Genomic DNA, 57671 nt, shown 5'->3' with positions numbered 1-57671 from the left:
AAGGTGAGGCCGCCGTCGGTGCTGGCGAACAGCGTGCCGGTGGTGGTGTCGAAGGCGTAGAAGCGCTTGGAGTCGACCGGATCGGCGAGCGGGACGGCGCCCTTGGGGAAGGAGGTGGCCTCGGTCCAGGTGGCGCCGTTGTCCGCCGAGCGGTATCCCGGGTTGGCCGTGCCGAAGGACCACAGCAGCACGCTGCCGTCGCTGTTGGTGGCGATCGGCCCCGGCGCGCTCCTGGCCATGGGCGGCTGGGCCTCGAAGGGCGCCCAGGTCTTGCCGCCGTCGTTCGATTGGGCGCCGTTGCCATGGTCGCCCCACCCGGCCCTGACCACGTACGACGGCTTGGCCGCGGCCTGCGCGAGGCCGGTCGAGGTGCCGAACACCGGGTTCGACGCCATGCCGCGCTTCGGCGATGCCGTGAGCCGCTCGTGGTACATCACACCGATGTCCCCGCACCCGCTGATCAGGTGCGCCTCCCCGGACGGAGGCGAGAGCAGCTGGCGGACGGACGCCTCCTCCAGGCCGCGGATCTGCGGCGCCCAGCGCTTGAGATCGCGGGTGCCGTAGAGGGTCGCGCCGGTGCCGTACACGACGTGCCCGGAGTCGTACGGGTCAAGGGCGACCGCCTGGATCCACCACCCGAACTTGGGCTTGTCGGCCCCGAACGTCAGATACGGCGTCTCGGAGACGTCGAGGACAGCCTTGTCCTTCAGGGACTTCCACGTGCGGCCGCCGTCGGTGGTCCGGTACAGGGTGTCGACCAGCGCCCAGCGGTTGTTGGTGGAGACGACGACGGTGCCGGGCCTGCGGGCGTCGACCGCGGCACCGCCGTACCCGAAGGAGTCGGTCCCGCCATCCTCCGTCGGCCCGCCGGGCTTCACCGGAGTGACCTCGGTCCACTTCCCGTCCGTCGTCCGCAGCTTGTGCACGCTGCCGTCGGACTGACCGTTGGGGCCGGGCGCGTTGGCGTACGTCACGTACAGCTCGCGCGTGTGCCGGTCGTAGGCGGCCCGGACCGGCACCTTGGCGGCGGGGCCGGTGGGCTGCTTCGGGACGGCCTCCCAGGTCGTGCCGTCGGACGTGCGGTAGAGGCCGGGCTTGCCGGCCGTGCCGTCGGAGTCGCCCCAGCCGGCATAGAGGGTGCGGCCGGCGGCGACCAGGAGCGTGACGCCCTGGCCGGTGGCGCTGGGGGCCGCCGGGAAGCTCACGGCCTTGAACGTCGCACCCCGGTCGGTCGACTTGAGCAGTCCGTCGTGCCGGGTGCCGAGCCATAGGGTGTCGCTGTCCCTCGGGTCCACGAGCAGCCGCTCCCCGCAGCCACGCCCGTCCTCGTTGGCCCCGAGCTTCACGGTCAGGTCGGTGCGCTTCCAGGTGGCACCGCGGTCCTCGGACCGCAGCACGGCCCCGTTGCCGGCCCAGGACTGCGCGTATGTGCCGAGGGCGAGGTACAGCCGGTTCGGGTGGGCCGGGTCGACCGCCATGGCCTCCACACCGAGCAGGTTCCAGTCGTCCCAGCCGATGTGGTCGGTCAGCGGGATCCACCGGTCGGTGCGGTCGTCCCAGCGGTAGGCGCCGCCGATGTCGGTACGGGCGTAGGCGAGGCCGCGGACGGAGGGGTGGAACAGCACGCCGGTGACGAATCCGGTGCCGCCCTGGACGACGTTGCGCCAGCGGTATCCGCCCTTCGCGGGCGTACCGGCTTCCGCCCGCCCCTGAATCAACGGAAGGGAGACGACCGCGGCGACGGCAGCGGTCCCGGCCAGCACGGAACGTCTGCTGAGGTGGAATGTGGGCATGGCGTACCTCGGTTCTTGCAAAGACGGGGAAGGGAGATGCCCTTTTTCAGGGGCGCGGGGAACTGCGCGAACAACCACGACGCAGCCGCGGACAACGAACTGCGGACAAGCCCTGCGGTCAGCCCTTGACCGCGCCCGTGAGCATGCCCTTCTTGAAATGCTTCTGGACGAACGGCGAGATCACAGCAACCGGCAGCAACGCCATCACCATCACGGCCATCTGAATCGCCAGCGCGGAAATCTGCCCGGTCTTGATCGCCTGACTCACCCCCACCGGCGCCTCCTGCTTCTGCACCAGCTGGATCATGACGTTCTGCAACGGCATCATGTCCTGGTTGCTCAGATAGATCGACGCGTTGAACCAGGCACTCCAGTAACCGACCGCGTAGAACAACGTGATCACCGCGATGACGGCCCGGGACAGCGGCATCACGATCTGCCAGAGAATCCGCCAGTCCCCCGCCCCGTCGATCCGCGCACTGTCGACGAGTTCCGACGAGATCCCCATGAAGAACCCGCGCAGCACCAGGATGTTGAAGACACTGACCGCACTCGGCAGGATCAGCGCGAGATACGTGTCCGTCAGTCCGAGCGACTGCACCAGCAGATACGTCGGAATGAGCCCGGCCCCGAAGAACATCGTCGCGAGCAGCGTCATCAGCAGCCAGCGATGCCCGAGCGAACCGCTGCGGGACAAGCCGTAGGCGGCCAGCACCGACACCGTCATGGAGAACACCGTGCCGACCAGCGTGACGCACACGCTGACGATCGCGGCCCGGGTCACCTGCCCGCCGCTCAGCAGCTCCTGGTAGGCGATGAAGGTGATGTCCTTCGGGATCATCACCAGTCCGCCGGCCTCGGTGATGGTCCGCTTCGAGGAGAGGCTGGTGACGACGACGATCCACAGCGGGAACAGGACGGCGAGGCAGGCACCGGCCAGGACGATGCCCTTGCCGGCGATCCCGGCCTTGCCCGGCTCGTCGTCCCAGACGGGTCTCGGCGGGGCCTCCCACCAGCGCGGTGCGCGCGCCGCCTCCTCGACGGCGGCCTTGTCCATGACGGTGGTCACTTCTTGTACACCCCCTGCTCGCCCATGAAGTGGGCCACCTTGTTCGCGGCCAGGACGAGTGCCACGCTCACCAGGCCCTTGACGAGCCCCGCGGCCGCCGCGTAGCTGAAGTCCTGGTTGCGGACGCCGTTCCACCACACATAGGTGTCGAGGACTTCCGACGCGCCCGGTCCCACCGCGTCGCGTTGCAGCAGGATCTGCTCGAAGCCGACGGTGAGCGCGTCACCGACCCGCAGCACCAGCAGCAGGGCGATCACGGGCCGCAGCGCGGGCAGCGTGACGTGCCACATGCGGCGCCAGCGCCCGGCCCCGTCCATGGCCGCCGCCTCGTAGAGGTCGGGGCTCACGGAGGCGAGCGCGGCGAGGAAGACGATGATGCCCCAGCCGGCGTCCTTCCAGACGCCCTCCGCCGTCACCAGGAACTTGAAGATCCCGGGGTCGGTCATGAGGTCGAAGCCCTCGTAGCCGTGCTCGCGCAGGGTCTGCGCGATGATGCCGGCGCCGCCGAAGATCTGCTGGAAGACGGTGATGACCAGCACCCAGGAGAAGAAGTGCGGCAGGTAGAGGATCGCCTGCGACACCGCCCGCACCCGGGGCCTGATCACGCTGTTGATGAGCAGCGCGAGCACGATCGGGATCGGGAAGAACAGCACCAGCTGGAGGCTGAACAGCACGAGGGTGTTCTGCACGGCGTCCCAGAACGCCGAGTCCGCGAAGATCCGCTCGAACTGCTCCAGGCCCACCCAGGGGCTCTCCAGCATCGCGACGAAGCCGTTGTCGCTGACGTACGGGTCGTACTCCTGGAAGGCGACGGCGTTGCCCAGGATCGGTATGTAGTTGAAGACCAGGACCAGCGCGATGGCCGGCAGGGTCATCAGGATCAGGGTGCGGTCGCGGCGCAGCCGCAGCCTCAGGCTGACCTTGCCGGAGAGTTTCTTCCCCGGCCGCTCCCCGGTGGGGACGTCCGTCCCCCCGCGGGCTTCCTCACTCGTCTTCGCCTCGGCCCTGCTGCGAGGCACCGTGCTGTGGGACACGGCCTACTCCTTGCCTCAGCGCCTGGTCACTGTGCGGAACCGTTGGTGTCGTGCAGCTTCTGGTACCAGTCCCGCAGCTTGTCGCCGCCCTGCTTCTTCCATTCGGCGACGGCCTGCTGCACATCGCTGATCTTCTTGCGGCCGCGGACGACGTCGTCCTCCAACTGCTCGAAGTCATTGGAGAGGTTGGTGTAGCGGGCGGGCTCGGTGATCTGCATGCCCCAGAAGGTGGACTTCTTGGTGAAGGCGCCCATCCGCTGCTGCCACTCCACCTGCTTCTTCGCGATGTCCGGGAAGTCCGGGTGCGCGATGGTCGGGGCGGGGCTCGCGAGCATCACGTAGGCGTTCACGACCTCCTGGTTGCCCTTGTCGTTCTTGGTGGGCACCCCGTCCTCGACGGTGTAGTGCGTGCCCTCTACCCCGTAGTTGGTGAGCATGTACTCCTTGGTGCCGTACGGGGCGGCGGTGACATTGGCGGCGGCCAGGATGTCCTCGACGACGGCCTTGGACGCCTTCTTGTTGACGAAGGCGAAGATGCCCGCGGGGGAACCGGCCCACAGCGTGGGGTCGCCGCCGTCGGCGCCGAAGATGTCCATGCCGGAGATGCGGAAGTCGGTCTTCTGGCCCGCCTGCTCGGCCATCTTGCCCCACCAGGACGTGATGTTGTCGTTGTACATCAGGACCTGGCCGGCCGTGAACCGGTCACCCGCGGTGCCCTGGACCGCCTTCGCGTCAGGGTGGACCACACCCGCCGAGTACAGCTTGCGTGTCCACTCCAGCGCCTCGAGGTACTCCGCGGTCTCGACCCGGTAGATCATCTTTCCGTCGGTCAGGTTCCAGCCGAGCGGCTTCTCGCTGCCGGAGAGCACACCGAAGAAGTTGAAGGCGGACCACTTCATGTCGTCGCAGGCCCATACCTTGGCCTTGGGCCGGCTGATCTCCTTGGCGAGCGCGAGGAACTCGTCCGGGGACTTCGGGAGGTCGTAGCCCTCCTTGTCGAAGACGTCCTCGCGGTAGAAGGGCACGATGCCGGTGACGGAGGGGGCGGGCTGGGGCAGACCGCGCAGCTTGCCGCCGAAGATGGAGTACTGCCAGGCGCCGCTCGGAATGGCGGCGAGGTTCGGGTACTTCTTGACCGCGTCCCCGGACAGGTAGGGGCCGAGGTCGGCGAACTTGGAAATGATGGCGCTGGGTATCTTGCCGCCCATGTTCCAGCTGGGGATGACCACGACGTCCGGCACCTCGCTGGAGGCGAGGACCGCGCCGAGCTTCTCGTCGTAGGTCATGCCGTCCTGGTTCTGCCAGGAGATGTCGACGCCGATCAGGTCGTTCATCGCCTGGTAGTAGGCGTTGTCGCCCTTCGGCGGGGTGCCCCAGAACGGCGACATGATCTTGATGGCGCTGCCCTTGCCGAGCTTCTTCGGCACCGAGGCCTTGAGGTCGGACAGGGCGAGCTTGCTCGTGAAGCCCATCGCCGAGCCGTGCTTGGACGGGATGTCCGGCGTCACCACGTTGCTGGCGACGTACGCCGGCAGCAGCTTCTTCGCCGTCTTCCCCGACGTGGTGCCGTCCCGCGATCCGCCGTCCGAACCGCCGCAGGCGGCGAGCAACGGCATCCCGCCCGCCACGGCCGCGGTGGCGACCGCAGTGGAGGCGAGGAAGGATCTCCGGCTCGGTCCGGAGGAGGCGGAGGCGGCGTTCGGCGTCATTGCGTCAACCCTTCATGGCACACCAGGACACCCGGCGGAGGGCCGTCGGCTGCGGTGTCTCGAGTGGAACTGGCTGAGCCGAAGCGATACTCCGACGAGTGACGAGGAATGCGCACCACCGGGTGGCGGACTTCACAGTCGAAGCGCTTCGATGTTGCTGCGAGATTAAGTGAACACCCAGGGGTGCACAAGGGGCGATTCCAAGATTCTCCCGAGGTGTGCACGATCGCGATCTGACACGAATGGCGCTTGGAATCGCGCCGCAGGGTCGGAGTTGTTGCGCCGAGGTGTCTTGACACCCACCCCCACGTCGAACCAGCATCGAAGCGCTTCGAAAGCGTCTCGCCGCTCCATCGCAAAGGGAATCCCACGTGACCGCACACACGCCGCCCACGCCGCCGTTCCGCGATCCGCGCCTGCCGTTCGCGAAGCGGATCGACGACCTCCTGTCGCGGCTCACCCGGGAGGAGAAGACCGCCTTCCTGCACCAGTACGCACCCGCCGTCGGGCGCCTCGGCATCGCCGCCTTCCGCACCGGCCAGGAGGCCCTGCACGGCGTGGCGTGGATGGGCCCGGCGACGGTGTTCCCGCAGGCGGTCGGTCTCGGCGCCACCTGGAACCCGGAGCTGGTGCGGCGGGTCGGCGACGCGGTGTCCAAGGAGGTCCGCGCGATGCGCGCCAAGGACGACCGGGTCGGGCTCAACGTGTGGGCCCCGACGGTCAACCTGCTGCGCCACCCGCTGTGGGGCCGCAACGAGGAGGGCTACTCGGAGGACCCGAAGCTCACCTCGGCGATCGCCACCGCCTACACGCACGGGCTGCGCGGCGACCACCCCACCTACTGGCGCACCGCGCCCGTGCTGAAGCACTGGCTCGCCCACAACAACGAGACGGACCGGTCGACGACGTCGAGTTCGGTGCGTCCGCGCGTGCTGCACGAGTACGACCTGCGGGCCTTCCGCGAGACCGTGGAGGCGGGTGCGGTGGCCGGCGTGATGCCCGCGTACAACCTGGTCAACGGCCGGCCGAACCACGTCTCCCCCCACCTCGGCGAGCAGCTGCGGTCCTGGACCGACGAGGAGCTGCTGGTCTGCTCGGACGCGGGCGCGCCGAGCAATCTGGTCGACTCCGAGCACTACTTCGACACCCATGAGGAGGCCACCGCCGCCTCCCTGGTGGCGGGCGTCGACAGCTTCACCGACCACGGCACGGACTCCTCGCAGATGACCGGGCGACTGCGCGGTGCCCTGGAGCGCGGTCTGCTGACCGAGGCCGACCTCGACCGTGCGGTCCGCCGCCAGCTCTCGGTCCGCTTCCGCCTCGGCGAGTTCGACCCGGAGTACGACCCGCACCACGCCACCAGCGAGTTCGACTCCCCGGGGCACCGCGCCCTCGCCCGGGAGGCGGCCGAGCAGGCGGTCGTGCTGCTGAAGAACGACGGGGTGCTGCCGCTCGCCCCGGACACCCGGATCGCCGTGGCCGGCCTGCTCGCCGACGAGTGCAAGCTCGACTGGTACAGCGGCACGCTGATCCACCGCTCGACCCCGCTGGAGGGGCTGTACGAGCGGTTCGGCGCAGAGCGGGTGGAGTTCGCGGAGGGGGTGGACCGGGTCCGGCTGAAGACCTCCGCGGGCACGTTCCTGCACGTGCCGGTTGCGGAGGACGCCGCCGACGAGGTGCGCGGTGCCGAGGGAGCGCTCGACCCGGCGCTGCTCGCGGGCCGCACCGACCTGCCCCCGCTGACCACCGACGCGACCGGCACCGAACTGGCGCTGGCCGACTGGGGTGCGGGCGTCCTGACGCTGCGCGCGCCCGACGGCCGCTATCTCTCGGTCGCCGAGGACGGCCGGGTCCGCGCCTCCGCCGACCAGCCGGGCGGCTGGATCGTCCAGGAGACGTTCCGCCTGGAACCGCACGAGAGCGGGCACCTCCTGAAGCACGTGGGGACGGGTCGCCACGTGTGTGTCTCCGCCGACGGCGTGAAGGTTGCCGAGGAAGATCCCGAGGTGTTCGAGCTGGTTGTCGCCGAGCGCGGCGAGGACGCGGTGGCGCGGGCCGCCGCGGCGGCCGACGTGGTCGTGGTGGTCGCGGGCAACGACCCGCACATCAACGGCCGTGAGACCGAGGACCGTACGACCCTGCGTCTGCCGGAGCACCAGGAGCGGCTGCTGCGGGCCGCCCGCGCGGCGAACCCGGCGACCGTACTGGCCCTGGTCTCCGCCTACCCGTACGCCGTCGACCCGGCCGGTCTCCCGGCCGTGCTGTGGACCGCGCACGGCGGCCAGGCGGCCGGCACCGCCCTGGCCCGTGTGCTGGCGGGCGACGTCTCCCCGGCCGGCCGCCTGCCGCAGACCTGGTACGCCGACGACGCCGCTCTGCCCGGCCTCCTCGACTACGACGTGATCGGCTCCCGCCAGACGTACCTGTACTTCGAGGGCACGCCCCTGTTCCCGTTCGGGCACGGCCTGTCGTACTCGTCGTTCGCGTACGACGGCCTGACGGCCCGGGTCGGGGACGGCATGCTGCACGTCTCGTTCTCCGTCACGAACACCGGTGACGTCGCCGCCGACGAGGTCGCCCAGCTCTACACGCGGGCCGTCGACCCGTGCGTGCCGCGTCCGCGCCGCGAGCTGCTGGACCACCGGCGCGTCTCTCTCGCCCCCGGCGCCGCGGCCGAGCTGAGCTTCGAAGTTCCGCTGACCGCCTTCGCGTTCTGGGACGTCGCGCAGGACCGGTGGCGCGTGGAGCCGGGCGCGTACGAGCTGCTGGCCGGGGCCTCCAGCGAGGACGTCCGGCTGCGGACGACCGTCACGCTGGAGGGCGAGCCCACCCTGCCGCGCGCGGTCGTCGCGGGCGGGCTGGCCGTGGCCGGTTTCGACGAGCAGAGCGGCATCGAGATCGTCGACCGGACGAAGGTGTCGGGCGACGCGGTGACGCCGGTGGGCGGGTCCGCGGGTGAACTGGTCTACCGCGACTGCGACTTCGGGCGCGGCATCACCGAGGTGACGGTGGAGGTGGCCGGCGAGGGCACGGTCGAGGTGTCCCTCGACGGCGGCCCGGCGCTCGCGGTGCTGTCAACCGCCGGCCCCACATCGGGCCCGTACGACTACGTCCCGCTCGGCGCGTCCGTCGCCGCCGCGGGCGTGCACGACGTCCACCTCAGGCTGCGCGGCCCGCTGCGGCTCGCGCACGTCGGCTTCTCCGGTTGAGGGTCCGGAGCAGGCCGGCGCACAGAAGGGGCCCGACACCGGAAGGCATCGGTGCCGGGCCTCTTCGCCGAGCCTATATGAAAATGGTTCCCATGTGCTAGAGCGGTCGGGGCTAGAGGTCGATCCCCGTCAGGACCAGCACGCGCTCGTAGGTGTAGTCCTCCATGGCGAACCGCACGCCCTCGCGGCCCACGCCGGACTGCTTGACGCCGCCGTACGGCATCTGGTCGGCACGGTAGGACGGCACGTCGCCGACGACGACTCCGCCGACCTCCAGGGCCCGGTGGGCACGGAAGGCGGTCTGGAGGTCGTGCGTGAAGACGCCCGCCTGGAGGCCGTACTTGGAGTCGTTGACGGCGGCGAAGGCCTCGGCCTCGCCGTTCACCTTCTGCACGGTGAGGACCGGTCCGAAGACCTCCTCGCAGGAGATCGTGGTGTCCGCCGGTACGTCGGCCAGGACGGTCGGCGCGTACGAGGCGCCGTCCCGCTTGCCGCCGGTGAGCAGCGCGGCACCGGCGTCAACGGCCTCCTGGACCCACGTCTCGACGCGCCGGGCGGCGTCCTCGCTGACCAGCGGGCCGACGTCGGTGGCGTCGTCACCCGGGTCGCCGGTGACCTGGGCCTCGACGGCGGCGACGACGCGCGGCAGGAGCCGGTCGTAGACCGAGGCGTCGGCGATGACGCGCTGGACGGAGATGCAGGACTGGCCGCCCTGGTAGTTGGAGAAGGTGGCGATGCGCTGCGCCGCCCGGTCCAGGTCCTCGTCGCTCGCCCAGTCGGCGAGGACGACGGCCGCGCCGTTGCCGCCCAGCTCCAGGGTGCAGTGCTTGCGCGGCACCGACTCCATGATCGCGTAGCCGACCTTCTCGGAGCCGGTGAACGAGATGACGGGCAGGCGCTCGTCCCGCACGAGGGCCGGCATCTTGTCGTTGGCGACGGGCAGGACGCTCCAGGAGCCCGCCGGCAGCTCGGTCTCGGCGAGCAGGTCGCCGATGATCAGGCCGGACAGCGGGGTGGCCGGGGCCGGCTTGAGGATGATCGGCGCACCGGCGGCGATGGCCGGGGCGATCTTGTGGGCGCAGAGGTTGAGCGGGAAGTTGAAGGGCGCGATGCCGAGCACGACGCCCTTCGGGAAGCGGCGGGTGAGGGCGAGCCGGCCCTGGCCGCCGAGGTCGGTGTCGAGACGCTGGGCCTCACCGCCGTTGAAGCGCCGGGCCTCCTCTGCGGCGAACCGGAAGACGGACACGGCCCGTCCGACCTCGCCGCGCGCCCACTTCAGGGGCTTGCCGTTCTCGGCGGAGATCAGCCGCGCGATCTCCTCGGTGCGCTCGACGAGACGCTTGCTGACGTGGTCGAGGGCGGCGGCCCGTACGTGGGCGGGGGTGGCGGCGAACTCGTCCCGCACGGCGTACGCGGCGGCCACGGCCTCCTCGACCTGCGCGTCCGTCGGCACGCTCACCTTGCCGACGAGCCGCCCGTCCCACGGGGAGCTGACGTCGAAGGTGTCCTCGCCGGTGGCCTGACGGCCGGCGAGCCAGAAGGCGTGGGTGGAAGTCATGTCCGGGTTCCGGCCCTTCGACGTCGGGGGTGGTCCTGTACTGCGGGTACCCACGGTAGGGGCGGGGTGGCCGAAGGGCGTTTATCCAAGGTGTAGCAGTACCGGCCGTGAACGCTACGGTTTGGCGGGCGGGGCCGGTTCCGTGGTGGTCGCCTTGAGGGCCAGCCAGAGCTCCATCCGGGCGTCCGGGTCGTCCAGGGAGCGGCCGAGGATCTCCTCGACGCGGCGCATGCGGTAGCGCAGGGTGTGCCGGTGGACGCCGAGGTCGGCCGCCGCCGCGTCCCACTGGCCGTGCCGGGACAGCCAGGCGCGCAGGGAGGCGACGAGGTCGCCGCGGCCCGTGGCGTCGTGCTCGTACAGCGGCCGCAGCATCCCGTCGGCGAAGGCCCGCACCGCGTCGTCCGCCAGCAGCGGCAGCACGGATCCGGCCGCCATCTGCTCGTGCTCCACCAGGACCCGCCCGCGCCGCCGGGCCACCGACAGGGCCTGCCCGGCCTGCTTGTACGCGGCGGAGGCGGCGATGGGCCCGGCCGGTGCCGACAGGCCCACGACCAGCTCGGCCTCCTCCCCGCCGGGCGCCTTCTCGCGTACGCCCGCCCGGGCCGCCTCCAGGGCTGCCGCGTACTCCCCGCAGGCCGCGGCGGCGGCACCGCGGTCCGCGGCCAGCACCACCAGCCGCTCCCCCTCGGGCACCACCAAGACGGCCTCGCCGGCCCGGGCCGCCGCGGACTCCATGACGTCGGCGAGCGCCGCGAGGGGGTCGCCGCCGGTGTCGGCCGCCGCGAGCGCGGCGGCGGAGGGCCGGTCGACGGCCGATCCGCCCGCCCGGGTCTCCGCACGGGTCAGCGCGGCCGACGCCGACACCGGCACCCGCTCCGCGACCAGCATCCGGAACGGTGCGTCCAGCAGTCCGCCGTACAGGCTCCCGGCGACCGTGCGCGCGTGGTCCGGCTCCCCGGCCAGCAGCATGCGCAGCACCGCCGCGCCGACGCGCTGCTCGGCGGCCTGGAGGGACCGGGAGCGTTCCGTGGTCAGGGTCAGCAGCGCTATGGCCGAGTGGACGGCGTAGCGCTCGGCGGTGCCGAGGGCGGCGGCCGTGCCGACCGCGAGGGCCGCGCGCGGGCGCCGGCCCGTGCCGATGGTGTGCAGTTCGACCCGGTCCTCGTTCTCCGGCCCGCCGACCACCGAGGAGGCGGGCGCGGGCCGCTCCCGCAGCCGCTCGATGTCGCCGGTGAGCCGCGCGGCCCGCCGGCCGGCCCACTCCGGTGCCGTGGCGACGACGGCGCCCGAGGCGTCGTACAGCGCCGCCCAGCCGTCGACCTGCGAGGCAAGCGCGGCCAGCAGCCCCTCAGGACCGCCGGTCTGCGCCTGCTTGGTCAGCTCGCGCTGGGCGGCGAACCCGGCCGTGACGGACCGGTACTGGTCGGCGGCGATCGCGGCGGACACGGCCTTGCTGATGGCGAGGAAGGGGGTGCGGCGCGGCACCTCCAGCAGCGGCAGACCCTCTTCCCCGGCCGCGTCGACGAGCGCCTTGGGCGTCTCGTCGTAGTTGACGCCTATGGCGAAGCCGAGCCCGACCACTCCGGCCCCGGCCAGCCGCCGCACGTACCGGCGCATGGCCTCCGGGTCCTCGGCGTCCAGCTTGAGCGCGGTCATCAGCAGCAGTTCCCCGCCCTCCATATAGGGCACGGGGTCGGCCAGCTCGCTGACGTGTGCCCAGCGCACCGGCACGTCGAGGCGGTCTTCGCCCGCCCGCACGGTCAGTTTCAGCGCGGAGTGGTGGACGAGCGAGGCGAGCGTCGGGGGCATGAGGCCTTCATGTCTGCGTCAGGGCTGTGTGGTGCTGTGTGATCTTTGTGCTCTTTTGGCCTTCACGTATGAACGACCTGTGACGATTCTGCCTCACCGTACGGTCCCCGCGTACCGCGCCGGTGCCGGCAGACGTCAGCCCCGCAGGTCGACCAGCAGCGGCGGCGCGTGCTCGCCCTTCACATCGGTCAGCGACAGCACCGCGTGCCCCGCCGGTACGCCGTGCGCCAGCTCGGACGCGGACCAGCGCTCCCGCTCGACCTGCCGCACGGTCACCGCCCGCGCGGTCGGCGCCTTGCCGGTGATGACCCGGCGCAGCATGTGCACGGCCTTGCCCGCCGGGGTCTCGGCGATGATCTGCCGGTCGGTGACGTCCCGGGCCTCGATCCACTCCTTGCCCCACACCTCGGCGAAGTCCTGCCCGTCCCAGGGCGTCAGCCCCGACAGCGCCATCCGGCAGCCGGTGGCCCCGAGCAGCGGTCCGCGCAGCGGCCGGGCCACGTCGTCCAGCGTCCGCAGGGTGAGCACGACACCGGCGTTGCCGGAGCGCAGCCGCTGGATGCCGCGCACGGCCTCCGGCGTCACCACACCGGTCGCGTCGTCCAGCACCAGGCAGGCGAACAGCGACCGGTCCTCGCGCACCGCGACACTCGCCGAGAACTGCGCGAGCACCAGCCGCGCCAGCATCCGGGAGGCGTCGGCGTGCCCGCGCTCGGGCAGGTCGATCCGCACCCGCACGGGGTGGTCGAGGGCCTTGAGGGTGAAGGGCCTGGTGGCCCCGGACGTGTCGAAGAACGAGGCGAAGGCGGGCCGGTCCAGCAGCGCGACCCGGTCCGCGAGCACCCCGCCGACATCTCCGGGCTGCCCCATCTGCCGCTCCCTGGCGTCCAGCTCCCGCAGCAGCGACTCCTGCCCGGAGTCCTGCAGCCCCTGCCGCAGCGCGGCGAACGGCCCGGGCGCCCCGTCCAGGAGCTGGCGCAGCTCCGGTACGGAGGGAAAACGCCCGTGCACGGCACGGAACGGTCCGAGCAGCTGGGCGAGCACGGTCGTGGAGCGCCGGGTGTCACTGCCCGGGTGCGGATCGGCGAGGTCCCCGACGAGTGCCTCGGCGAGCACGGCGGCGGCCTCGTCCGGGTCGGCGGTCCCGCCGTACAGGTCGAGGTCGTACTCGGAGTCCTGGTTCCCGATCCTTACGACGACGTCGTACGCGTCGGCCGGCCCGAGCCCCGCGCCCGCCCCGCCGACCACGACCACGGCGGCCCGCCCGGCCAGCGCGTGCAGACACAGCGACTCGGCGAGCGGACGGACGACGGTACCGGTCTTGCCGGACCCGGCGGGGCCGACGGCCACGAGCGAGGTGCCGAGCAGATCGGGCCCCAGACCGAGCCCCGCGCCCCGGTAGGCGTACGGGTTGCGGGTGTCGTCGACGGTGGTCCCCAGCCGCACCTGGCCGGTGACGAGGTCGTGCCGGGCGAGGCGCGCCGGCAGGTCGCGCTCCCCGGAGGGATGGAGGCAGGCTGCCGCGCCGTCCCGCAGGACGGTGGAGCTGAAGGTGGCGAGGCTGTGCCGTCCGGTGCGCACGCCCTGCCAGGCACGGAGGATCCGGGCGTGGTCGACGTCCCGCATGAGCCCGGAGCGGGCCTCGGCGGCGAGCCGCTCGGCGGCGTCGACGGCTCCGGCGGCGCGGAGCTCGTTCCACTGGGCCGGATCGTCCTGAGGGTCCCGGTGGGCCGTCTGGGGTTCCGGCCGGCGGAAGCGGGGGACTACGAAGCGGCGCCACACCTCTCCCCAGCGGCCGAGCCGGGCCACCCCGACCATGATCCCCAGGGCGACGAGCAGCTCGTACCCCTGGTACACGATGAACGTGCCGGTCTCGCCGAGATCGCTGTCGCCGCCGCGCCAGGCATCGGGAACGATCAGGTCGAACGGCACCCACCACCAGGTGCCGAGGTACCCGTTCTGCAGCAGCGACCAGATCAGCCACCCCACCAGGAAGGCGATCAGCGCCCCGCTCAGCAACTGCCGGTCGGGGATCTCCTCGGGCTCCTCCGCGGGCCGCGGCCGGTGTCCGAACCGCCAGACGCCCGGCGCCGCGTCGGGCCGGGGCGTGCGCAGCCAGGTCATGAAGGACGAGCCGTCGGGCACCGGCGGGGTCCCGGGAGCCCGCGTGGGCCGGGGCGGCACGGCCGGTCCCTCCGGGGGCCCGCTCCGGCCGCCCGGTGGCTCGCCGAGGCCGTTCGGTGGCGCCGAGGGCACCTCCGTCGCCCCCGCCGGACGCGGTACGGGACTCGCATGCGTACCCCGCGCCTCCTGCGTCCCGTCGCTGTCCATCGCCCTTTCCCCCTGACCAGCCGCTCCGTCCACCATCAGCGAGCCAATCTAACGCCCTCCCCTGGGGAGTTCACCGCTTACACGGCCGGGTCGTGGGCAGCAGCCCACCAGAGCGCCATGTCCACCCCGGACAAGCCGCCCCTGCGACAACGCCCACATGGAGCATGCCCACCCTCCTTTACCCGCCCTAGCCTGCGAGAAAAGAAGCCAAGCGTCCGCAGCACACCGTCCGCACCACCCCAGGAGCCCCGCATGACCTCACTTCCGCAGGAGCGCCGCGTCGTCACCGCCATCCCCGGTCCGAAGTCGCAGGAACTGCAGGCCCGCCGCACCGCCGCGGTCGCGCAGGGCGTGGGCTCCGTACTGCCCGTGTTCACGGCGCGTGCCGGCGGCGGGATCATCGAGGACGTCGACGGCAACCGGCTCATCGACTTCGGCTCGGGCATCGCCGTGACGTCCGTCGGCGCCTCCGCCGAGGCCGTCGTCCGCCGGGCCTCCGCCCAGCTCGCCGACTTCACCCACACCTGTTTCATGGTCACGCCGTACGAGGGGTACGTCGAGGTCGCCGAGGCGCTCGCCGAGCTGACCCCCGGTGACCACGCCAAGAAGAGCGCCCTGTTCAACTCCGGCGCCGAGGCCGTCGAGAACGCCGTCAAGATCGCCCGCGCCCACACCAAGCGCCAGGCCGTCGTCGTGTTCGACCACGGGTACCACGGGCGTACCAACCTGACCATGGCGCTGACCTCGAAGAACATGCCGTACAAGCACGGCTTCGGACCGTTCGCGCCCGAGGTCTACCGGGTGCCGGTGGCGTACGGCTACCGCTGGCCGACCGGCGCGGAGAACGCGGGCCCCGAGGCCGCCGCGCAGGCCATCGACCAGATCAGCAAGCAGGTCGGCGCGGAGAACGTGGCCGCTGTCATCATCGAGCCGGTGCTCGGCGAGGGCGGTTTCATCGAGCCGGCCAAGGGCTTCCTGCCGGCGATCAGCAAGTTCGCCTCGGACAACGGCATCGTCTTCGTCGCCGACGAGATCCAGTCCGGCTTCTGCCGCACCGGGCAGTGGTTCGCGTGTGAGGACGAGGGGATCGTCCCGGACCTGATCACCACCGCGAAGGGCATCGCCGGCGGTCTGCCGCTGGCCGCCGTGACCGGCCGCGCCGAGATCATGGACGCCGCGCACGCGGGCGGCCTGGGCGGCACCTACGGCGGCAACCCCGTCGCGTGCGCCGGTGCGCTCGGCTCCATCGAGACGATGAGGGAGCTCGACCTCAACGCCAAGGCGAAGGACATCGAGGCGGTCATGAAGGCCCGCCTCACCTCGATGGCCGAGAAGTTCGACATCGTCGGCGACATCCGCGGGCGCGGCGCCATGATCGCCATCGAGCTGGTCAAGGACCGTGCCACGAAGGAGCCGAACCCGGAGGCGACCGCCGCGCTCGCCAAGGCGTGCCACGCGGAGGGCCTGCTGGTCCTGACCTGTGGCACCTACGGCAACGTGCTCCGCTTCCTGCCCCCGCTGGTGATCGGCGAGGACCTGCTGAACGAGGGTCTCGACATCATCGAGCAGGCCTTCGCCCGTATCTGACACGGCAGTTGCGCATCTGAGCCGCCGCCGGGGCAGGTGAGCCGTCCGGGTTCCGCTCCCGGGGCGGCGAGCGGCAGAGCGTGTGAAGAAGGTGTGCGAGGTGGATGACAGGCGGCCCTACGGCCTGTCCTCCGCCCTGCCCCTGTCGTAGGTTCTAACCAGATGAGAGATACACCCCCGCCCACAGGGGACTGTGGGTGACATCAGGCCGGGGCCTCCCCAGCTTCGACCTGGTCGTGCCCTCGCGCACACAACCGGAGCCTGTGGCTCTGGATCTCCTCACCGATCGGACGGTCGCCCGCCCCAAACCCCCCGGGGCGCGCGACGTTCCGGTCCGGACGGCCGCCTCGGAACCACCCCCCCTGTTCCGGGGCGGCCGACCTCCAGCCGTCCATCGGCTCTCGATCAGCTGTCACCGGCCTCCCGCGCCACGCGCTCCAGTCGACGCCGGTGCTTCTCCCACCACTCCTGATCGCCTTCCGGCATGTTGTCGCCGCTCTTCGTCAGCCCGACACTGCCGTCGATGAGTTCGCGCACGATGTCGGCATGGCCCGCGTGCCGCTGCGTGTCGGCGATCACTCTCACCAGGATGTGGTGCAGCGTCACCTTCCGACGCTCCTCGGGCCACCACGGGACGTGACCGGTCGCGTCCAGTGCCAGCGTCCCGATCGTGCGGTTCGCGTGCTCCCAGGCGGTGCGGTAGAGCCCGGCGATCTGCTCGCGCGACTCGTCCGCGGTGGCCCACATGTCCGCGTTGGGTTCGGCGTCCTGGGTGTACCACCAGCTCGGGGGCGGTTCCTCGACGAAGTACGGCCGCCCGAACGTGTCGCCGAAGTACCCCAGCTCCACCCCGGCGACGTGCTTGACGAGGCCCAGCAGGTTGGTCCCGGTCGGTGTGAGCGGGCGGCGGATGTCGTACTCGGAGAGCCCTTCGAGCTTCCAGAGCAGGGCGTCGCGGGCGTCCTGGAGGTAGCGGAGCAGGTCGGCTTTCGGGCCGGGTTCGGTCATGCCGGGAGTCTGGCACCCGGCACTGACAGTCAGCCGGGCAGAGCGGGCTCCCGGCGGTGGATGCCACGCGGGCGGTAGCCCAGGGCGTCGGCGACACCGACGACATCCGCGAGCAGCCAGATGATCGCGAGCCACATCTCCGTGCCCTGGAGGCCGGGGTCGCGGCCCGGGCCGGTGCCGTCGGGGGCCGGGCCGAAGGCGAAGCCCTGGCCGGGATGCCAGCGGCGCAGGGCGGCGGTGAGCTGGGCCGCCGCCCAGGAGCGGGCCTCTTCGGAGCGGTGGGTGGTCTGCCGGGCACAGAGCCACAGGGGGTGGATGACGTCCAGGATGTTGCAGGCGTTCTCGCGGCCGGGCGCGAAGTGGCGGGGGTCGCGTGCGTGGGCGAGGACCGTGTCGATCACGCGCTCCGCGTACGGCACGGGCAGGCCGAACTGGGCGAAGGAGCCGCGGGTGAGCCGGTAGTAGCCGTTGACCGGCTGGAGGTGTCCGTCCCGCGGTGTGGGCGAACCCCACATGCCGGTACGGCGGTCGACCCGGGTGTGCAGCCGGCCGAACAGCGCCTCCAGCGCCCCGGGCGCGGCCGCTTCCACGCCGAGGCGCAGGTTCCAGTGCGCGGCGGTGGCCCAGGAGTCGACCCACGCGCCGGCGTGCCAGGCACGGTCGTGCCAGGGCAGTTGGGCCAGGTGGGGGACCAGCTGCTCCGCGGTGGTGCGGCGGACCGCGTGGACGGGGTGGGCGAAGGAACTGCCGAGCAGGTCCAGCGCGTACCCCACGCACAGCACGTGATAGGCCGGGGGCCCGTCGTCCGGCACTCCGGCCGGGCCGGGGAGTGGCGGTGGTGCGCCGTACTCGGGTATCAGGCCGGTGGCCGGGTCCTGGAGGCCGCGCAGTCGTGCCACGTGCTCGGCGGCGGGCAGCTGGGGCGGCGCGTCCCCGAGGAGGAGGTCGGCGATCTCGACGGCGTCGCACTGCGCCCGCACGGTGGGCTCGGCGCCGGGCCGGTCGGCGAACCGGAGGGTGTCCGGCCGCCAGCAGCGGTCCAGCACCTCGACCGCCTGCGCACGGGCGGCCCCGGCGAAGCCCGAGAGCGCCTCGACGAGGGCGGGGGTGCCGGCGGGGCGGGGTGCCACTCCGTGCGGGGCCCGGGGAGCGTGACCGAGCACGTCGTCGGCGGGCCGCTGATCCCCACCGCGCGGTACCGCACCGCCGGGCACAGCCCTGTCCTGCGCCGCGCTGCCCAGCACCGCACCTTCCCGTACCGCACCGCCCGGCACCACACTTTCCCCTGCCACGCCGCCCGGCACCACACCTCCCCCAACCGCGCCGCCCGGCACCGCAGGTACCGCTGCGGCACCGCCGGGCGCCGCGCTCCCCTCTGCCCCACCGCCAGGCCCCGTTTCGCGCGGTTCTCGGCGGTCCCTGATGTGGCGGGCCGGGTTGCCGGCCGCCATTGTCCAGGCGGGCAGGTTCTTGGTGACGACCGCGCCGGCGCCGATGACGCAGTGGTCGCCGATGGTGACGCCGTCCAGGACGACCACGTGCGAGCCGATCCACACGTCGTCGCCGATCGTGATCCCTCGGCTGGTGACCGGCTGCCGGTGGACCGGCAGGCCGGGCGCGGTCCCGTGGTTGAAGCCGAGCAACGAGCTGTGGGCGCCGACGCGTACGCCGTCCCCGAGGGTGACGGTGCCGCGCACCACGGTGAAGGGGTTGATCGTGCAGTCGGCGCCGGTGCGTATGTCGCCGGTGACGTACGCGTGGGCCGCGATGTACGAGCGGTCGCCCAGGTCCAGGTGCTCGGGGTACACGGCGGCCGTCTCCGCGACGAAGCAGCCCTCGCCCAGCCGTACCTCACCGGCCCCCGCGAGGAGCCGTTTCCGGCGCTGCTCCTGTGCCGCGCGCTGCGCCGGCGACGCCTGCTCGGCGTAGAGCCACGGACAGTGGTCGAAGAGGCCGTCGTCGCTCTCCGGCTGGTTCACGTGATCCTCCACGGGGGTCGCGCGGGGTGGACAAGGAACATCCGTGCCCGTGCCAAGCTGTGTCCCATGCCGATCTCCGGGAACCAGGTTCGCGACGAGCCCACCGCGACATACTCGCGCGTCCTGGCCCTCCTGCTCAGCCTCCCGGCTCTGCTCTTCGTCCTGATCACCTGGCAGGTCGTCGCCGACGGCCCGCTCATCCGCCTCGACGAACGCGCCAGCCGCGAACTGGTCCACCCGGACCGCTACTCCGAACTCCTCGCCGACCTAGGCAATGTCCAGGTCGCGGTCCCGGTCCTCGCCGTCGCCCTCGGATACGTCGCCCTGCGAACCCGCCGTACGGAACGCTGGTGGCTGCCGGTCACCGCCGCGGCCCTCCTCATGGCACTGGTCCCGGCGCTGATCATCCCGCTGAAGGACCTCACGGACCGCCCGGGCACCCCGGCCGTGCCGCCCGGCACCGGCTACTACCCCTCCGGCCACACCGCCACGGCCGCCATCGCCTACGGCTGCTCGACCCTGCTCCTGCTCCCCCGGCTCCGCGCTCCCCTCGCCCGCGGCGCCCTGGTCGCCGTCTGCGTCGCCCTCGTACTCGGCGCGAGCTACGGCCTGGTCCGCCGCGGCTACCACTGGCCACTGGACGTGGCGGCCAGCTGGTGCCTGTGCGCGGTGCTGCTCTCCTCGCTGTGGCTGCTTCTCAGGCGAGGAACGGCCGGGCAGCCGCGGTGAGTCCCGGCCCCAGGCCCAAGCTCTAGTCGTCCCGTTGCGTGGCCAGCCAGGCCGCCGCCTCGTGCATCGCCAGTTCCAGCAGCGTCGGGTCCGTCAGCATGCCCGAGCCGTCCGGCGGGACCAGCCAGCGGACGCCGCCGGGTGAGGAACGGCCCGGGTACGGCACGACGATCCAGGTGCCGGCGCCCGCCGTCCTGATGCCCGTGCCGAGCCAGCGAGCCGCGGTGCCCGGCGGCACGAAGAACCCGATGCGCTCGTCCCCGAAGTCGACGAGCACGGGCCCCGGCCGGTCGAGCACGCGGCTGAGCACGTCGAGCGTGGCGTAGCCGAGTTCGCCGGGCAGGATGAGCACGTCCCAGGCGCCGCCGGCCGGCAGCAGCGCGACCCCGAGCGGGTTGCGCTCCCACTCCCAGCGGCAGGCCTCGGGGTCGGGTGCGGCGGATGCGAGCCACTCGACCGCCGTCTTCGCACCGGTCATGAGGAGACCCCCTGTTCTCTCGTGAAGCTCGTGAATCTCGCGGACGCGCGGCGCGTCCCGAGGGCGTCACGAGGGAGAAGGGGTCTCCGTACGGTCATTACGCGGGTTCCGGCACCTCGTTGGAGTGAACCGGCTCACATCTCATTCGATCAGCCCGCTCGATCAGCTGTCGAAGCCCAGCCCCAGCCGGTCCATCGTGCGCAGCCACAGGTTGCGGCGGCCGCCCTGGGCGTCCGCGCGGGCCAGGGACCACTTGGTGAGGGCGATGCCCGTCCAGGCGAAGGGCTCCGGGGGGAAGGGGAGGGGCTTCTTGCGGACCATTTCCAGTTCCGTGCGTTCCGTGGGCTCACCGGACAGCAGGTCCAGCATCACCTCGGCGCCGAAGCGGGTGGAGCCGACGCCCAGGCCGGTGTAGCCCGCCGCGTAGGCGACCTTCTTCTGGTGGGCGGTGCCGAAGAACGCCGAGAAGCGGGAGCAGGTGTCGATCGCGCCGCCCCAGGCGTGGCTGAAGCGGATGCCCTCCAGTTGCGGGAAGCAGGTGAAGAAGTGCCCGGCGAGCTTGGCGTAGGTCTCGGGGCGGTCGTCGTACTCGGCGCGGACGCGGCCGCCGTAGGGGTAGATCGCGTCGTAGCCGCCCCACAGGATCCGGTTGTCGGCGGAGAGGCGGAAGTAGTGGAACTGGTTGGCGCTGTCGCCGAGTCCCTGGCGGTTCTTCCAGCCGATCGACGCCAGTTGGGCGGCGGTGAGCGGCTCGGTCATCAGGGCGTAGTCGTAGACCGGGACGGTGTACGAGCGGACGCGTCTGACCAGGTTCGGGAAGATGTTCGTGCCGAGGGCGACCTGGCGGGCGCGGATCCGGCCGTACGGGGTGCGGACCGCCATGCCGGGGCCGTACGGCTTCAGGGTCAGGGCGGGGGTGTGCTCGTAGACCCGCACGCCCAGCTCCACGCACGCCCGCTTCAGGCCCCAGGCGAGCTTCGCCGGGTGCAGCATCGCCACGCCCCTGCGGTCCCACAGGCCCGCCTGGAAGGTGGGTGAGTCCACCTGCTCCCGTACGGCGTCGGCGTCCAGGTACTCGACGCCCTCGGCCAGCCCCCGGCGGGACGTCTCCTCGTACCACTCGCGCAGTTCCTGCGCCTGGTAGGGCTCCGTCGCGACGTCGATCTCGCCGGTGCGCTCGAAGTCGCAGTCGATGGAGTGCCGGGCGACGGCCGCCTCGATCGCGTCGAGGTTGCGGGTGCCGAGCTCCTGGAGCGTGTGGATCTCGTCGGGCCAGCGGGCGAGGCCGTTGGGCAGGCCGTGGGTGAGGGAGGCGGCGCAGAATCCGCCGTTGCGGCCGGAGGCGGCCCAGCCCGTCTCGCGGCCCTCCACCAGCACCACGTCACGTGCCGGGTCGCGTTCCTTGGCGATCAGCGCCGTCCACAGTCCGCTGTAGCCGCCGCCGACGACCAGCAGGTCGCAGGTCTCGGAGGTGGTGAGGGCGGGTTCCGGACGGGGCCGGCCGGGGTCGTCCAGCCAGTACGGGACCGGCTGGACATCGGAGAGTGAACGAGTCCACTGATTCATGGCGCTCGGGGCCATGATTTCAACTCCCTACGGCTATGCCTTTTGCTTGTTCCGGCGGTTTCCGACCGCCATGGAAACCAGGACGAACAGTACGGCGACGATGAACATGGCCGTGCCGATGACATTGATCTGAACGGGCGTTCCGCGCTGCGCCGAGCCCCAGACGAACATGGGGAAGGTGACGGTGGAGCCCGCGTTGAAATTGGTGATGATGAAATCGTCGAAGGACAGCGCGAAGGCGAGCAGCGCGCCCGCGGCGATACCCGGAGCCGCGATCGGCAGGGTGACCCGGACGAAGGTCTGGAACGGGCCCGCGTAGAGGTCCCGTGCCGCCTCCTCCAGTTTGGGGTCCATCGACATCACGCGCGCCTTGACGGCCGTGACCACGAAACTCAGGCAGAACATGATGTGCGCGATGAGGATCGTCCAGAAGCCCAGCTGGGCGCCCATGTTGAGGAACAGGGTGAGCAGCGAGGCGGCCATGACGACCTCGGGCATCGCCATCGGCAGGAAGATCAGCGAGTTCACGGCGGAGCGGGCGCGGAACCGGTAGCGGACCAGCGCGAAGGCGATCAGAGTGCCGAGAAGGGTGGCACCGAGCGTCGCCCAGACGGCGATCTGCAGACTGAGCGACAGCGAGCCGCACAGGTCGGAGACCCCGCACGGGTCCTTCCAGGCGTCCAGCGAGAACCGCTGCCATTCGTAGTTGAAGCGCCCCTTCGGTTTGTTGAAGGAGAACACCGTCACGATGATGTTCGGCAGCAGGAGATAGCCGAGTGTCAGCAGTCCCGCGATGACGACGAGATTTCTCTTGAGCCAGTTGACGAAGGGCATTTAGACCAGATCCTCCGTCCCGGACCTTCGGAGGTAGAGGGTGACCATGAGCAGAATGGCCGCCATGAGAATGAAGGAGAGCGCGGCCGCCGTCGGATAGTCCAGCACTCTCAGGAACTGCGTCTGGATGACGTTTCCGACCATGCGGGTGTCCGTGGAGCCGAGGAGGTCGGCGTTGACGTAGTCGCCGGTCGCCGGGATGAAGGTGAGCAGCGTGCCGGAGACGACACCCGGCATCGACAGCGGGAAGGTGACCTTGCGGAAGGTCGTCGAGGGCCGGGCGTACAGATCGCCCGCGGCCTCGTGCAGCCGGCCGTCGATGCGCTCCAGCGAGCTGTAGAGCGGCAGGATCATGAACGGCAGGAAGTTGTACGTCAGACCGCAGACCACGGCGAGCGGCGTGGCCAGGACGCGGTCGCCGGCGGTCCAGCCGAGCCAGTTGGTGACGTCCAGGACGTGCAGCGTGTCGAGCGCGCCGACCAGCGGGCCGCCGTCCGCGAGGATCGTCTTCCAGGCGAGGGTGCGGATCAGGAAGCTGGTGAAGAACGGCGCGATCACCAGGATCATGATCAGGTTCCGCCAGCGGCCCGCGCGGAAGGCGATCAGATACGCGAGCGGGTAGCCGAGCAGCAGGCACAGGATCGTGGCGGTGCCGGCGTAGAGCACGGACCTGATGAACTGCGGCCAGTACGCGGACAGCGCGTCCCAGTACGTGGCGAAGTGCCAGGTGACCTTGTAGCCCTCCTCCAGGGAGCCCGTCTGTACGGACGTGGAGGCCTGGTAGATCATCGGCAGCGCGAAGAAGACCACCAGCCAGAGGATGCCGGGCAGCAGCAGCCAGTACGGGGTCCAGCGGCCTCTGCGCTTCGGGGGTTTCGGCTCGGGGGCTTCCGGTGCGAGGGGCGGTGGCGCCTCGGTGAGTGTGGACATCAGGCCGCCTCTTCCACTCCGGCGTCGGCGTCCTGGTCGGCGTCCAGACCGAAGGTGTGGGCCGGGTTCCAGTGCAGGACGACCTCGGCGCCGGGCACCAGGCGGGGGTCGCGGTCGATGTTCTGGGCGTAGACCTCGAAGTCGGAACAGACCGGGCTGTCGACCACGTACTGCGTCGAGACGCCGATGAAGCTGGAGTCGGCGATCCGGCCCGTGATGCGGTTGCGGCCCTCCGGTATCTCGCCGGCGTCGTCCGCGTGGGTGAGGGATATCTTCTCCGGTCGGACCCCGACCAGCACCTTGCCGCCGGTGCTCGCAGGCACCGAACATCGCGCCTCGGGCAGGACGAGCTTGCCGCCGCCCGCCTTCAGCACGATCTCGTCGCCGCTCCTGGAGTCGACCTCGGCCTCGATGAAGTTCGAGGTGCCGAGGAAGTTGGCGACGAACGTGGTGCGCGGGTTCTCGTAGAGGTCGGTGGGCGCGCCCAGCTGTTCCACGCGGCCCGCGTTCATCACGGCGACCGTGTCGGCCATGGTCATGGCCTCCTCCTGGTCGTGCGTGACGTGGACGAAGGTGATGCCGACCTCGGTCTGGATGCGCTTGAGCTCCAGCTGCATCTGGCGGCGCAGTTTGAGGTCGAGGGCGCCGAGCGGCTCGTCGAGCAGGAGCACCTTGGGGTGGTTGATCAGCGCGCGGGCCACGGCGACGCGCTGCTGCTGGCCGCCGGAGAGCTGGTGCGGCTTCTTGCGGGCCTGCTCGCCGAGCTGCACGAGGTCGAGCATCTCGCCGACCTGCTTCTTCACCGACTTGATGCCGCGCCGGCGCAGACCGAAGGCGACGTTCTCGAAGATGTCGAGGTGCGGGAAGAGGGCGTACGACTGGAAGACCGTGTTCACCGGCCGCTTGTACGGCGGGAGGGCGGTCACGTCCTGGTCGCCCAGCGACACGGTCCCGGCGGAAGGTTCCTCCAGGCCGGCGATCATGCGCAGGGTGGTGGTCTTGCCACAGCCGGAGGCGCCGAGCAGGGCGAAGAAGGAGCCCTGCGGCACGGTCAGGTCGAGCGGGTGGACGGCGGTGAAGGCGCCGTAGGTCTTGGCTATGCCCTTGAGGCGGACGTCGCCGGTGGGGTCTGCCTGGGTCGTCTTGGTCGTCATCGAGGTCACGCCCCCGTCAGCTTCGCGAACTTCGCTTCGAACTCGGTCTCTTCCTTCGAGCTCAGCGAGCGGAAGGCGTGGGACTTCGCGGCCATGGCCTTGTCGGGGATGATCAGCGGGTTGTTCGCCGCGTCCTTGTCGATCTTCTCCAGCTCGGCCTTCACCCCGTCGACGGGGCACACATAGTTGATGTACGCGGCGAGTTCGGCGGCCGGCTTCGGCTCGTAGTAGAAGTCGATGAGCCGCTCGGCGTTCGTCTTGTGCCGGGCCTTGTTGGGGATCAGCAGGTTGTCGGTCGACGTCATGTAGCCGCTGTCCGGGACGAGGAAGTCGATGTCGGGGCTGTCCGCCTTGAGCTGGACGACGTCCCCGGCCCAGGCGACGCAGGCGGCGAAGTCGCCGCTGGTCAGGTCCGAGGTGTAGTCGTTGCCGGTGAAGCGGCGGATCTGGCCCTTGTCGACGGCCTTCTGGAGCCGGGCTATGGCCGCGTCGTAGTCGTCGGCGGTGAACTTCGCCGGGTCCTTGCCCATGTCGAGGAGCGTCATTCCGATGCTGTCGCGCATCTCCGAGAGGAAGCCGACGCGCCCCTTGAGCCTGGGGTTGTCCAGCAGGTCGGAGAGTGACTTCACCTCGACGCCGTCGAGGGCCTTCTTGTTGTACGCGATGACGGTGGAGATGCCCTGCCAGACGTACGAGTAGGCGCGGCCCGGGTCCCAGTCGGGGCTGCGGAACTGGGCCGACAGGTTGGCGTAGGCGTGCGGCAGATTGCTCGGGTCGAGCTTCTGCACCCAGCCGAGGCGGATGAGCCGTCCGGCCAGCCAGTCGGTGAGGACGATCAGGTCCCGGCCGGTGTCCTGGCCCGCGGCGAGCTGCGGCTTGATCTTGCCGAAGAACTCGTTGTTGTCGTTGATGTCCTCGGTGTACTTGACCTTGACGCCGGTGCGTTTCGTGAACTGCTCCAGCGTCGGGTGGTGCTTGCCGCTGTCGTCGACGTCCATGTACTCGGTCCAGTTGGAGAAGGCGACCGTCTTCTCCTTCGCCGAGTGGTCCTCGGCCGAGACGCCGCCCTGGGACTGGCCCGCCGCCGGGATGCCGCAGGCGCTCAGGGTCCCGAGTCCGCCGGCCGCGAGCGCCCCGCCGGCGGAGGCGCGGAGCAGGGACCGCCGGGTGAGGGCGGCCCTGCCGTTCCTGAAGCTGCGCCGCATGGCGGCCACTTGGGCCGGGGACAGGCGGTCGGGCTCGTACTGCTCCATGCGCGTGGTGCCCTTTCGGAGGGTGGGCGGCCGCGGGTCGGGCGGCCTGACGTCCTGCTATCGGTCCCCGAAGACGGTGCGGTGCCAGTCCTTCGCGGCCACCGCGGTGTTGTCGAACATGACGTGCTTGATCTGGGTGTACTCCTCGAACGAGTACGCGGACATGTCCTTGCCGTAGCCGGAGGCCTTGTGACCGCCGTGCGGCATCTCGCTGATGATCGGGATGTGGTCGTTGACCCAGACGCAGCCCGCCTTGATCTCGCGCGTGGCCCGGTTGGCCCGGTACACGTCCCGGCTCCAGGCGGAGGCGGCGAGCCCGTAGGGCGTGTCGTTGGCGAGCGCGATGCCCTCGTCGTCGGTGTCGAAGGGCAGCACCACCAGGACCGGCCCGAAGATCTCCGACTGGACGACCTCACTGTCCTGGGCGGCGTCGGCGATGAGGGTGGGCCGGTAGTAGGCGCCCTTGGCCAGCTCGCCTTCCGGTGCCTCTCCGCCGGTCACCACGCGCGCGTAGGCACGCGCCCGGTCGACGAAACCGGCGACCCGGTCCCGCTGGGCGTGCGAGATCAGCGGCCCGAGGTCGGTGCCGGCGGCGAACGGGTCGCCGAGCCGGACGGTCTCCATGAGCGCGGCGGTCCGCTCCACGAAGGCCTCGTACAGCGGCCGCTGCACATACGCGCGCGTGGCGGCCGTGCAGTCCTGCCCGGTGTTGATAAGGGCGCCCGCGACCGCGCCGTGGGCGGCGGCCTCCGGGTCGGCGTCGTCGAAGACCACGAAGGGCGCCTTGCCGCCGAGCTCCAGATGGAGGCGCTTGACGGTGGCGGTGGCGATCTCCGCGACGCGCTTGCCGACGGCGGTGGAGCCGGTGAAGGAGGTCATGGCCACGTCGGGGTGGCCGACGAGATGCTCACCGGCCTCCTTGCCGGTGCCGGTGACGATGTTGACGACACCGTCCGGGATCCCGGCGTCCGTCGCCGCCTGGGCGAAGAGCAGCGAGGTCAGCGGGGTGAGCTCGGCGGGCTTCAGGACGATGGTGTTGCCCGCCGCGATCGCCGGGAGGACCTTCCAGGCGGCCATCTGGAGGGGATAGTTCCAGGGCGCGATCGACCCGACCACGCCGATGGGCTCACGCCGGACGTACGAGGTGTGGTCGCCGGAGTACTCACCGGCCGACTGTCCCTGGAGATGCCGCGCGGCACCGGCGAAGAAGGCGGTGTTGTCGATGGACCCCGGGACGTCGAACTCGCGGGACAGCTTCAGCGGCTTGCCGCACTGCAGCGACTCGGCGCGGGCGAAGTCCTCGGCCCGGTCGGCCAGGACGGCGGCGAACCGGTGCAGGGCGTCGGAACGCTCGCCGGGCGTGGTCCCCGCCCAGCCGGGGAAGGCCTCGCGGGCGGCGGCGACGGCCCGGTCGACGTCGGCCGTGCCGGCCAGTTCGTAGCGCAGGACCTCCTCGCCCGACGCCGGGTCGACGACCGCGTGGGTACGGCCGGAGGTGCCCCTGGTCAGACGGCCCGCGATGAACTGCGCGCCCTCCGCGAAGCGCTCCGCGGCCGGAAATCGGTCCGGGGTGGCGTTGCCCGGGTTGTGCATGTGGCTCTCCTCCGTGTCCCCTGGTGGGGGCCGGCGTGGCTCAGGCTCGATTTGAGTGCCGATCCTGGCAGAGCAATGACACACCAACAAGGGATTCCGTTGTTGACTTTTGGTTACGCGACGGAATCTGTCGACCAGGTGTCGAGTCCGCCGCGAAAAGGCAGGACGGTGTGTCAGTGGTGCCTGTCAGACTCGCGTGCATGGAGAAGATCACGGGGGCGGTCGATTCCCGGGAGGCCCTGATCAGGGCGTCCCAGGGCGGGGCGAGGATCAAGTATCTGCATTTCTGGGGGCACCGGCCGCGGCCGGACGGCCGTGTCGGACCGAGTTGTCTGAGCCAGTGGTGGCCCGCGCCGTTCACGGTGGCCGGCGTGGAGTACGCGACGGCCGAGCACTGGATGATGGCGGGCAAGGCCCGGCTGTTCGGGGACGCGGCGGCGGAGCGTGCCGTGCTGGCCGCCGGGCATCCCGCCGGGGCGAAGAAGGCCGGGCGGCTGGTGCGCGGCTTCGACGAGGCGATATGGGAGCGGGAGCGGTTCCGGATCGTCGTGGACGGCAGCGTCCACAAGTTCGCCGCGCATCCGAGGCTGCGGGAGTTCCTGCTGAGCACCGGCGAAAGGGTGCTGGTCGAGGCCAGCCCCGTGGACCGGGTGTGGGGCATCGGGCTGGCCGCGGACGACGAGGCGGCGTCGGATCCGGAGCGGTGGCGGGGGCCGAACCTGCTGGGGTTCGCGCTGATGGCGGCGCGGGAGCGGCTGCGCGGGGCATGAGTGAGGGGCCGGTCCATGGGACCGGCCCCCTGTGAGCGGCGGCGTCAGCTCGCGGCGCCGAGCCCGCCCATGATGCTGGCGAAGAGCAGGAAGCCCAGCAGCGGCAGGATCACGGTCGCGATGATGCCGCAGACCAGGCCGGCGGTCGCCGCGCCCTTGTTGGTGGCCTCGCCACGGGTCGCCTTGCCACGGCCGATGGCGCCGAAGATGATGCCCAGGATGCCCAGGATCACGCCGAAGAACCACAGGAAGAAGGTCAGGCTGCACACCACGCCGATGATGCCCAGCACCAGTCCGGTGGTTCCCATGCCGTTGCTCGGCTGCGCGGGCATCGCGTAGCCGGGCGCCTGCGGGTAGGCGGCGGGCGGCGCGGCCGGGTAGCCGGGGCTGCCCTGGGGGTAGCCGTAGCCCGGGCCGGACTGCTGCGGGTAGCCGTAGCCGGGGGCCGGCTGCTGCGGGGGCTGCGGCGGCTGGGACGGCGGACCGAACCCACCGGGGGTGGGGTTGGTGTTGGACATGGACGTTCTCCCCTCGTTGTCAGACCAAGGCATCGTAGTGGCCAAGTCCGCCGGGGAGGACGGGTGTTTCAGCGGTGGGACGGGGCGGTGGCCACGGGACCGCGGGCGCCGTAGTACGGGTCGTCGTCGGACGAGGTGTCGCTGTTGATCGCGGCCGTGATGCCGACGGCGATCAGCACGATCACGGTGATGCCGAGGATGATCCCGATGATGCCCATGATCAGGCCCGCCTGGGCCTGGCCGTGGTTGGTGGCGACTCCGGCCTCGGCGCGCTTGCGGCCCTTGATGCCGAAGACCACGGCGAGGATGCCGGTGACGAGGGAGACCACGCCGTAGAGGCAGAAGAGGGTGCAGGAGACGATGCCGAGCACCATCGCCGCTATGCCCATGCCGTTCTGGGGGGCCGGGGGCATGCCGGGCCAGCCGTAGCCGCCGCTTTGCGGGTAACCGGAGCCCGTCTGGGGGTAACCGGAGCCCGTCTGGGGGTAGCCGGGGTAGCCGTAGCCGCCGGGGGCGGTGGGGGCGGCGGGCGGTGGAGGTACGGCGCCGGTGCCGGAGGTGTCGTACTGCGGCGTGCCGGTGGGCGGGGTGAAGCCCGGCATCGAGGTGACCGTGGCCTGGTCGTGCACGGACGGCGGCGGTGGCGTCTGGTTCTTGTCGAGTGAGGTCTTGTGCTCCGGCGGCGCCCACGGGTCGTGGCTGTTTCCGTCCGGCTGCGTCGCGTCCGTCATCTTGTATCCCCCCGGGATCGTTCGTGTCGTCATGCTACGGGGCGGTTCGGTGCGTGCCGTCGTGCGGGTGCGTCGGGGCTGGTCGCGCAGTTCCCCGCGCCCCTGAGGGCTGCGTTGTCGCACCGCCTACGATGAGGCTTGAGTCATTGATCAGCCGATCACCCGCGCCCCGCCCGCCTCGTGCCGGCCGGGGCGCCGTTCCGGGGAGGAACCTTGACCCAGCATCTCGTCGACCCCCACGCCCCGCGCGATCTCGCGGCGTTCATCGCGGAACTGCCCAAGGCCGAACTGCATGTGCACCACGTGGGTTCCGCCTCTCCCCGGATCGTGTCCGAGCTGGCCGCCCGGCATCCCGACTCCAAGGTGCCGACCGACCCCGCGGCCCTGGTCGACTACTTCACCTTCACCGACTTCGCCCATTTCATCGAGGTGTACCTGTCGGTCGTCGATCTGATCCGCACCCCGGAGGACGTCCGGCTGCTCACCTACGAGGTGGCCCGTGACCTGGCCCGGCAGCAGGTGCGGTACGCCGAGCTGACCATCACGCCGTTCTCCTCCACCCGCCGCGGCATCGACGAGCGTGCCTTCATGGAGGCGATCGAGGAGGCCCGCAAGGCCGCCGAGTCCGAGTTCGGGACCGTGCTGCGCTGGTGCTTCGACATCCCCGGCGAGGCCGGTCTGGAGGCCGCCGAGGAGACGGCCCGGCTCGCCACCGACGACCGGCTGCGCCCGGAGGGCCTGGTCTCCTTCGGCCTGGGCGGGCCCGAAGTCGGCGTGCCGCGTCCGCAGTTCAAGCCGTACTTCGACCGGGCGATCGCGGCCGGGCTGCACTCCGTACCGCACGCGGGCGAGACCACGGGCCCGGAGACGGTGTGGGACGCCCTCACACATCTGCGGGCCGAGCGCATAGGCCACGGCACCAGCTCCGCACAGGACCCGAAGCTCCTCGCGCACCTCGCCGAGCACCGGATCGCGCTGGAGGTGTGCCCGACCTCCAACATCGCCACGCGCGCGGTCCGCACCCTCGACGAGCACCCCCTCAAGGAGTTCGTCGAGGCCGGGGTCGTCGTCACGATCAACTCCGACGACCCGCCGATGTTCGGCACCGACCTCGACAACGAGTACGCGGTGGCCGCCCGGCTGCTCGGCCTCGACGAGCGGGGCCTGGCCGAGCTGGCGAAGAACGCCGTCGACGTGTCCTTCCTGGACGCGGCGGGCAAGGCCAGGATCAAGGGCGAGATCGACACGTACACCGCGGGGTGGCTCGACCGGTGACCTCCGTTCCCCTCGCCGTCGGCCACCGCGGCGACCCCTACCGGCACCGCGAGAACACCGTGGCCTCGCTGCGCTCCGCGCTGCACCGGGGCGCGGACGCGGTGGAGATCGACGTACGCCTGACCCGGGACGGCGTGCCGGTGCTGCTGCACGACGACACTCTGAAGCGGCTCTGGGAGCAGGAGCGGCCGGTGCGCGCGCTGTCCTGGGAGGAGGTGCGCGGGCTGACCGGCGGCGGGGTGCCGTCCCTGGCGGAGGCGCTGGCCGCGACCGACGGGCACCGGGTGATGATCGACCTGCCCGGTTCGCCCGGCGTGCGGGCGGTGCGCCGGGTCATGGACGCCGTAGGGGAGGCCGGGGCGGCGGACCGCGTGTATTACTGCGCGGGCGCCGACGCCATGCTCGCCGTGCGCGCGGCGGACCCGGACGCGGAGATCGCCCTCACCTGGACGACCCTGGCCCCGCCCCGGCCTGTCCTGCTGGAGGCGATCCGCCCGCGCTGGCTCAACTACCGTTTCTCGCTGGTGGACCGGCCCCTCGCCGAGCGGGTGCGCCGCGACGGGTATCTGCTGTCCGTGTGGACCCCCGACACCCGCCGCTCCATGCGACGGCTCCTGAAGGCCGGGGTGGACTCGATCACGACCAACCGTGTCGACGTGCTGTGCGCTACACGCGCGAGCGCTGCGGCACCGTCGCCGGATCGGCCGGGGTCGACCGGGTGACGTACTGCGGCACCGGCGCGCTGTCCGTGCCGGTGTCGCGGACGAGGCCGTAGCGCAGGGCGCCCCGGTCGGGGCCCGCGTTGATGTCCTCCTCCACGGCCCGCCGGTTCGACGGGAAGACGGTCAGGCCGTAGTCGCAGCCCCGTTCGTTCTGGGTGAGGGTGACGGTGCCGTCGACCCAGAAGTACTCGTTCTGCCACATCTGCTGGGTGCCTGACGGCAGTTCGGCGTAGCCGATGGCGGGCCCGCCCATGCCGGTCGCGTAGCCGTCCGGGGCGCCGGGCAGCGGGTCGTCCATCCGGCGCCAGCCGCCGGACGCCACGTGGAAGAGCTTGCCCTTCAGACCGGTCCAGGAAGGCATGACCAGCGCGCCGGGCCGGGACTTGGGCGAGATCTGCCAGCGGACCAGGACATAGCCCCGGCCGCTCAGCGTCACGCTGTCGCCCCGGTGCTGCATGACGGCCTTCGGGCCACCGGTGCTGGTGATGTCGGCCTCGGGGCGGCGCGGCAGGGCGGCGGGCCGGGCGTTCGGATCGGGGGCGCGGTCGACGGCGTCGACGACCGTGCCGTAGAGGTCGGCCTTCTTCGTCGGTGAGGGCTTCGGCGAGGGCTTCGGGGCGGGCGGGTCGGAGGACGGCGGGGGCTCGGGTCCGGACGTGGTGGCCGTCGCCGTGGGGGTGACCGCGGCCCGGGGCGGCGGGGCGTCCGGCGGCTGGGTGACGACGTAGGCGCCGCCCGCGACGAGGGTCGCGCCGGCGGTCATCGCGACGGCCGGCTTGGTGAGGGCGCCGAGCAGCTTGGCGGACCAGCCGGCCGAGCCGACCGAGCCGACCGCCACGGCCGTCTTGCCGCCGAAGGCGAGCGACAGGGTGAACCCGACGGGCAGCGGGACGAGCGCGATGCCGACCAGGAGGCGTTCCGCCGGTACGACGGACTCGGGGGTGCCGCCGCAGTAGCCGCAGCCGCGGATGTGCCGGGCCAGCCGTTTGCGCCACACCGAGTCCGGCCGGCCGTTCCAGCGGCCGGTCAGCTCGCGCAGGTCGGCGCAGGCCCCGTCCAGGGCACGGACGATGCCGCGCGAGGTCTCCAGGCGCTCCTTCATCCGCTGGACGCGCACGGCGGCGTGCTGCCGGGTGATGCCGACGGCGGCGGCCAGTTCGCGCCGGGTCAGTTCGCCCGCGACCTCCAGCCACCACAGCGACAGCAGGTGACGGTCCTCGTCGTCGAGCCAGCGCGCCGCCTCGGCGACCTCGCGCCGCTGGCCTTCCAACTGGAGCCGCAGCACGGTCAGTTCGGCGAAGTCGCAGGACGCCGTCTCCTCCAGCCGGTCCGGGGTCCTGCGGCGCGCGCGGTCCCGTATCTGCCGCATGGCGATCGCCACCAGCCAGGACCGGAAGCTGTCCGGGTCGCGCAGGGAGCCGAGGTTGTCGACCGCGCGCAGCATGGTCTCCTGGACGACGTCGTCGACGTCGGCGTGGCCGTTCAGGGCCCGGCCCACGATGTTGTAGACCAGCGGCAGCCAGCCCGCGACCAGCTCGTCCAGCGCCTGCCGGTCGCCGTCCCGCGCCGCCGTGACGGTGGCGCGCCAGTGCTGACTGTCCACGGTGGCCTCTCGACGCCTGGGATCGCTGATGTCCGGTTCACTGATGTTCCGCACGCACACTCTTGTGCGGCCCGGGGCACGTCGCCATGTCGGCGATCACACACTGGAGACGACGTGGAGGAACGGCGATAACACTTTTCTCAGTTCCCGTTCAGCGCCCGCCCCAGCTCACCTCTCCGCCGTATGCCCAGCTTCTTGTACGTGCTGGTCAGATGGGTCTCCACGGTGCGCCGGGCGAGGTGGAGGAGACCGGCGATCTCGGCGTTCGTACGGCCGCCGGCCGCCAGCCGGGCGATGCGCAGCTCGCTCCCGGTGAGGGCGCCGGAGCCGGTGCGGGCGGTGGCGGCGCGGCGGGCCCCGCCCTCGCGCAGGGCCTCCTCCGCCAGGGTCCGCAGCCGCACCGCGCCCAGGCGCTCGGCACGTTCCGCGGCGCTCCGCAGACAGCCCCGGGCGCGGGCACGTTCACCGGCGGCGGTCAGCTGCCGGCCCTGCGCGAGGAGCGCGGCCACCAGCTCGCCCTCCGTGGCGGCGGGGGCGTCCGTGAGGAGGGCCACGGCCTCCTCGGCCAGGCGCAGGCCCCGGCGGCCGCCGGTGACCGTGCCGAGCACCCTGAGGGCGCGGCCGACCGTGCGGGGCGTGCCCCACACCCGGGCCAGGCGCAACTCCTCCTCGGCCAGGGCGAGCGCCTCCTGGGGGCTGCCGAGGGCCAGTCGGCATTCGGCGGCGGCGGAGCGCCACGGGGTGACGACCGGGCTGACCACCTCGCGGGCGGTCTGGCGGCGGCCGCACTCCAGGAAGTCGTGCAGGGCCCCGGCCGTGTCGCCCGCGTCGGCGCGCTGCACGCCCCGCGCGTACAGGAAGCGGTTCAGCTCCCAGTTGTCGGGCGCCTCGCGCAGGTCGAAGCCGTCCGCGAGGCGCCGGGCCTCCGTGGTGCGGCCGGTCTCCACGAGTGCGATCAGGGTGGTGGCGTGCACGTTGGAGGGGCCCTGGGAGTGGGTGGGGGGTTCGGCGGGCAGCAGGGTGTACTGGCCGCGCGCGGCGGCGATGTCGGCCCGCGTGTTGAGCAGCGCCGCGTGCATGGGGTGCAGCAGGTCGGGTCGTTGTCCGGCCAGGCCGCGGTCCACGAGGCGGTCGGCCTCGTCGAGTTCGTCGGCCCACTGGGCGACGGCGGCGGACGTGCCGAGCAGGAAGGGCTCGGTCAGCGGGTGGGCCGGTTCGGCGAGCAGGGCGCGCACCTGCCGCATCGCGTCGTCCGCCGAGGCCAGCGCGGCGCTGGCCGCGTACCGGACGAGCAGCGCCCGGGTCGCCGGGCCCACGAGTTCCGGTGAGCGCTCGGCGGTCTCGGACAGCCGGCGGTACACGTCGCTGCGGACCGTCTGGTCCTGGTCGGACAGCAGGGCGGACGCGGTCTGCAGGGCGCCGCCGAGGTCGGGGTCTCCGGTGAGCTGGCCGTCCACCGTGCGCAGTACCTCCACGGCGGCGCGGGCCCGGCCGCGTCCGGCCAGCGCGGTGCCCAGGGCCACGGCGGCACGCACCCGGTCCTGCGGTGTGCCGTGCAGCCCCAGTGCCTCGGTGAGCCGGGGGATGCCGGCCGAGGAGTCCCGGCCCGCGCACTCCAGGGAGCCCAGCTCGGTCAGCACCCGCTGCCGGTGGTCGTCGGGCAGCGGCTCCTCCAGGGCTCTGCGCAGGAACGCGACGGCGTCGTCGGAGCGGCCGTCGCGCAGCGCGAGGGAGGCGGCGTCCCGCAGCACGGCCGGGGCCCAGGAGGCGCCCACGGGGCCGGACCGCAGCAGGTGCCGTGCCACCGCCGCGGTGGGGGCTCCGCGCCGCAGCAGCGCCTCGGCGGTGGTCCGGTGCACCGCGTGCCGCCGGGCCGCGGGGACGCCGGTGAGTACGGCGTCCCTCAGCAGCGGATGGGCGTAGCGGGGCAGGCCGTCCGGGCCCGGGCGCAGCAGGCCGAGCCCGGTCATCGCGGTGAGCCAGCCCGCCACCCGGGCCGGATCGGCACCGGCGAGCTCTCCGAGCAGAGCGGCCGGCGCCTCGCCCCCGCCCGCTCCCCCTCCGGCCCGCTCCCTTCCCTCGTCGAGCACGGCGAGAGCCCGGGCCACCTCGGCCGTGCCGTTCCCGGCACTGTCCAGCCACCAGCGCACGGCGGCCACATAGGAGCCCTGGTACAGGGCGGCGGAGGTCTCGGGAAGGCCGGGGTACGGGAGCGGGGCGTCGGTCGCGTACCCGGCGCGGGCGCCAAGGTCGTCCAGGAGGGCCTTCAGCAGCAGGGGGCTGCCCGCGCCGGCCCGGACGCAGCTCTCGACCCATGCCGTGGGGGCGTCCGGGTGCTCCGCACGCACCAGGCCGGCCGCCGAGTCAGGGGTGAGCGGGGACAGGGTGTGGGTGTCGACGAGGGCCGGAGAGAGGGTGTGGGTGAAGCCCGGGGACGGCGGATCGACGTCGTACTGGCCGCGTTCGGTGACGGCCAGCAGGACCGGCAGAGGTAATCGGTCCACGTGCCGGGCGGCCTCCACCAGCCAGCGGTACGAGGGGCCGTCGGCGAGGTGGACGTCGTCCACGGCGAGCAGCAGCGGGGACTCACCGGCGTACGAGCGCAGCGCGTGCCGGAACACGGCGCCCTGCTCGCGTTCGTCGCCTGCCGGGTCGCACTGATCCGAGCCCGGTACGGGTCCGAGGAGCTGGAGCACGGCGGCGAAGGGCCCCGCCGCATATCCCGGCGAGCAGCGGGCACGCATCACCCGCACGCCTTGTGCGGTGGCGGCCTCCGCGGCTGCCTCCAGGACGCTGGTCCGGCCGGTGCCGGTCGCTCCGCGCACCAGCACGAGGCCGCCCGTTCCGGACCGGGCGCGTGCGAGGCCGGCCGTCAGCAGGGCGGCGGCCTCCCGGTGTTCGGCAGGCCGCGCACGCCGCAGCTGCTCGGGCTGAGGATCGGGCATTCCTGCCTCCCTGGTCGGACGTGGCGTCTTTCCCCGTCGAGGACGGCCCGCGCCCGGGGCTGGTGCCGTGACAAGTGACACGGCGGCGAGTTCCGGCCCCGGTGGAACCGGACGGGCCGTCACCGCACGGCCGTTGCGCGGCCGTCGGCGGTCTCGTGGTCGGCGCGGGGCCGATCTCGTGGTGCGTCTCGTGGTGATCCACGATTGCGGCCGGACCGTCCGCCCCAGAAGGGTGAGGAGTGCACATGCGTCACCGAGCCCACCGGGGTGGCGCGTACGTGGACATAGGGGAAACGGTTGCTCAGCTCATCGCGGACCACACGCCCCGGCACGGCCGACTCCGCGTCCCGGATACCCGTGGCGGTGCACGCCACGGACCCGATATCGCGCGAGGGAGCGCTCAGCCAGCTGCGCCGGTTCCCGGAGATCGACCTGCGGGACGAGACCGAGTCGGGCCCCGGCACGGTGGCCCTGCTCATCGACGACGTCCTCGACGACACGGCCCTGACCCGGCTGCGCCGGCTGGTGCGCAGCGAGGGCGCGCGGGCGGTGCTCGTGGTGTCCGCGCTGCGGGAGACGGAGCTGCTGGACGTGATCGAGTGCGGGGTCGGTGCCATCGTGTGGCGCCGCGAGGCCACCGCGACGCGGCTGGTGCAGGCCGTGGTCGCGGCCGCCCGGGGCGACGGCGACCTGCCCGCCGATCTGCTCGGCCGGCTGATCAACCAGGTGGGCACCCTGCATCGCGGCGCCGCCGGCCGTACCGGCGCTCCGGCCTCGGGGATGACACCCCGTGAGGTGGACGTACTGCGGCTGGTGTCCGAGGGACTCGACACCGGTGAGATCGCCAGCAAGCTGTCCTACTCCGAACGCACCGTCAAGAACGTGATGCACGGGCTGACCACCCGACTGCACCTGCGTAACCGGGCCCACGCCGTGGCCCATGCCCTGCGGGAAGGCTACATCTGACCGAACGGGCATCCGAAGTCGCCCCCACGGGCAGCGCTTTCTGCCCCGTGGCCGTCCCGGGCGTCCCTGCGGGCCGGGGCGGTGCGGAGGGCAGGATCGGATACGGCGGCGCACAGCACGGCAGGGCGGGAACGGGAGCACATCGGTGATCCACGAAGTGGACGAGGTTCTCAAGAACCTGCTCAGCGGCGGCGCACTGGCCGGTTCCGGCATCGACGTCGCGCTCGACGCGCCGACGCGTGACTGGGCCGCCCGCCGCAACGCGCCCACGATCAACGCCTATCTGTACGACATCCGGGAGGACGTCGCCCGCCGTCAGCGGGGCCATGTCCCGATCCACGACGAGCGGGACATCGTCGTCAAGCACCGGCAGCCGCCCCGCTGGTTCCGGCTGTCGTACCTGGTGACGGCGTGGACGAAGCAGCCCCAGGACGAACACCGGCTGCTGTCCGCGGTGCTGGCCACGCTGATCCCGCGCGAGCTGATCGGCCCCTCCGAACTTCCGGGTTCCCTCGGCGCGTTGGGCATGACGATCCCGATGTCCGTGGCCGGCACCCAGACGGAGTCGCGTTCCCTCGCGGAGATCTGGTCCGCGCTCGGCGGCGAACTCAAGCCGTCCCTCGACCTCGTGATCACCGCTCCCTTCCCGGCCTACCCCGAGTACGACGCCGGTCCGCCCGTCACCGAGGGCGTCGCGGTCCGTGTCCGCACCGTGGACGACGGCGCACCGCCGAAGTCGGAGGAACGCGCGCACAGCGCACGGCAGGTGGCGGCGGCGCAGGAGGCCCGGGAGGCTCGCAGGACGGCCCGCCGGGGCCGGGGGCTGGACCGCAGGACATGACCACGCGGACGTCCGGCACCGATACCCCCGCCACCGCGCTTCTCGCCCGCCTCGCCGAGCTGCGGGACCGGGTCGCCCTGCTGGTGGAGCACCGGTCCGCCGACGACCCCACGGCCGGCGACCCGCTGCGCGGCCTGTACCTGTCCGAGGAGGCCGTACGGCATCTGCTGCGCCCGGCGGAGCCGTTGCCCCTCACCTGTCCCGGCACCGGCGGGCCGCCCGGCGACCGTCTGGCCGGCCTCTCCGCCCGGTTCGGCCTCACCGAGCTCGACACCGCGCTGCTCCTCATCGCCCTCGCCCCCGACCTGGACCGCGGCTTCGAGCCGCTGTACGGCTACCTCAACGACGACGTCAGCCGCCGGCGGGCCACCGTCGCGCTTGCCCTGGACCTGTGCGGGATCCCCGTCCATCTGGCCGAGGGCCGGGCCCGCCTGCATCCCGCGGCCCCCCTGTCCGTGCTCGGGCTCCTCACCGTGGAGGACCCCGAACGCCCCTTCCTCAGCCGCGCCCTGCGCGTACCGGACCGCCTCGTGGCCCACCTCCTCGGCGACGACACCCCCGACGCGTCACTCACCGGTCATCTGCACGCGCTGCCCGCCCCGGAGCCGGGTGCGGACCTCCGAGGGCCGGGCCAGGACGCACCTGCTGCCCGCACGGACCTCCGGGCTCCCGACCGGGACGCCCGGGCCCCCGGCACCGACCTCCGGGGACCTGACGGCGACGCCCGACCGCCCGGCGCGGCCCGCACCGGCCAAGGCGCATCGCCCGCCGACGCCGACCACCGGGGACTTGACCACGACACACGCGCCCCCGGTACCGACCACACCGGCCAAGACGCACCGCCCCCCGGCGCCGACCACCGAGCCCCCGACCACGGCGCGCCTGCCCCCCGCGCAAACCCCCGGGGCCCCGCCCCGGACGGTGAGGCCGACCGGATCGCCCGGCGGCTGGCCGCCCGGCTGGTTTCCGGGACGCCGCTCACCGTGTATCTGCGCGAGCGCCGTGAGGGCGACGGGCTCCCCTGTGTGGACGCCGCCCTGCGCGCCGCGGGCGTCGCGGCCGTGCGGTTCACGGGGCCCGAGGACCGTGTCCCGGACCTGCTGCGGGAGGCCCGGCTGAGTGACCGCGCGGTCGTCGTCACGGGGCTGCCGGAGCAACCGGCTTCGTTGTTCCGGGAGTTGGCCGCGGCGGTCGACGTGCCGGTGCTGGTGACCGGGTCCCGCCCGTACGACCCCCAGTGGTGCGACCAGGACCCCCTCGTCCTGGAGGCACCCGCACGGCGCGCGGGCGCGGTGGACGCCTGGTCGGCCGCCCTCGGCGGAGAACCCGGCTTCGACCTGGCCGCCACCGTCGCCCCGTACCACCTCGCCGGTGAGCACATCGCCCGTGCCGCCCGCGCGGCCCGGGGCCTCGCCGACTTCGACGGGACCCCGCTCTCCCCCGCCCATCTGCGCCTCGCCGCCCGGCAGCAGTCCGCCTCCGGCCTGGAGCAGCACGCCCGCCGGATCCGGCCCGACGTGGACTGGCGCGACCTCGTCCTGCCGGACGGGCCCCTGACCCAGCTGCGGGAACTCGCCCTGCGCGCCCGCCACCGCGACCGGGTCCTCGGCGACTGGCGGCTCAGCGCGGGCGGCGGCCGGGGCCGGGGCGTCCTCGGCCTGTTCGCGGGCGAGTCCGGCACCGGCAAGACCCTCTCGGCGGAGGTCGTCGCGGCCGACCTCGGGCTCGATCTCTACGTCGTCCAGCTGTCGTCCGTCGTCGACAAGTACGTCGGCGAGACCGAGAAGAACCTGGAACGCATCTTCACCGAGGCCGACCGCACCGACGCGGTGCTCCTCTTCGACGAGGCCGACGCCGTCTTCGGCAAGCGGTCCGAGGTGAAGGACGCGCACGACCGGTACGCCAACCTGGAGAGCGCCTACCTGCTCCAGCGGCTGGAGTCCTTCGACGGCATCGCACTCCTCACCACCAACCTGCGCGCCAACATCGACGAGGCGTTCACCCGGCGCCTGGACCTGATCGTCGACTTCCCGTTCCCGGACGCCGGACAGCGCCTCGCGCTGTGGCGGCACAGCCTGTCGCATGTCCCCAGCGCCGACGGCATCGAACTCGACGCGGTGGCGAGCGGCTTCGAACTGGCGGGCGGCTCCATCCGCAGCGCGGTGGTGACCGCCGCGTACCTGGCGGCCGGGCGCGGGGACACGGTGACGGCGGACGACCTCCTGGAGGGCGCCCGCCGCGAGTACCGCAAGGCCGGCCGCCTGGTGCCGGGGGAAGGCACCTGGTAGCGGCCGGCCGGGCCGTCAGCCGTCAGCGGGTTGGACGATCTTCCACTCCTGGTCGTCCGTGTTGGAGCAGTGGAACAGGGTGAGGCCGCTGTCGTCACCGCCGGTGCTGTAGCCGGACACGTCCAGGCACTTGTTGTTGCTGGCGTAGTTGCGGATCCAGTAGGCCCCGCTCTCCTGCTTGTCGATCCACCAGAGCTGGTTGTCCTTCATCGTGCCGTCGCAGGTGTACTCGGTGATCCCGGACGGTACGGGCGCCGCCCCGTAGTACGGCAGGTCCACGCAGAGCTGGTCCTTGACGTTGCGGATCTGGAAGAGCGCGTGCCCGCCCGGCCCCTTGTTCTCGTACTTCACCTCGAGGTTCCACCGCTGGTTGTCCTGCCCGGTCTCGTCGCAGGTGAACTGCTTGACCGGCGCGTCGGCCTTGTTCTCGACGGCGGACGCGCACTTCTTGGTGGTGGGGTTGTACAGCAGGACGTTCATCGCCGGCACCACGGGCTTCGGCTTCTTCTTGGCGGGCGGCGGCGGTGCGGCACCCCCACCGCCGCCCTCCCCCGCACCGGCCTGCGACTCCTGCTCCTCGGGCGTCGGCGACGGGGGCGGCGCCGAGGTCAGGGCCGGGGTGGGGGTCGGGGACGGCGCGAGGGTGGCGCCGGCGCCGACGGGCGACGCGTCGGCCTTGGTGGTGACCGAGGGCTTGTAGGTGAGCCACAGCATGAGGAAGGTGAACGCGAGGGCGAACAGGATCCCGAAGAGGGTCGCCAGCCAGCCCGGCAGGAAACCGCGCTGGACGAACGTCCCCTCCACGGGCATCGCCGTGGCCCCGGACCGCTGCACCGCGAGGGTGTAGGGCCGCTGTTCCTTCGACCCGAACCAGATGATGTTCTTGGGCTTGAGCGTGGTCTTGACGAACGCCGCCCGGCCCGGCTCGATCTGCACGTTGGCCGGGTGGATGTCGTACGACAGCTCGTCGCCGTTGTCGCTGCCGCTCAGGGACGCGGTCAGCTTGGTGTTGCCCACGTTGTCGACGGCGAGCCGGGGCCGCCCCCGGAACCGCCCCTTGACCGTGGGCGGCACCAGCTCCGCCCGCACCTCGGTGAACGGCGTGATGGTCAGGTTGCCCTCGGGGACGGTCGTCGCCTCGGGATGCTCGGTCGGCGTGATCCGCACCGCGTACGGGTTCGGGCCCGCCGTGGCGTCCGGCGTACGCGGCGGCGCGAACGTCAGCTCCACCGTGCCGGTCGTGCCGGGGTAGAGGCGCAGGGACGCCGGCTCCACGGTCGTCCAGGGGGCGACGGGGCCGACCGGTTCGAAGCGGTACTCGTCGACGACGTCACCGGTGTTGCGCAGGCGCAGGCGCACGCGCGTGCTGCTGCCCGGGTCGACGGTCGCGGAGGCGGGTTCCAGAGATGTCCACAGGCTCACGTCGCGACGCTAGCCGGGGTGCCCACGGCACGTCAGGAGGCTAAAGGGCAGGATGAGAGGGCCGAACGGGCCATGGTGCGGGCCGTCAGGTCCGGGGCGTCGGCGCTCCGGTCGCCGTCAGGACGAACTGGGCGTAGGAGTCGGCGTTCATGAGGGCGCGCCGGCCGAGGGCGTACCAGTTGGCCTGCTTGGGCAGGAAGGTCGGTTCGTCCTTGCCGTTGAACTCCTTCGGGTCGCGCACCTTGCGCCGGTCGAGGATCGAGGGCTCCATCGCCTCCACCACCTCCGGGTCGGCGGCGGCCATGGAGTTGTCCTCGGACATCTCCTCGAAGTACGGGCTGTACTGGAAGTCGAGCGTGCCGGCGAACCGGTGCGTGGCCTCGTGGACGATGTACCAGGCGATCTGGCCGGGCTGCAGCAGGTGGAGCGGCCCCGAGCGCTCCATCAGGGGCGGCAGTTCCTCGCTCATCTTGTCGTGGCCGAGGCCCATCAGACCCGCCATGTTCTCCGACAGGTTCCCGTCGACCCAGGCGGTGGCGTTGTGCGGCACGCCCGGCACCCCGCTGCCGACCAGGGCGATCTGCGCGCCCTGCGCGTTCAGGCCGTCGTGGATGCGCTGGACGATCTCGGCGATCCGGGGCAGGAACGGCGCGAGCTGCCCGGGAGGGGCGGTCCGGAACACGGGAAAGCCCGACTGCAGCCCCGCCAGCAGCGGGCCCGCGGGCGCGCCATTGGCGTCTTTGAGCATCTTCAGCGCGGAGGCGATGCGGTGCTTGGCCTCGGCCACCGCGCGGCTGGTCTCTGTCCTGCGCCGGACGAGATCCTTCTCGGAGATCCGGCCCTTGGTGGAGAACGCGACGTTCTCGCTGCTGTGGAGCTGCTCGCTCTCGTCGTCGTACGTGTCACCCGGGCGGGGCTTCCGCCCGGGGTCGAGGCCCAGCTCGGCCGAGGTCTTGAGGGCGCCGGAGCCGCCCTCGCCACGCCACCGGTAGTGCGGCCGTTCGCGTTCGTCCTGGACGCTGGCGCCCTGGTCGAACGTCCACACGGTCCGCTGGACCGCCGCCGCGGCCGGTGCGCTCGCGACCGGCCCCGCCGTGTCCTTGGCCGGGGTCGGCCGGACCGCCGGCACCGGCCCGTTCATCACCCGCCGGGCGTTGTCCACCGCGTGCCGCTCGCCCGAGTCGCCGACGTCGGACATCCTGACGCCGGCGCCGTTGTCCGTACCGGGGACGGGCCCGGCCAGCTGGTCCTGGAAGTGGGTGAGTTCGTGCGCCCAGTCCTCCTTGGTCAGCGGCCCGCCCTCGACGATATGGGGCCCGGAGGTGTACGCCTTCGCGCCCAGCTCCGCCGCCGACTCCCGGGCCAGCGGCCCCTTGTGCACGCGTACACCGCTGAAGTCGGCGCCGCCGAAACGGGCCTCCATCTCGGTCTGCAGCCCGGAGTCCATGCGCTGGCCCGGGGTGTTCAGCACGTCGTGCACCAGGGCGCGGCGCTGCACGGAGGGCGTGTGCCCGCAGTGCGCGTCGTGCTCGTGCCGCTCCTCCGCCACGGTCCGGGCCACGGCCGCGTTGCCGGCCATGCGCTGGAGCGCCAGCATCGGGTGCGCCGGCACGCCGGGCGCGGTCGCGCGGCGGTCGTCCCGATCGGCGGCCTGCCTGCCCCCTGTTCCGTGTGCGTGCACGGCGTTCTCCTCGACACTCGACTCGTCGCCGGACGGCTGACCCGTCAGTTTCACCCGCCGTGGGCGTGGCACGGGAGGGCCCCGGGGGCAGAGGTGAGGGCAGGGACCGCGCGGCGAGGGCCGGGGCACCGCCGGAAGTGCCCTTGCGGGCAACCGGATTGCCCCCGCTTCGGCACCGGAGGACGTTTCCCCGCCGGTCCGGCGCGCGCGAGGGTGAGAGCTGTTCGTGTCTCGTACCCCGAGGAGAGCAGAGCATGCCGTCCTACCTGTCGCCCGGCGTCTACGTCGAGGAGGTGGCCAGCGGCTCGCGCCCGATCGAGGGGGTGGGGACGTCGGTGGCGGCCTTCGTCGGACTCGCGCCGACCGGACCGCTGAACGAGCCGACACTGGTCACCAACTGGACGCAGTACGTGGCGGCCTTCGGTGAGTTCACCGACGGGTACTACCTCGCGCACTCCGTCTACGGCTTCTTCAACAACGGCGGTTCCGCCGCGTACGTCGTCCGCGTGGGAGGCTCCTCCGAAGGCGCTCCCGCCGAGGCCGGCCAGGGCCCCGCCGCCGTCACCGGCCGTTCCGGCAACGCCCCGGCCGCGCTGCCCGCGGGCGAGCCCAAGCAGCTCGGCACCTTCGCCGTCACCGCCGTGGCGCAGGGCGACCTGAGCGTGGAGGTCGCGGACCCCGAGGGCGAGGGCCCCGCCGAGCGGTTCAAGCTCATCGTCAAGGACGGCGACAAGCCGGTCGAGACCTTCGACGTGACCGCGAAGAAGGGCGGCCGCAACTACGTCGTCACGCAGGTCAAGGAGCGCTCCAAGCTCATCACCGTCACCGAGGCCGCGCCGACCGCGCAGCTGGCCCGCCCGGACAACCAGACGGTGGCCCTCGCCGCCCCGGCACCCGCGCCCGCGCCCACCGCCGCTTCCGACAACCACCCGGACGCCGCGCACCCGGGCCCGGCCCAGTACCTCGGTGACTCCGCCGACCGCACCGGCTTCGGCGGCCTGGAGGCCGTGGACGAGGTCTCCATGGTGGCCGTCCCCGACCTGATGGCCGCCTACCAGCGCGGCGCGATCGACCTGGAGGCCGTCAAGGCGGTCCAGCTCGGGCTGATCGCGCACTGCGAGCTGATGGGCGACCGGGTCGCCGTGATCGACCCGCCGCCGGGCATGAACGCCCGCCAGATCCGGGTCTGGCGCCAGGAGACCGCCGGCTACGACTCCAAGTACGCGGCCCTGTACTACCCCTGGATCAAGACCTTCGACCCGGCCACCGGCCACGCCCGGCTGGTGCCGCCGAGCGGCCACGTCGCCGGCATCTGGGCCCGCAACGACGCCGAGCGCGGCGTCCACAAGGCCCCCGCCAACGAGGTCGTCCGCGGCGCCGTCGACCTCGAACTCCAGATCACCCGCGGCGAGCAGGACCTGCTCAACCCGATCGGCGTCAACTGCATCCGCGCCTTCCCCGGCCGCGGCATCCGCGTCTGGGGAGCCCGCACCCTCTCCTCCGACCCGGCCTGGCGCTACCTCAACATCCGCCGGTACTTCAACTACCTGGAGGAGTCGATCCTGATCGGCACCCAGTGGGTGGTGTTCGAGCCGAACGACCACAACCTGTGGGCCCGGATCCGGCGCAACATCTCGGCGTTCCTGGTCAACGAGTGGCGCGACGGCGCCCTGTTCGGCCAGCGTCCCGAGGAGGCGTACTACGTCAAGTGCGACGAGGAGACGAACCCGCCGGAGTCGGTCGACGTCGGCCGCGTGGTCTGCGAGATCGGCATCGCCCCGGTGAAGCCCGCCGAGTTCGTGATCTTCAGGCTGGCCCAGTTCTCCAGCGGCGGCGGGGAGCTGGAGGAGTAAGCCCCGGCCGCACACCCGCCATCCACCAAGACCCCCTAGAAGGACTGCGAACAGCACATGAGCCTTTCGCCGGGTGACTCCCTCACCTCACATAATTTCGGGCTGCAGATCGACGGCGTCATGGTCGAGTACCTCGCCGAGGTCAGCGGCCTGTCCATGGAGCAGGACGTCATCACGTACCAGCAGAACACCCAGAACGGCCAGAACAAGGTCGTGAACCTGCCGGGCGTGAAGAAGAACGGGACCTGCACGGTCGTCCGCGGTATGACCCAGTCGGCCGCGTTCACCGAGTGGATCAACCAGTCGATCACCGGCCAGATGAGCACGGCCCGCAAGAACGCGTCCATCATCATGATGGATTACCAGAGCAACCCGGTGAAGCGCTACAACATGCGCAACGCGTGGTGCAGCAAGATCGACACGAGCACCGTGAAGGCGGGCGAGGCGTCCGCGCTCACTGAGACCGTCACCATCGTGTTCGAAGAACTGGACATCGAGTAATGCGGCGTACGGCTGCCAGGGCCGGCGGCGCGGTGACGCACCCGGGCGCCGACGCGGCGGGGACGGTGGGGCCGGGGCCGACGCAGGCCCCGCCCGTCGCCCCGGTCCCGGAGCAGGACGCGCCGCAGCAGCAACAGTACGAACTGCGCACCGAGTTCCCCTTCCAGCTGCCGCGCGGGTACGTCGACGAGGCGGGCACCGTCCACCGCGACGGCGTGATGCGCCTGTCGACGGCCCGGGACGAACTCGTGCCGCTGCGGGACGTGCGGGTGCAGGAGAACCCGGCGTTCCTGTCGGTGGTGCTGCTGGGCCGGGTGATCACCCGGCTCGGCACGCTGCCGCATGTGCACGACGGGACCGTGGAGAACATGTTCGCCTCGGACCTCGCCTTCCTGCAGGACTTCTACCGCCAGATCAACGCGGAGGGCCACACCCGCGCGGCCGTGGAGTGCCCGCACTGCGCGGAGCCCTTCGAGGTGGAACTCGGCGGGAGCCGCCTGGGGGAATCGTGACGTACGCGACCGACCGGCTGCACGAGGAGATCGCGTACGTCGCCTACCACTTCCACTGGAGCATGGACGAGATCCTGGACCTGGAACACCGCGATCGCCGCCGCTACACGGCCGAGATCGCGTCCCTGGTCACGCGGGCCGGGGCGGAGGACTGAGGCATGGGGTTCCTGGACCGGTTGCGGGGACGGCGGAACGACGGGCCGGACGGAGGCGACCGGGTCGCTGCCGCCGAGGCGCCCGGCGGGGCGGCACCGGCCGACGCGGCTTCCGCGCGTACGGGTGCGGATGCGGGTGCGGACACCGGTGCCGGCCCCGTGGTGAGCGCCGCCTGGTCGAGGCTGCCGTCGATCCAGCGGACCCTGGACTCCGGCCGGGAGGCCGGGGTCGCGGACACGGGGTTCGGCGGGCGCCTGCCGACCTGGCAGAACCCGTCGTTCGCGGGCACCGCGTCGCCCGCGGTCCTGAACGGACAGTCCCGCACCCTCCTCGGCGACCTCTCCCACCCGACCTCGGGCCGCCCGGTCTTCGGCCTCGAACGCCCCACAGGAGCCTTGCCGTTGCCCGGCCCGGGTCCGGTGGTGCAACGGGCACCGGCGGTGCCGTTGCGGGAGATTCCGGCGCGGGGGGTGGGGTCTACGGGGTTCGGGGCTGGGGATGGTGGCGGGGCCGGTGCTGGGGCCGAGGCCGGGGCCGGTGTCGGTGTTGGTGCTGAGCCCGGGGCCGGTGCTGGGGCCGGTGTCGGTGCTGAGCCCGGGGCCGGTGCTGAGCCCGGTGCGGGTGCTGGGGCCGGTGCTGGGTCCAGGGCTGGGGCTGGGGCCGGTGCTGGGTCCAGGGCTGGGGCTGGGGCCCGTGGCAGCGGCAGTGCCGCCAGGGCTGGGAGTGCTGCCGGAGTTTCGGAGGGCTCGGGGGTGCCGTCGAACTCGGAGGGGTCCGGTGTTTCGGGGGCTTCCCGGGGCTCTGTGGTTCCCGGGGCTTCGAGGGTGACCAGGGGCTCGAAGTGGCGCGGGGGCTCGCGGGCTCCCCGGGCTTCGGAGACTCCCGGAGCCTCAAGGGGCGCCGAAGCCTCAGAGATCCCCGGGACCTCAAGGACACCCGGAGCTTCGAAGGGTGCCACCGGCTCAACAACTCCCCAAGCCACGAAGACCCCCGGAGCCTCAAGGGCGGGCGCCGAAGCCTCAGAGATCCCCGGGACCTCAAGGACACCCGGAGCTTCGAAGGGTGCCACCGGCTCAACAACTCCCCGGGCCTCGAAAACCCCCGGAGCCTCAGGAGCACCCAGGACCTCAAGGGCGCCCGGAACCTCAGGAGTACCCGGAACCTCAGGGGCGCCCGGAACCTCAGGAGTACCCGGAACCTCAGGGGCGCCTGGAACCTCAGGGACGCCCGGGACCTCAGGAGCACCCGGGGCCTCGAAGGACGCCACGGGCTCAAAGGTTCCCCAGGCTTCGGAGACTCCCCGGGCATCGACGGGTGCCGGGGACTCGACGAAGGTGCCCGGGGGCTCGGAGCGTGTCGGAGGCGGGGCGGACGCCGGCGTGACCCCGAGGTCTGCCGCGAGCGCGGTCGCCGGCGGGGTCGCGAGGCCTGCTGGGGCACACACGCGCGCGGTCCAACGGCTGGGTACGGGCGGCTCCGCACCGCAGGGTGGCGGATCGGTGCCGGCGGCATCGGCCCGTGCTGCGACCGCCCGTTCGACCACTCCCGTCACTACGACCGCTCCGGCAGTTCCCGTGGTGTCCCCGATACCGCCGCCCGTCCGGGAGCAGGTCACCGCACCGCTCCCCGTTCCCGGCCTCCACGTGACGCCCGTTCCGGCAAGCCGGCCGCCCCGGCCGAGCTCCCTGACGAGGACACAGGCAGGAGCGGCACCCGTACAGCGACGTACGCTCCCGACGGCACAGCGGACCGCGAGGCCCAAGGCCGGCACAGCGGCGGAGACCACATCAGGGACGTCAGCGAGCAGCAGCAGGGCGGCAGTTGATGCACCCGCGCCCACAGCCCCGACCTCGGTGCGGCGCGCGGTAACCAGCCCTGCCGATACAGGCCACGGCAACACCCCAGCCACCACCGGCCGAGGCGAGGACCTCCCGTCGGCCCCGGCCGTCACGAACCGTACGACGAACAGCCCGGCCGCGGAGGCAGCACCCACGCAGCCGAAGGGGGCCGTGCCCCGGCCGGGTGCGGTGACGCCGCCGTCAGGACCGGCCGGGGCGCAACGGCCCACCCGCGCTCCGTCGCTGCCGGGCAAGTCCGCACAGAGCACGGCGGCCACCGCGGCCGCGCCGACTCCGACCGTCCAGCGACGACCGGCCACCCCTACCCGCCCCCAGCCGTCACCCACCGGCACGGGCACGGGACCGGTTCACACCCCGCCCACCCCCGCCCAAGCACCACGACGCACGCAGGCGGGCACCGCTGCTACGACGTCACCCACCGCGCCCACACCGCCGACGGGCACCCCCACCCCACCCACACGCCCGCAGCCCGGCAACAGCACCACGACACCCACAGGCGCCACCGCCCCCCACCGCAGCACACCCACACCCACGGCAGGCACCTCCACCCCACCGCCCCACACGCCCGCCCGCACCCACACCGACACCAGCCCGGCCCCGACGGTCCAACGCCAACAGACCACCCCAGGCCCCGGCCGGCACAGCCACACGGCACCCACCACCCCCACACCACCGACGGGCACCGCCACCCCACCGCCACGCCCACAGGTCAGCCACGGCGCCACGCCCCGCCCCGGCAACACCACACCAGCACCGGCCAACGACAGCCGGACCAACTCCCCCGCCGACAGGCCTGCCCCGGCACCCACGAGCCCCGAACCACAGCGACAGCCACCCCACAGCACCCCGCCCTCAGCACCCGCACCCGCACCCGCACCCGCTGCCAAAGCAACAGTCACTCCACCGCCATCAGCGCGCACCGTTCAGCGAGCGGTCCTCCCTCCCACCACCCCGTCACCCAACCGCCCCACCACACCCGGCCCCGCACAACCGCCCACCACACGCCGTACCCCCCACCTCGGCCTCGGCGCCCCGATCACCCCACAGCCACAGCCCACCGCCTCACCCCAGCAGCCGGCACCGCCCCTCCCCGGCACACCCACCACGCCCAACCGCCCCGCACTGGGCGCCCCCGTAAACACAGCACCACAACCACCGGCGCCACCCACACCCCCGGCCACCCGGACGCACACCCCCACCTCCCCCCTCCCCGTGGTCCAGCGCTTCTGGAAGAAGCCGAAGACCACCACCAAGAACGCCCCCAAGAACACCACCGGCGCCCTCGCAGCCGCCGCGGCCGCGACCATCGCCAACTCCCTCACGCCCCGGACCTCGCCACCCCACAGCCCCCCACCCCCGTACGCGGAATCCGCATCCACAACCGCGTCCACATCCACGTCCGCGTCCACATCCGGGTCCGCGAACCAACCGCCCCCACCCGCCTACACAGAGATCCCGAACGGCGGCTTCGACCCCCGTGAGCTCACCGACTTCCAGCTCGACGAACTGGTCCACCGCCTCATCGGCCGCATCACCCGGCTGATCCGCACAGAACTCCGCATGGACCGCGAGCGGATCGGCAGACTCCGCGACCCCCGCCACTGATACAGAACAGAAAGGCCCTCGATGTCCCGCCAGGACCCGGGCTCCACCATCTGGTTCACCCTCAGCATCGACGGTGAGAGCCTCGGCTACTTCAACGGATGCGAAGGGCTGTCGTCCCAGGTGGAGGTCGAGCAGCGCCAGGAGGGCGGCAACAACGGGTTCGTCTGGCAGCTGCCCACCCGTGTCACCTTCTCCACCATCCGGCTGACCCGGCCCCTCACCCCGGACACCACGAAGGTGGCCAAGTGGATCTCGTCCGTGCAGACGGGGATCAAGCGGCCCACCGCCCAGATCGCGGCGCTGCGCGCGGACGGCTCGGAGGTGGCCCGCTGGGGGCTGATCGAGGTACTGCCGGTGAGCTGGACCGGTCCCAGCCTGGACCCCGCCAACCCGGCCGTGGCGACCGAGGTCCTGGAGATCGCCCACCACGGGTTCACGGACTGAAGGGCGGCACAGAGACATGGCACGAACCAGCAGCAGGGGCGCCGGAAAGAGCCTCGTCAGGGCGACGCTCGCGATCCACGAACCGCCCGTCGGCAAGAGCACCACGCCCGGCGGGATCATCAAGACCTTCGGCTTCGACTTCAATCCCGCGCAGCTGTCCCTGACCCGCCGCGCCCAGTGGAAGTCGACGCCCGCGCAGATCGAACGCGACGGCGCCCTGCCGGAGTTCATGGGCGCCGAGGCGCGGGAGATGGGCGTGGAGATCTTCCTCGACTCCTCCGCCAGGCCGACCGGCAACACCGTGCTGAAGAAGGTGGAGTCGCTGCTCGCCTGCTGCGAGGTGACGAACGCCAGCATCGCCGCGAAGCAGCCGTCGCCGCCCTGGGTGGTGTTCCAGTGGGGGTCGTTCTCGACGGCCCGGTTCACGGCGTACGTGAGTTCGGTGGAGGCGACGTACTCCCTCTTCGGCACGACGGGCGTGCCCATCCGCGCCACCTGCCGGCTCCAGTTGCACGAGATCCCCAGCAAGACCAAGAGGCAGAACCCGACCTCGGGCGCGCTCACCGCGCAGCGCGTGCACCGCGTCGTGGCGGGCGACTCGCTGCAGTCGCTGGCCTGGCGGGAGTACGGCAACGCCGCCGCCTGGCGCTCGATCGCCGAGGCCAACGGCATCGACGACCCGTCCCGGCTGCCGGCCGGTGCGGAACTGGTGCTGCCCGCCGCCGAGGAGGTACGTCCGTAATGGTGCAGTCCGCGTTCTCCAACGTCGTCGAGGTGAAGCTCGGGGGCGCCAAGCTCCCGCCCGAGTTCGCCCGGGCGCTGGTCGACAGCTACGTCGACCAGGGCGCCGGGGTGCCGGCCGCGTTCCGGCTGACGTTCCGGGACCCGTACCGGATCCTCCTGCGCGATCTGAAGGTCACCTTCGGCACGCCGGTGGTCATCGCGCCGGTGTCCGACGGCCAGGGCGCCGCCGACCCGCTGCTGACCGGCGAGGTCACCGGTCTGGAGGCCGACTACGACGGCACGGGCACGTTCACCGTGATCCGGGGCTACGACGTCGGGCACCGTCTGCTGCGCCGCCGCCGGGTGGCCGCCTACCGCAACCAGAGCGCGTCGGACATCGCGCGCAAGCTCGCCGCGCAGGGCGGGGTGCCGGTGGGGCGCGTGCAGTCGACGAAGACGGTGTACGAGTTCATCTCCCAGTCGAACGTCACCGACTGGGACTTCCTCGCCCGGCTCGCCGACGAGAACGAGATGGTGATGTCCGTCGACGCGGACGGCAAGTTCCAGTTCGTGAAGCCGAAGCCGTCGTCCGGGGCGCCCTCGCCGGGGACCGACGGCGACAAGAGCCCGTTCGTGCTCCAGGCCGGGCGGGACATCCTGCGGCTGCGGTCCGCGGTCACCGCCGCCGACCAGGTCGGCAAGGTCGAGTCGCGGGGCTGGGACGTCACGACGAAGAAGAAGCTGACGGCGACCGCGCCCGCCACCGACAACCCGGGCATCGGCATCGGCACGACACCCGGCGTGGCGGTCGGCAAGTTCAAGCCGGCCAAGCTGGTCGAGACGAGCACGCCGTACGACCGGCAGAACGAGGTGAAGTTCGCCGCCGACGCCCTCGCCGACGACCTCACCTCCTCGTTCGCCGAGATGGAGGTCGTCGCGCGCGGAAATCCCAAGCTGCGCCCGGGAGTTCCGGTGACGCTGTCGGACGTCGGGGAGCCCTTCGAGGGCAAGTACACGGCCACGTCCGTGCGGCATGTCTTCGGCGACGGCAAGCACTACGAGGCGTGGGTGACGGTCAGCGGGCGGCAGTGGCGGTCGCTGTACGGGCTCGCCTCCGGCGGCGCCGAGAGCGCGCCACGGCTGCCGAGCGTGGCCAACGCCCTGGTCACCGATGTCAACGACCCGCTCAAGCAGGGGCGGGTCCGGTTGCAGTTCCCCTGGCTGGACGACAGCTATGTCAGCGACTGGACGCGGACCGTGCAGTGGGGCGGCCTCGGCGGCGGCGGCATCTTCCCCATGGACGTCAACGACGAGGTCCTCGTCGCGTTCGACCGGGGAGCCCTCGACCATCCCTTCGTCATCGGCGGCCTCTACAACGGCAAGGACAAGCCGACGCCCGTGAACGACGTGCCGCTGCACGACACCGTGCGCAAGAAGGCGAGCCGGCACACCGTCTCGGACCGGGACGGCAACCGGATGGACCTGCTCAGCCAGAAGACCGGCCTGCGCAAACAGGGTGTCCGGCTGGCCTCCGGCGACAAGCAGCTGGTCATCAACCTGGACCGGACGAAGACCGAGATCATCGTGGACAGCAAGGGTTCGGTCACCATCAAGGGCAGCCGGTCGGTGTCGGTGGAGGCCGGCGCCGATCTCCTGCTCAGCGCCCGGCGCAGCCTGACCCTCAAGAGCGGCGGTCCGCTCACCATCCAGGGCGGCGGGGTGGTCAACATGCGGGCCGCCGGAGCGATCAGCGTGAACGCGCTGGGCGCCCTGAACCTGGACGCGAAGGGCGTCGCGAACCTCACCGGCGTCGGCACCGTGCAGATCAACTCGCTCGCGAACACGACGATCAAGTCCCCGACCACCCTCATCGGTTCGAAGGTGTTCGGCGTCACCACCATTCCCGTGCCGATGCCGATCCCGTGACCGTTTCCAGAGAAGACAGGGTGTGGTTCTGATGGCCGAGCAGTTCGTCGGCTCCGGCTGGTCGTTCCCGCTGCGCATCGGGCCGACCGGCGGGATCGCGCTGGTCAGCGGGGAGCGGGAGATCGAGGAGGCGATCCGGCTGGTCCTGTCGACCGCTCCGGGCGAGCGGCCGATGCGGCCGGACTTCGGCTGCGCGATCCACGACCTGGTGTTCGCGCCGGTCAACGAGCAGACCGCGGGCCGTATCCAGCACGAGGTGTACGCCAGCCTGGACCGCTGGGAGCCGCGCATCGAGGTCGACGACGTCGAGGTCACCACCGGCACCGACCAGAGCGTCCTCTACATCGACGTCCGGTACTCGATCCGCGGCACCAACAACCCGCGCAGCCTGGTCTTCCCCTTCTACGTCATTCCGTCCCACGACGAGCCCGACGCCCCCGAAAGCGACCGCTGATGGCACTGCCCTCCCCCAACCTCGACGACCGCCGCTTCCAGCAGTTCGTCGACGACGCCAAGCGCTACATCCAGCAGCGCGCCCCGGAGTGGACGGACCACAACGTCTCCGACCCCGGCGTCACCCTCGTCGAGACGGTCGCCCACATGGCCGACCAGATCGTCTACCGGCTCAACCGGGTCCCGGAGAAGAACCACCTGGCGTTCCTGGACCTCGTCGGGATCACCCTGTTCCCGCCGTCCGCGGCCCGCACCGAGGTGACGTTCTGGCTGTCGGCTCCGCAGGAGGAGGCGGTGTGGGTGCCGGTGGGCACGGAGATCGCCACACTGCGCACCGAGAGCGAGGAGGCGGTGGTCTTCGGCACCGAGCGTGAACTGACGGTGGTGCCCTGCGCGTTGCGTCATCTGCTGGTGCAGCACCGGGGTGAGCCGATGGTCGACCGGACCTCCGACCTCGCCGAGGAGGACAAGGACCTGCTGTGCTTCGCCGAGTCGCCCGGCCCCGGTGATGCCGTGCTCTTCGGCCTGACCGCCGCGGTCCCGCACTGCGCCATCGCCCTGGACCTGGACAGCCGGGTGGACGGTGTCGGCGTGGACCCGCGCCAGCCGCCGCTGGTGTGGGAGGCGTGGACCGCGGACGGCTGGCAGACCTGTGAGGTCGACCGGGACGGCACGGGCGGCCTGAACCGGCCCGGCGAGGTCGTCCTGCACATCCCCGGCGGGCATGTGCTGTCCCGCAACGCCGGCCAGGAGGCCGGCTGGCTGCGCTGCCGGGTCACCGACCCCCGGCCGAACCAGCCCTTCTACACCACCTCGCCCACCGTGCGGGCCGCCGAGGCCTTCACGATCGGCGGCACGACCGCCGCCGTGCACGCCGAGACGGTGTACGACGAGGCGCTCGGCGAGTCCACCGGGCTGCCGGGTCAGCGACTGCGCCTGGTGCACGCGCCCGTGGTCGGCGACGACCCGCCGGTGCTGCTGCAGACCGCCGAGCACGACGGCTGGACGGACTGGCGGGTCGTGCCGAACTTCGCGGGCTCCGGGCCGCAGGACCGGCACATCACCCTCGACGCCACGACCGGCGAGATCGCCTTCGGCCCGGCCGTGCGCGAACCCGACGGGTCCCTGCGGCAGTACGGGATGGTCGCCCCCAAGGGCGCCCCCGTCCGGGCCCGCCGCTACCGCACGGGCGGCGGGCGCGCGGGCAACGTGGCGCGCGGTGCCGTGCAGGTCCTGCGCACCTCCATCCCGTACATCTCCGAGGTCGTCAACCGCGAGGCCGCGCGCGGAGGTGTGGACGGGGAGACGGTTCAGGAGGCGAAGGTCCGGGCCCCGATCACCCTGCGCGCCCAGGAGCGTGCCGTGACGCTGCGCGACTACGAGGAACTGGCCCGCCGCGCCGCCCCGGAGACGGCTCGCATCACCTGCCTGGAGGGCGAGGAGGGCGAGCACGGGGCCTACGCGGTACGGGTGCTGGTCGTGCCGCAGGCCGTGCCGGACCCCGGCGGCCGGCTGCGCTTCGAGCAACTCGTGCCCGGTGACGCGCTGCTGGACCGCATCACCCGGCATCTGGACGAACGGCGCCTGATCGGGACCCGGTTGGCGGTGGGCCCGCCGTACTACCAGGGCGTCACCGTGGTGGCCACGGTGCATGCCTTCCGGGGTGTCGACACCGACCGGGTGCGCCGGGAGGCGCACGACGCCCTCTACCGGCACCTCGATCCGCTGACCGGCGGCACGGACGGCACCGGCTGGCCGTTCGGGCGGCCCGTGCAGGCCGGGGAGGTGTTCGCGGTGCTGCAGCGCGTACCGGGGGTGGAGCTGGTCGACGAGGTGGTCCTGCACCCCGCGGACCCGCTCACCGGCAAACGCGGCGAGCCCGTGAACCGGATCGATCTGTCCGCGCCGTCGCTGGTGTTCTCGTTCGACCACCGCGTCCGGGTGATCGGAGACGGTTCCTGATGAGGGGCTCGATCGACGGCCTCGGATCCTCCGCGCCGATCGGCACGATGCTGCCGGCCGTCTTCGCCGACGACGACCTCGCGCAGCGGTTCGTCGCCGGGCTCGACGACGTGATCGCCCCGATCCTGGGCGTGCTGGACTGTCTCGACACGTACTTCCGCCCGTCCCTCACCCCGCTCGACTTCACCCAGTGGCTGGGGAGTTGGGTCGGCGCCGAGACGTCGGGCGACGAACCCGAAGCCCGTCTGCGGGCGGCCGTGGCCGCCGCCGCGTATCTGCACCGCATCCGCGGCACCCGGCGCGGGCTGTCCGAGGCGGTCCGGCTCGCGTTCGGCGTGGAGCCCGAGATCACCGAGAGCGGCGGCGCCGCGTGGAGCGCCCGGCCGCTCGGCCCGTTCCCCGGCGCGCCCCGCCCCCGTCTGCACGTCCACCTGCGACTTCCCGCCCCGACCCCCGCGGACCACTACCGCCTGGAGACCCTCGTCTCCGCCGCCCGCCCCGCTCATATGCCGTACACGGTCCAGGTGACCGCCGGCGCCCCCGCCGAAAGGACCCGGGAGACATGACAACGCCCCAGAACTGCGCCGACTGCGGTACCCGCGCGGAACCGGGCCAGTCCTTCTGCGACGCCTGCGGGGCGGTACTGAGCTGGACGGACCGCCCGGCAGGCGGCTCCGGCTCCCGCGCGGGGGCGTCCGGGCCGTCCGAGTCCTCCCGGCCCTCGGAACCGGCCTCGGCGTCCCAGCCTGCCGGCCCGGGCCGGGCCTCCGAGCCTGCCGGGGAGCCCACCGGAGGCTCCAGGACCTCAAGGCCCACCGGCCACGCGAGGCCCGACGGTGAGCCGGGCGGCGCCCCCGCGTCGTCCTCGCCCGAGCCCGGCTGGGACGCATTCGCCCGGCCGGACGGCGGGACGGGCCTGGCCCGCACACCCCGCGAGCGGCTCGGCACCGGCACGGCGACGCACCAGGGCGCCACCCGTACGGCCTCCACCGCGTCCGGCGCACCCGGCCTCGACACCGGCGAGGCCGCCCCCGGCGCGGGCTCCTTCCGGCACGGCGACCACACCGGCACGCCCCACGCCGCGGTCAGCCCCGAAACCCATGCTCGCCCCGGCACCACCGCGCACCCGGACACGACCGCCGGCCCCGGAACCTCCTCTCACCGCGACACCACCGCCGCCCCCGGCACCGCCTCCCCGGCGCCCCGGCCCTCGGAGGACACCGCCCCCACCGAACCCGTACCCCCGGCTACCGGGACCCCGCATCCCGCCGACGGCGACACGCACGGCATGACCGACCGCGCCCGCAGCCTCCTCATCCCGGTCGGCGACCCCGAGCCCCGGCCCGAACCGCACCCCTCCGTCACCCCGGTCCTGCCCGGCCGCCCCGAACCGCAGCGCCCTCAGGCCGTACGCGCCCCGGGCCAGGAACACGGCACGGACGGCGGCGCCCCCTGCCCCTGGTGTGCCACCCGCAACCGGCCCGAGCGGCACTTCTGCGCCCGGTGCGCGATGCCCATGGCCGGCGACGGCCCGGCCGGCCAGATCCGGCTCCCGTGGTGGCGGCGGTTCGGCCCGTTCGGCAGCCAGGAGTCCCCGTGGGCGGGCGACCGCCCCCGGCTGCGCCGTACCTTCGACCGTGTCCTGTCCTGGCTGGGCATCGTGATCGTGCTGTCCCTGCTGATCTTGCTGGTGATCAACATCCCCCAGGGCATCCAGGCCACCCGCGACCACTTCACCAAGCGAGCCGAGGTGTCCCCGGACCGCTACGCCGCGTCCCGCTACTTCCCGGGCCACAAGCCGGACCTGGCCTTCGACAAGCTCAACGACACCTGGTGGGGCCCGGGCGTCGCCGAGTCGGGCAAGGGCCAGTGGGTGGAGGCCCGTTTCGACCGGCCGACCCGGCTCCTGGACCTGATCATCACGCCGGGCGTCTCCATCCGCCCCGACAAGCTCCGCGAGTCGGCGCTCCCGCACCGCCTGGAGGTCACGATCACGGGGGCCGACGGCAAGAAGACGACCCGTCAGATCACTCTCGACCAGGGCGCGGGTCCCCAGCGGCGCGCCTTCCGCGTGGGCGAGGTCACCGCCGTCCGCTTCACCATCGAGTCCGCCCACGGCATCTCGGCGGAGAAGCAGGTCGCCATCGCGGAGATCGAGTTCTTCGGCCCGTCGAGCGCCAACAGCTCCTGAGCACGCGCCGGGGGGGGGGGGGGGGGGGGGGGGGGGGGGGGGGGGGGGGGGGGGGGGGGGGGGGGGGGGGGGGGGGGGGGGGGGGGGGGGGGGGGGGGGGG

Annotated in this window: 43 protein-coding genes and 1 pseudogene (1 of these 44 running past the window's edge); 22 read left to right on the top strand and 22 right to left on the bottom strand. The window is 72.3% G+C overall.

Translation table 11 applies throughout. The features are described 5' to 3' along the window. The 4 genes from ACZ6I3_RS36365 to ACZ6I3_RS36350 all read right to left on the bottom strand — a co-directional run. On the bottom strand, positions 1-1793 hold the 5' portion of the coding sequence (locus ACZ6I3_RS36365) for a WD40/YVTN/BNR-like repeat-containing protein (RefSeq protein ID WP_469420583.1). 409 nt of this gene lie to the left of the window's left edge; only the first 1793 of its 2202 coding nucleotides appear in the window; it begins with the start codon at positions 1791-1793; its stop codon lies off the left edge, out of view. Between the two features lie 118 nt (positions 1794-1911). Then, positions 1912-2850: a carbohydrate ABC transporter permease gene (locus ACZ6I3_RS36360; protein ID WP_469420647.1), complete on the bottom strand. Its 939-nt coding sequence runs from the start codon at positions 2848-2850 to the stop codon at positions 1912-1914. Positions 2851-2858: 8 nt separating this feature from the next. Next, positions 2859-3896 carry an ABC transporter permease gene (locus ACZ6I3_RS36355; RefSeq protein WP_469420581.1) on the bottom strand — a complete coding sequence of 346 codons (1038 nt, stop codon included), beginning with the start codon at positions 3894-3896 and terminating at the stop codon, positions 2859-2861. 26 nt (positions 3897-3922) lie between these two features. Continuing rightward, complete coding sequence (locus tag ACZ6I3_RS36350; protein ID WP_469420580.1) at positions 3923-5605, bottom strand: type 2 periplasmic-binding domain-containing protein; 1683 nt, start codon at positions 5603-5605, stop codon at positions 3923-3925. 371 nt (positions 5606-5976) lie between these two features. On the opposite strand from ACZ6I3_RS36350, the gene ACZ6I3_RS36345 reads away from it, so the two are divergent. Next, positions 5977-8814, top strand: a complete 2838-nt coding sequence (locus tag ACZ6I3_RS36345; RefSeq protein ID WP_469420579.1) for a glycoside hydrolase family 3 C-terminal domain-containing protein — start codon at positions 5977-5979, stop codon at positions 8812-8814. A 112-nt stretch (positions 8815-8926) separates the two neighbouring features. Here ACZ6I3_RS36345 and ACZ6I3_RS36340 read toward each other — a convergent pair whose 3' ends face one another. The 3 genes from ACZ6I3_RS36340 to ACZ6I3_RS36330 form a co-directional block, all read right to left on the bottom strand. After that, a complete protein-coding gene (locus ACZ6I3_RS36340; protein ID WP_469420577.1) occupies positions 8927-10372 on the bottom strand; it encodes an aldehyde dehydrogenase family protein in 1446 nt (481 codons plus the stop codon). Between the two features lie 114 nt (positions 10373-10486). After that, entirely contained in the window at positions 10487-12181 is a 1695-nt protein-coding gene (locus ACZ6I3_RS36335; protein WP_469420575.1) for a PucR family transcriptional regulator, read from the bottom strand. Positions 12182-12316: 135 nt separating this feature from the next. Continuing rightward, positions 12317-14512 carry an ATP-binding protein gene (locus ACZ6I3_RS36330; RefSeq protein ID WP_469420574.1) on the bottom strand — a complete coding sequence of 732 codons (2196 nt, stop codon included), beginning with the start codon at positions 14510-14512 and terminating at the stop codon, positions 12317-12319. A 252-nt stretch (positions 14513-14764) separates the two neighbouring features. Between ACZ6I3_RS36330 and gabT the strand changes: the two genes are divergently transcribed. Both gabT and ACZ6I3_RS36320 read left to right on the top strand, forming a co-directional pair. Next, positions 14765-16099 (top strand): 4-aminobutyrate--2-oxoglutarate transaminase, encoded by a 1335-nt coding sequence (gene gabT / locus ACZ6I3_RS36325; protein WP_469420572.1) that lies wholly within the window; start codon positions 14765-14767, stop codon positions 16097-16099. Between the two features lie 162 nt (positions 16100-16261). Then, positions 16262-16478 (top strand): annotated as a pseudogene (locus ACZ6I3_RS36320) (phosphatase PAP2 family protein); the annotation flags it as partial. 26 nt (positions 16479-16504) lie between these two features. Here the strand turns inward: ACZ6I3_RS36320 and ACZ6I3_RS36315 are convergent. After that, complete coding sequence (locus ACZ6I3_RS36315; RefSeq protein WP_469420571.1) at positions 16505-17107, bottom strand: DinB family protein; 603 nt, start codon at positions 17105-17107, stop codon at positions 16505-16507. A 29-nt stretch (positions 17108-17136) separates the two neighbouring features. Next, the gene (locus ACZ6I3_RS36310) at positions 17137-19086 is read right to left on the bottom strand and encodes an acyltransferase (protein ID WP_469420569.1); all 1950 of its coding nucleotides are present in this window, start codon (positions 19084-19086) and stop codon (positions 17137-17139) included. Between the two features lie 66 nt (positions 19087-19152). Between ACZ6I3_RS36310 and ACZ6I3_RS36305 the strand changes: the two genes are divergently transcribed. Beyond that, positions 19153-19815, top strand: a complete 663-nt coding sequence (locus ACZ6I3_RS36305) for a phosphatase PAP2 family protein (RefSeq protein ID WP_469420567.1) — start codon at positions 19153-19155, stop codon at positions 19813-19815. A 22-nt stretch (positions 19816-19837) separates the two neighbouring features. Here ACZ6I3_RS36305 and ACZ6I3_RS36300 read toward each other — a convergent pair whose 3' ends face one another. From ACZ6I3_RS36300 to ACZ6I3_RS36270, 7 genes are all read right to left on the bottom strand, one after another. Next, entirely contained in the window at positions 19838-20293 is a 456-nt protein-coding gene (locus ACZ6I3_RS36300; protein ID WP_469420565.1) for a bifunctional DNA primase/polymerase, read from the bottom strand. 162 nt (positions 20294-20455) lie between these two features. After that, complete coding sequence (locus ACZ6I3_RS36295) at positions 20456-21874, bottom strand: NAD(P)/FAD-dependent oxidoreductase (RefSeq protein ID WP_469420563.1); 1419 nt, start codon at positions 21872-21874, stop codon at positions 20456-20458. 18 nt (positions 21875-21892) lie between these two features. After that, positions 21893-22693, bottom strand: a complete 801-nt coding sequence (locus ACZ6I3_RS36290) for an ABC transporter permease (protein ID WP_469420561.1) — start codon at positions 22691-22693, stop codon at positions 21893-21895. Further along, entirely contained in the window at positions 22694-23623 is a 930-nt protein-coding gene (locus tag ACZ6I3_RS36285) for an ABC transporter permease (protein WP_469420560.1), read from the bottom strand. Next, positions 23623-24777 carry an ABC transporter ATP-binding protein gene (locus tag ACZ6I3_RS36280; RefSeq protein ID WP_469420558.1) on the bottom strand — a complete coding sequence of 385 codons (1155 nt, stop codon included), beginning with the start codon at positions 24775-24777 and terminating at the stop codon, positions 23623-23625. Before ACZ6I3_RS36280 ends, ACZ6I3_RS36285 begins: the two co-directional genes overlap by 1 nt. Positions 24778-24782: 5 nt before the next feature. After that, positions 24783-26030, bottom strand: a complete 1248-nt coding sequence (locus ACZ6I3_RS36275) for a polyamine ABC transporter substrate-binding protein (protein WP_469420556.1) — start codon at positions 26028-26030, stop codon at positions 24783-24785. A 57-nt stretch (positions 26031-26087) separates the two neighbouring features. Beyond that, positions 26088-27623 carry a gamma-aminobutyraldehyde dehydrogenase gene (locus ACZ6I3_RS36270; RefSeq protein WP_469420555.1) on the bottom strand — a complete coding sequence of 512 codons (1536 nt, stop codon included), beginning with the start codon at positions 27621-27623 and terminating at the stop codon, positions 26088-26090. A gap of 200 nt (positions 27624-27823) precedes the next feature. On the opposite strand from ACZ6I3_RS36270, the gene ACZ6I3_RS36265 reads away from it, so the two are divergent. Further along, positions 27824-28393 (top strand): NADAR family protein, encoded by a 570-nt coding sequence (locus ACZ6I3_RS36265; RefSeq protein WP_469420553.1) that lies wholly within the window; start codon positions 27824-27826, stop codon positions 28391-28393. Positions 28394-28437: 44 nt separating this feature from the next. Here ACZ6I3_RS36265 and ACZ6I3_RS36260 read toward each other — a convergent pair whose 3' ends face one another. Together ACZ6I3_RS36260 and ACZ6I3_RS36255 are read right to left on the bottom strand one after the other, a co-directional pair. Next, the gene (locus tag ACZ6I3_RS36260; protein ID WP_469420551.1) at positions 28438-28911 is read right to left on the bottom strand and encodes a DUF4190 domain-containing protein; all 474 of its coding nucleotides are present in this window, start codon (positions 28909-28911) and stop codon (positions 28438-28440) included. A gap of 68 nt (positions 28912-28979) precedes the next feature. Further along, the gene (locus ACZ6I3_RS36255) at positions 28980-29642 is read right to left on the bottom strand and encodes a DUF4190 domain-containing protein (RefSeq protein WP_469420549.1); all 663 of its coding nucleotides are present in this window, start codon (positions 29640-29642) and stop codon (positions 28980-28982) included. 213 nt (positions 29643-29855) lie between these two features. On the opposite strand from ACZ6I3_RS36255, the gene ACZ6I3_RS36250 reads away from it, so the two are divergent. Continuing rightward, on the top strand, positions 29856-30917 hold the full coding sequence (locus ACZ6I3_RS36250; protein WP_469420547.1) for an adenosine deaminase: 1062 nt from the start codon (positions 29856-29858) through the stop codon (positions 30915-30917). Then, complete coding sequence (locus tag ACZ6I3_RS36245) at positions 30914-31639, top strand: glycerophosphodiester phosphodiesterase (RefSeq protein ID WP_469420546.1); 726 nt, start codon at positions 30914-30916, stop codon at positions 31637-31639. Before ACZ6I3_RS36250 ends, ACZ6I3_RS36245 begins: the two co-directional genes overlap by 4 nt. Here the strand turns inward: ACZ6I3_RS36245 and ACZ6I3_RS36240 are convergent. Continuing rightward, positions 31584-33242, bottom strand: coding sequence for an RNA polymerase sigma factor (locus tag ACZ6I3_RS36240; protein WP_469420545.1), 1659 nt, complete (start codon positions 33240-33242; stop codon positions 31584-31586). The genes ACZ6I3_RS36245 and ACZ6I3_RS36240 overlap by 56 nt on opposite strands. A gap of 140 nt (positions 33243-33382) precedes the next feature. Next, positions 33383-36187 carry an AAA family ATPase gene (locus ACZ6I3_RS36235; protein WP_469420543.1) on the bottom strand — a complete coding sequence of 935 codons (2805 nt, stop codon included), beginning with the start codon at positions 36185-36187 and terminating at the stop codon, positions 33383-33385. 297 nt (positions 36188-36484) lie between these two features. On the opposite strand from ACZ6I3_RS36235, the gene ACZ6I3_RS36230 reads away from it, so the two are divergent. From ACZ6I3_RS36230 to ACZ6I3_RS36220, 3 genes are all read left to right on the top strand, one after another. Further along, positions 36485-37153 carry a helix-turn-helix transcriptional regulator gene (locus ACZ6I3_RS36230; RefSeq protein ID WP_469420542.1) on the top strand — a complete coding sequence of 223 codons (669 nt, stop codon included), beginning with the start codon at positions 36485-36487 and terminating at the stop codon, positions 37151-37153. 145 nt (positions 37154-37298) lie between these two features. Beyond that, positions 37299-37994, top strand: coding sequence for a Pvc16 family protein (locus ACZ6I3_RS36225; protein ID WP_469420540.1), 696 nt, complete (start codon positions 37299-37301; stop codon positions 37992-37994). Beyond that, positions 37991-40282, top strand: coding sequence for an ATP-binding protein (locus ACZ6I3_RS36220; protein ID WP_469420538.1), 2292 nt, complete (start codon positions 37991-37993; stop codon positions 40280-40282). Before ACZ6I3_RS36225 ends, ACZ6I3_RS36220 begins: the two co-directional genes overlap by 4 nt. 15 nt (positions 40283-40297) lie before the next feature. Here the strand turns inward: ACZ6I3_RS36220 and ACZ6I3_RS36215 are convergent, their stop codons facing one another. Next, the gene (locus ACZ6I3_RS36215; RefSeq protein WP_469420537.1) at positions 40298-41704 is read right to left on the bottom strand and encodes an RICIN domain-containing protein; all 1407 of its coding nucleotides are present in this window, start codon (positions 41702-41704) and stop codon (positions 40298-40300) included. Between the two features lie 85 nt (positions 41705-41789). Further along, entirely contained in the window at positions 41790-43385 is a 1596-nt protein-coding gene (locus ACZ6I3_RS36210; protein WP_469420535.1) for an eCIS core domain-containing protein, read from the bottom strand. A gap of 254 nt (positions 43386-43639) precedes the next feature. On the opposite strand from ACZ6I3_RS36210, the gene ACZ6I3_RS36205 reads away from it, so the two are divergent. From ACZ6I3_RS36205 to ACZ6I3_RS36150, 12 genes are all read left to right on the top strand, one after another. Then, entirely contained in the window at positions 43640-45238 is a 1599-nt protein-coding gene (locus ACZ6I3_RS36205; protein WP_469420534.1) for a phage tail sheath subtilisin-like domain-containing protein, read from the top strand. 57 nt (positions 45239-45295) lie between these two features. Continuing rightward, on the top strand, positions 45296-45739 hold the full coding sequence (locus tag ACZ6I3_RS36200) for a phage tail protein (RefSeq protein WP_189728071.1): 444 nt from the start codon (positions 45296-45298) through the stop codon (positions 45737-45739). Further along, the gene (locus ACZ6I3_RS36195) at positions 45739-46251 is read left to right on the top strand and encodes a hypothetical protein (protein ID WP_469420532.1); all 513 of its coding nucleotides are present in this window, start codon (positions 45739-45741) and stop codon (positions 46249-46251) included. Before ACZ6I3_RS36200 ends, ACZ6I3_RS36195 begins: the two co-directional genes overlap by 1 nt. Further along, positions 46248-46406 (top strand): DUF6760 family protein, encoded by a 159-nt coding sequence (locus ACZ6I3_RS36190; protein WP_382496829.1) that lies wholly within the window; start codon positions 46248-46250, stop codon positions 46404-46406. The genes ACZ6I3_RS36195 and ACZ6I3_RS36190 overlap by 4 nt, the downstream gene beginning before the upstream one ends. A gap of 3072 nt (positions 46407-49478) precedes the next feature. Continuing rightward, on the top strand, positions 49479-49871 hold the full coding sequence (locus ACZ6I3_RS36185; RefSeq protein ID WP_469420531.1) for a hypothetical protein: 393 nt from the start codon (positions 49479-49481) through the stop codon (positions 49869-49871). A 21-nt stretch (positions 49872-49892) separates the two neighbouring features. After that, on the top strand, positions 49893-50315 hold the full coding sequence (locus ACZ6I3_RS36180; protein WP_432967030.1) for a phage tail protein: 423 nt from the start codon (positions 49893-49895) through the stop codon (positions 50313-50315). Between the two features lie 16 nt (positions 50316-50331). After that, a complete protein-coding gene (locus tag ACZ6I3_RS36175) occupies positions 50332-51057 on the top strand; it encodes a CIS tube protein (RefSeq protein WP_469420528.1) in 726 nt (241 codons plus the stop codon). Beyond that, on the top strand, positions 51057-52964 hold the full coding sequence (locus tag ACZ6I3_RS36170; RefSeq protein ID WP_469420527.1) for a VgrG-related protein: 1908 nt from the start codon (positions 51057-51059) through the stop codon (positions 52962-52964). Before ACZ6I3_RS36175 ends, ACZ6I3_RS36170 begins: the two co-directional genes overlap by 1 nt. A gap of 31 nt (positions 52965-52995) precedes the next feature. Further along, positions 52996-53418: a GPW/gp25 family protein gene (locus ACZ6I3_RS36165; protein WP_468195125.1), complete on the top strand. Its 423-nt coding sequence runs from the start codon at positions 52996-52998 to the stop codon at positions 53416-53418. Further along, a complete protein-coding gene (locus ACZ6I3_RS36160; protein WP_469420526.1) occupies positions 53418-55379 on the top strand; it encodes a putative baseplate assembly protein in 1962 nt (653 codons plus the stop codon). The genes ACZ6I3_RS36165 and ACZ6I3_RS36160 overlap by 1 nt, the downstream gene beginning before the upstream one ends. Further along, positions 55379-55945 carry a phage tail protein gene (locus tag ACZ6I3_RS36155; RefSeq protein WP_469420524.1) on the top strand — a complete coding sequence of 189 codons (567 nt, stop codon included), beginning with the start codon at positions 55379-55381 and terminating at the stop codon, positions 55943-55945. The genes ACZ6I3_RS36160 and ACZ6I3_RS36155 overlap by 1 nt, the downstream gene beginning before the upstream one ends. Then, on the top strand, positions 55942-57570 hold the full coding sequence (locus ACZ6I3_RS36150) for an NADase-type glycan-binding domain-containing protein (protein ID WP_469420522.1): 1629 nt from the start codon (positions 55942-55944) through the stop codon (positions 57568-57570). Before ACZ6I3_RS36155 ends, ACZ6I3_RS36150 begins: the two co-directional genes overlap by 4 nt. The last annotated feature ends 101 nt before the right edge of the window (positions 57571-57671 follow it).

Source organism: Streptomyces sp. NPDC041940 (assembly GCF_055589465.1).
The sequence above is the reverse complement of the archived record's forward strand: the minus strand, read 5'-3'. Positions and strand labels throughout refer to the sequence as shown.

Bases quoted from the DNA above. Each gene is read 5' to 3' on its own strand.
- ACZ6I3_RS36360 (WP_469420647.1), bottom strand. From the start codon at position 2,850: ATGGACAAGGCCGCCGTCGAGGAGGCGGCGCGCGCACCGCGCTGGTGG.
- ACZ6I3_RS36350 (WP_469420580.1), bottom strand. From the start codon at position 5,605: ATGACGCCGAACGCCGCCTCCGCCTCCTCCGGACCGAGCCGGAGATCC.
- ACZ6I3_RS36340 (WP_469420577.1), bottom strand. From the start codon at position 10,372: ATGACTTCCACCCACGCCTTCTGGCTCGCCGGCCGTCAGGCCACCGGC.
- ACZ6I3_RS36335 (WP_469420575.1), bottom strand. From the start codon at position 12,181: ATGCCCCCGACGCTCGCCTCGCTCGTCCACCACTCCGCGCTGAAACTG.
- ACZ6I3_RS36330 (WP_469420574.1), bottom strand. From the start codon at position 14,512: ATGGACAGCGACGGGACGCAGGAGGCGCGGGGTACGCATGCGAGTCCC.
- gabT (WP_469420572.1), top strand. From the start codon at position 14,765: ATGACCTCACTTCCGCAGGAGCGCCGCGTCGTCACCGCCATCCCCGGT.
- ACZ6I3_RS36315 (WP_469420571.1), bottom strand. From the start codon at position 17,107: ATGACCGAACCCGGCCCGAAAGCCGACCTGCTCCGCTACCTCCAGGAC.
- ACZ6I3_RS36305 (WP_469420567.1), top strand. From the start codon at position 19,153: ATGCCGATCTCCGGGAACCAGGTTCGCGACGAGCCCACCGCGACATAC.
- ACZ6I3_RS36300 (WP_469420565.1), bottom strand. From the start codon at position 20,293: ATGACCGGTGCGAAGACGGCGGTCGAGTGGCTCGCATCCGCCGCACCC.
- ACZ6I3_RS36295 (WP_469420563.1), bottom strand. From the start codon at position 21,874: ATGGCCCCGAGCGCCATGAATCAGTGGACTCGTTCACTCTCCGATGTC.
- ACZ6I3_RS36290 (WP_469420561.1), bottom strand. From the start codon at position 22,693: ATGCCCTTCGTCAACTGGCTCAAGAGAAATCTCGTCGTCATCGCGGGA.
- ACZ6I3_RS36285 (WP_469420560.1), bottom strand. From the start codon at position 23,623: ATGTCCACACTCACCGAGGCGCCACCGCCCCTCGCACCGGAAGCCCCC.
- ACZ6I3_RS36280 (WP_469420558.1), bottom strand. From the start codon at position 24,777: ATGACGACCAAGACGACCCAGGCAGACCCCACCGGCGACGTCCGCCTC.
- ACZ6I3_RS36275 (WP_469420556.1), bottom strand. From the start codon at position 26,030: ATGGAGCAGTACGAGCCCGACCGCCTGTCCCCGGCCCAAGTGGCCGCC.
- ACZ6I3_RS36270 (WP_469420555.1), bottom strand. From the start codon at position 27,623: ATGCACAACCCGGGCAACGCCACCCCGGACCGATTTCCGGCCGCGGAG.
- ACZ6I3_RS36265 (WP_469420553.1), top strand. From the start codon at position 27,824: ATGGAGAAGATCACGGGGGCGGTCGATTCCCGGGAGGCCCTGATCAGG.
- ACZ6I3_RS36260 (WP_469420551.1), bottom strand. From the start codon at position 28,911: ATGTCCAACACCAACCCCACCCCCGGTGGGTTCGGTCCGCCGTCCCAG.
- ACZ6I3_RS36255 (WP_469420549.1), bottom strand. From the start codon at position 29,642: ATGACGGACGCGACGCAGCCGGACGGAAACAGCCACGACCCGTGGGCG.
- ACZ6I3_RS36235 (WP_469420543.1), bottom strand. From the start codon at position 36,187: ATGCCCGATCCTCAGCCCGAGCAGCTGCGGCGTGCGCGGCCTGCCGAA.
- ACZ6I3_RS36220 (WP_469420538.1), top strand. From the start codon at position 37,991: ATGACCACGCGGACGTCCGGCACCGATACCCCCGCCACCGCGCTTCTC.
- ACZ6I3_RS36205 (WP_469420534.1), top strand. From the start codon at position 43,640: ATGCCGTCCTACCTGTCGCCCGGCGTCTACGTCGAGGAGGTGGCCAGC.
- ACZ6I3_RS36200 (WP_189728071.1), top strand. From the start codon at position 45,296: ATGAGCCTTTCGCCGGGTGACTCCCTCACCTCACATAATTTCGGGCTG.
- ACZ6I3_RS36195 (WP_469420532.1), top strand. From the start codon at position 45,739: ATGCGGCGTACGGCTGCCAGGGCCGGCGGCGCGGTGACGCACCCGGGC.
- ACZ6I3_RS36180 (WP_432967030.1), top strand. From the start codon at position 49,893: ATGTCCCGCCAGGACCCGGGCTCCACCATCTGGTTCACCCTCAGCATC.
- ACZ6I3_RS36175 (WP_469420528.1), top strand. From the start codon at position 50,332: ATGGCACGAACCAGCAGCAGGGGCGCCGGAAAGAGCCTCGTCAGGGCG.
- ACZ6I3_RS36170 (WP_469420527.1), top strand. From the start codon at position 51,057: ATGGTGCAGTCCGCGTTCTCCAACGTCGTCGAGGTGAAGCTCGGGGGC.
- ACZ6I3_RS36165 (WP_468195125.1), top strand. From the start codon at position 52,996: ATGGCCGAGCAGTTCGTCGGCTCCGGCTGGTCGTTCCCGCTGCGCATC.
- ACZ6I3_RS36160 (WP_469420526.1), top strand. From the start codon at position 53,418: ATGGCACTGCCCTCCCCCAACCTCGACGACCGCCGCTTCCAGCAGTTC.
- ACZ6I3_RS36155 (WP_469420524.1), top strand. From the start codon at position 55,379: ATGAGGGGCTCGATCGACGGCCTCGGATCCTCCGCGCCGATCGGCACG.
- ACZ6I3_RS36150 (WP_469420522.1), top strand. From the start codon at position 55,942: ATGACAACGCCCCAGAACTGCGCCGACTGCGGTACCCGCGCGGAACCG.